The organism is Candidatus Dormiibacterota bacterium, from assembly GCA_035544955.1.
Lineage (GTDB): Bacteria > Chloroflexota > Dormibacteria > CF-121 > CF-121 > CF-13.
In genome coordinates this window covers 55,140-108,829 of the sequence record DASZZN010000007.1, presented here as the reverse complement: position 1 = coordinate 108,829, position 53,690 = coordinate 55,140, and the positions used below count along the sequence as shown (strand labels likewise).

69 protein-coding genes, 2 tRNA genes and 2 pseudogenes (2 of these 73 cut by a window edge) are annotated in these 53,690 nt (G+C 64.8%); 38 read left to right on the top strand and 35 right to left on the bottom strand.

The annotated features are described in order from the left end of the window. Window positions 1-484 carry the 5' portion of an APC family permease gene (locus VHK65_01965; protein HVS04915.1) on the bottom strand. 1,139 nt of this gene lie to the left of the window's left edge, so 484 of the gene's 1,623 nt are visible here — the first part of the coding sequence; it begins with the start codon at window positions 482-484; its stop codon lies off the left edge, out of view. A 146-nt stretch (window positions 485-630) separates the two neighbouring features. Here VHK65_01965 and VHK65_01960 point away from each other — a divergent pair, with 146 nt between their 5' ends. Continuing rightward, window positions 631-1,245, top strand: a complete 615-nt coding sequence (locus VHK65_01960) for a helix-turn-helix transcriptional regulator (protein ID HVS04914.1) — start codon at window positions 631-633, stop codon at window positions 1,243-1,245. A 2-nt stretch (window positions 1,246-1,247) separates the two neighbouring features. Further along, window positions 1,248-1,769 (top strand): NYN domain-containing protein, encoded by a 522-nt coding sequence (locus tag VHK65_01955; protein ID HVS04913.1) that lies wholly within the window; start codon window positions 1,248-1,250, stop codon window positions 1,767-1,769. Between the two features lie 91 nt (window positions 1,770-1,860). On the opposite strand, the gene VHK65_01950 is transcribed toward VHK65_01955, so the two are convergent. The 7 genes from VHK65_01950 to VHK65_01920 all read right to left on the bottom strand — a co-directional run bounded on the left by VHK65_01950 (window position 1,861) and on the right by VHK65_01920 (window position 7,277). Continuing rightward, the gene (locus tag VHK65_01950; GenBank protein ID HVS04912.1) at window positions 1,861-2,661 is read right to left on the bottom strand and encodes a CHAP domain-containing protein; all 801 of its coding nucleotides are present in this window, start codon (window positions 2,659-2,661) and stop codon (window positions 1,861-1,863) included. 164 nt (window positions 2,662-2,825) lie between these two features. Further along, a complete protein-coding gene (locus tag VHK65_01945; protein HVS04911.1) occupies window positions 2,826-3,422 on the bottom strand; it encodes a phosphatase PAP2 family protein in 597 nt (198 codons plus the stop codon). 61 nt (window positions 3,423-3,483) lie between these two features. Then, window positions 3,484-4,980 carry a YegS/Rv2252/BmrU family lipid kinase gene (locus tag VHK65_01940; GenBank protein HVS04910.1) on the bottom strand — a complete coding sequence of 499 codons (1,497 nt, stop codon included), beginning with the start codon at window positions 4,978-4,980 and terminating at the stop codon, window positions 3,484-3,486. Window positions 4,981-5,008: 28 nt separating this feature from the next. Next, window positions 5,009-5,983, bottom strand: a complete 975-nt coding sequence (locus VHK65_01935) for a polysaccharide deacetylase family protein (protein HVS04909.1) — start codon at window positions 5,981-5,983, stop codon at window positions 5,009-5,011. Window positions 5,984-6,072: 89 nt separating this feature from the next. Continuing rightward, entirely contained in the window at window positions 6,073-7,074 is a 1,002-nt protein-coding gene (locus VHK65_01930; GenBank protein ID HVS04908.1) for a ParB N-terminal domain-containing protein, read from the bottom strand. Window positions 7,075-7,112: 38 nt separating this feature from the next. Further along, window positions 7,113-7,185 (bottom strand) — tRNA-Thr (locus VHK65_01925). Window positions 7,186-7,193: 8 nt separating this feature from the next. Next, window positions 7,194-7,277: transfer RNA gene (locus tag VHK65_01920), tRNA-Tyr, on the bottom strand. A 737-nt stretch (window positions 7,278-8,014) separates the two neighbouring features. On the opposite strand from VHK65_01920, the pseudogene VHK65_01915 reads away from it, so the two are divergent. After that, window positions 8,015-8,209 (top strand): annotated as a pseudogene (locus VHK65_01915) (KGG domain-containing protein). A 20-nt stretch (window positions 8,210-8,229) separates the two neighbouring features. Beyond that, a complete protein-coding gene (locus VHK65_01910; protein HVS04907.1) occupies window positions 8,230-9,828 on the top strand; it encodes a benzoate-CoA ligase family protein in 1,599 nt (532 codons plus the stop codon). On the opposite strand, the gene VHK65_01905 is transcribed toward VHK65_01910, so the two are convergent. From VHK65_01905 to VHK65_01895, 3 genes are all read right to left on the bottom strand, one after another. Continuing rightward, window positions 9,814-11,100, bottom strand: coding sequence for an FAD-dependent oxidoreductase (locus VHK65_01905; GenBank protein HVS04906.1), 1,287 nt, complete (start codon window positions 11,098-11,100; stop codon window positions 9,814-9,816). The two genes, VHK65_01910 and VHK65_01905, sit on opposite strands and share 15 nt — an antisense overlap. A 494-nt stretch (window positions 11,101-11,594) precedes the next feature. Next, window positions 11,595-11,876, bottom strand: a complete 282-nt coding sequence (locus VHK65_01900; GenBank protein ID HVS04905.1) for a DUF427 domain-containing protein — start codon at window positions 11,874-11,876, stop codon at window positions 11,595-11,597. A gap of 65 nt (window positions 11,877-11,941) precedes the next feature. Next, window positions 11,942-12,178, bottom strand: a complete 237-nt coding sequence (locus tag VHK65_01895; protein ID HVS04904.1) for a hypothetical protein — start codon at window positions 12,176-12,178, stop codon at window positions 11,942-11,944. 56 nt (window positions 12,179-12,234) lie between these two features. On the opposite strand from VHK65_01895, the gene VHK65_01890 reads away from it, so the two are divergent. The 4 genes from VHK65_01890 (at window position 12,235) to VHK65_01875 (ending at window position 14,273) form a co-directional block, all read left to right on the top strand. Next, on the top strand, window positions 12,235-12,822 hold the full coding sequence (locus tag VHK65_01890; GenBank protein HVS04903.1) for a hypothetical protein: 588 nt from the start codon (window positions 12,235-12,237) through the stop codon (window positions 12,820-12,822). Between the two features lie 121 nt (window positions 12,823-12,943). Beyond that, window positions 12,944-13,291 carry an ester cyclase gene (locus VHK65_01885; protein HVS04902.1) on the top strand — a complete coding sequence of 116 codons (348 nt, stop codon included), beginning with the start codon at window positions 12,944-12,946 and terminating at the stop codon, window positions 13,289-13,291. Window positions 13,292-13,381: 90 nt separating this feature from the next. After that, window positions 13,382-13,837, top strand: a complete 456-nt coding sequence (locus VHK65_01880) for a DUF4395 family protein (GenBank protein HVS04901.1) — start codon at window positions 13,382-13,384, stop codon at window positions 13,835-13,837. A gap of 1 nt (window position 13,838) precedes the next feature. Further along, window positions 13,839-14,273 (top strand): thioredoxin family protein, encoded by a 435-nt coding sequence (locus VHK65_01875; protein ID HVS04900.1) that lies wholly within the window; start codon window positions 13,839-13,841, stop codon window positions 14,271-14,273. Here the strand turns inward: VHK65_01875 and VHK65_01870 are convergent. Continuing rightward, window positions 14,245-14,691 (bottom strand): acyl-CoA thioesterase, encoded by a 447-nt coding sequence (locus VHK65_01870; protein ID HVS04899.1) that lies wholly within the window; start codon window positions 14,689-14,691, stop codon window positions 14,245-14,247. The two genes, VHK65_01875 and VHK65_01870, sit on opposite strands and share 29 nt — an antisense overlap. 69 nt (window positions 14,692-14,760) lie before the next feature. On the opposite strand from VHK65_01870, the gene VHK65_01865 reads away from it, so the two are divergent. Both VHK65_01865 and VHK65_01860 read left to right on the top strand, forming a co-directional pair. Beyond that, window positions 14,761-15,063 carry a hypothetical protein gene (locus VHK65_01865; GenBank protein ID HVS04898.1) on the top strand — a complete coding sequence of 101 codons (303 nt, stop codon included), beginning with the start codon at window positions 14,761-14,763 and terminating at the stop codon, window positions 15,061-15,063. An 80-nt stretch (window positions 15,064-15,143) separates the two neighbouring features. Further along, window positions 15,144-15,803, top strand: coding sequence for a response regulator transcription factor (locus VHK65_01860; protein ID HVS04897.1), 660 nt, complete (start codon window positions 15,144-15,146; stop codon window positions 15,801-15,803). Between the two features lie 16 nt (window positions 15,804-15,819). On the opposite strand, the gene VHK65_01855 is transcribed toward VHK65_01860, so the two are convergent. Beyond that, window positions 15,820-16,032 (bottom strand): LuxR C-terminal-related transcriptional regulator, encoded by a 213-nt coding sequence (locus tag VHK65_01855; protein HVS04896.1) that lies wholly within the window; start codon window positions 16,030-16,032, stop codon window positions 15,820-15,822. Window positions 16,033-16,115: 83 nt separating this feature from the next. Between VHK65_01855 and VHK65_01850 the strand changes: the two genes are divergently transcribed. Beyond that, a complete protein-coding gene (locus VHK65_01850; GenBank protein ID HVS04895.1) occupies window positions 16,116-16,859 on the top strand; it encodes an MEDS domain-containing protein in 744 nt (247 codons plus the stop codon). Window positions 16,860-16,872: 13 nt separating this feature from the next. On the opposite strand, the gene VHK65_01845 is transcribed toward VHK65_01850, so the two are convergent. Further along, window positions 16,873-17,151, bottom strand: coding sequence for a response regulator transcription factor (locus tag VHK65_01845; protein HVS04894.1), 279 nt, complete (start codon window positions 17,149-17,151; stop codon window positions 16,873-16,875). A 209-nt stretch (window positions 17,152-17,360) separates the two neighbouring features. Here VHK65_01845 and VHK65_01840 point away from each other — a divergent pair, with 209 nt between their 5' ends. The 6 genes from VHK65_01840 to VHK65_01815 all read left to right on the top strand — a co-directional run bounded on the left by VHK65_01840 (window position 17,361) and on the right by VHK65_01815 (window position 22,010). Beyond that, window positions 17,361-18,326, top strand: a complete 966-nt coding sequence (locus VHK65_01840; protein HVS04893.1) for a PAS domain S-box protein — start codon at window positions 17,361-17,363, stop codon at window positions 18,324-18,326. Between the two features lie 76 nt (window positions 18,327-18,402). Then, window positions 18,403-19,338 (top strand): response regulator, encoded by a 936-nt coding sequence (locus VHK65_01835; GenBank protein HVS04892.1) that lies wholly within the window; start codon window positions 18,403-18,405, stop codon window positions 19,336-19,338. Window positions 19,339-19,355: 17 nt separating this feature from the next. Continuing rightward, complete coding sequence (locus tag VHK65_01830; protein ID HVS04891.1) at window positions 19,356-19,514, top strand: hypothetical protein; 159 nt, start codon at window positions 19,356-19,358, stop codon at window positions 19,512-19,514. 42 nt (window positions 19,515-19,556) lie between these two features. Then, on the top strand, window positions 19,557-20,750 hold the full coding sequence (locus VHK65_01825) for a response regulator (protein ID HVS04890.1): 1,194 nt from the start codon (window positions 19,557-19,559) through the stop codon (window positions 20,748-20,750). Window positions 20,751-20,822: 72 nt separating this feature from the next. Then, the gene (locus tag VHK65_01820) at window positions 20,823-21,665 is read left to right on the top strand and encodes an EamA family transporter (protein ID HVS04889.1); all 843 of its coding nucleotides are present in this window, start codon (window positions 20,823-20,825) and stop codon (window positions 21,663-21,665) included. 45 nt (window positions 21,666-21,710) lie between these two features. Then, entirely contained in the window at window positions 21,711-22,010 is a 300-nt protein-coding gene (locus tag VHK65_01815; protein ID HVS04888.1) for a CarD family transcriptional regulator, read from the top strand. 35 nt (window positions 22,011-22,045) lie between these two features. On the opposite strand, the gene VHK65_01810 is transcribed toward VHK65_01815, so the two are convergent. Continuing rightward, window positions 22,046-23,053, bottom strand: a complete 1,008-nt coding sequence (locus VHK65_01810; protein HVS04887.1) for a hypothetical protein — start codon at window positions 23,051-23,053, stop codon at window positions 22,046-22,048. A 172-nt stretch (window positions 23,054-23,225) separates the two neighbouring features. Then, the gene (locus tag VHK65_01805) at window positions 23,226-23,669 is read right to left on the bottom strand and encodes an ester cyclase (protein ID HVS04886.1); all 444 of its coding nucleotides are present in this window, start codon (window positions 23,667-23,669) and stop codon (window positions 23,226-23,228) included. A gap of 430 nt (window positions 23,670-24,099) precedes the next feature. On the opposite strand from VHK65_01805, the gene VHK65_01800 reads away from it, so the two are divergent. From VHK65_01800 to VHK65_01785, 4 genes are all read left to right on the top strand, one after another. Next, window positions 24,100-24,501 carry a response regulator gene (locus tag VHK65_01800; GenBank protein ID HVS04885.1) on the top strand — a complete coding sequence of 134 codons (402 nt, stop codon included), beginning with the start codon at window positions 24,100-24,102 and terminating at the stop codon, window positions 24,499-24,501. Between the two features lies 1 nt (window position 24,502). Further along, window positions 24,503-25,933, top strand: a complete 1,431-nt coding sequence (locus VHK65_01795) for an ATPase domain-containing protein (protein HVS04884.1) — start codon at window positions 24,503-24,505, stop codon at window positions 25,931-25,933. Then, on the top strand, window positions 25,930-26,268 hold the full coding sequence (locus tag VHK65_01790; GenBank protein ID HVS04883.1) for a lipopolysaccharide assembly protein LapA domain-containing protein: 339 nt from the start codon (window positions 25,930-25,932) through the stop codon (window positions 26,266-26,268). The genes VHK65_01795 and VHK65_01790 overlap by 4 nt, the downstream gene beginning before the upstream one ends. 130 nt (window positions 26,269-26,398) lie before the next feature. Beyond that, window positions 26,399-26,713, top strand: coding sequence for an EthD domain-containing protein (locus VHK65_01785; GenBank protein ID HVS04882.1), 315 nt, complete (start codon window positions 26,399-26,401; stop codon window positions 26,711-26,713). A 123-nt stretch (window positions 26,714-26,836) separates the two neighbouring features. Here VHK65_01785 and VHK65_01780 read toward each other — a convergent pair whose 3' ends face one another. Further along, window positions 26,837-27,430, bottom strand: coding sequence for a class I SAM-dependent methyltransferase (locus tag VHK65_01780; GenBank protein HVS04881.1), 594 nt, complete (start codon window positions 27,428-27,430; stop codon window positions 26,837-26,839). Window positions 27,431-27,733: 303 nt separating this feature from the next. Between VHK65_01780 and VHK65_01775 the strand changes: the two are divergent. Beyond that, window positions 27,734-27,955, top strand: a pseudogene (locus VHK65_01775) (aldo/keto reductase). Window positions 27,956-28,054: 99 nt separating this feature from the next. On the opposite strand, the gene VHK65_01770 reads toward VHK65_01775, so the two are convergent. After that, window positions 28,055-28,531 carry a hypothetical protein gene (locus VHK65_01770; protein HVS04880.1) on the bottom strand — a complete coding sequence of 159 codons (477 nt, stop codon included), beginning with the start codon at window positions 28,529-28,531 and terminating at the stop codon, window positions 28,055-28,057. Between the two features lie 75 nt (window positions 28,532-28,606). Here VHK65_01770 and VHK65_01765 point away from each other — a divergent pair, with 75 nt between their 5' ends. Then, on the top strand, window positions 28,607-28,759 hold the full coding sequence (locus VHK65_01765) for a hypothetical protein (protein ID HVS04879.1): 153 nt from the start codon (window positions 28,607-28,609) through the stop codon (window positions 28,757-28,759). Window positions 28,760-28,846: 87 nt separating this feature from the next. Next, window positions 28,847-29,047 (top strand): hypothetical protein, encoded by a 201-nt coding sequence (locus VHK65_01760; GenBank protein HVS04878.1) that lies wholly within the window; start codon window positions 28,847-28,849, stop codon window positions 29,045-29,047. Window positions 29,048-29,075: 28 nt separating this feature from the next. Here the strand turns inward: VHK65_01760 and VHK65_01755 are convergent, their stop codons facing one another. Continuing rightward, a complete protein-coding gene (locus tag VHK65_01755; protein ID HVS04877.1) occupies window positions 29,076-30,479 on the bottom strand; it encodes an amidase family protein in 1,404 nt (467 codons plus the stop codon). Window positions 30,480-30,588: 109 nt separating this feature from the next. Between VHK65_01755 and VHK65_01750 the strand changes: the two genes are divergently transcribed. Further along, window positions 30,589-30,810 carry an STAS domain-containing protein gene (locus VHK65_01750; GenBank protein ID HVS04876.1) on the top strand — a complete coding sequence of 74 codons (222 nt, stop codon included), beginning with the start codon at window positions 30,589-30,591 and terminating at the stop codon, window positions 30,808-30,810. On the opposite strand, the gene VHK65_01745 is transcribed toward VHK65_01750, so the two are convergent. After that, the gene (locus tag VHK65_01745) at window positions 30,798-31,784 is read right to left on the bottom strand and encodes a sigma-70 family RNA polymerase sigma factor (GenBank protein HVS04875.1); all 987 of its coding nucleotides are present in this window, start codon (window positions 31,782-31,784) and stop codon (window positions 30,798-30,800) included. The genes VHK65_01750 and VHK65_01745 overlap by 13 nt on opposite strands. A gap of 41 nt (window positions 31,785-31,825) precedes the next feature. Further along, window positions 31,826-32,413: a class I SAM-dependent methyltransferase gene (locus VHK65_01740; protein HVS04874.1), complete on the bottom strand. Its 588-nt coding sequence runs from the start codon at window positions 32,411-32,413 to the stop codon at window positions 31,826-31,828. A 51-nt stretch (window positions 32,414-32,464) separates the two neighbouring features. Here VHK65_01740 and VHK65_01735 point away from each other — a divergent pair, with 51 nt between their 5' ends. From VHK65_01735 to VHK65_01720, 4 genes are read left to right on the top strand one after another with little or no spacing between them, the layout of a single operon-like run. Continuing rightward, complete coding sequence (locus VHK65_01735) at window positions 32,465-32,974, top strand: DUF5946 family protein (protein HVS04873.1); 510 nt, start codon at window positions 32,465-32,467, stop codon at window positions 32,972-32,974. A 4-nt stretch (window positions 32,975-32,978) separates the two neighbouring features. After that, entirely contained in the window at window positions 32,979-33,614 is a 636-nt protein-coding gene (locus VHK65_01730) for a dihydrofolate reductase family protein (protein HVS04872.1), read from the top strand. A gap of 9 nt (window positions 33,615-33,623) precedes the next feature. Further along, entirely contained in the window at window positions 33,624-34,274 is a 651-nt protein-coding gene (locus VHK65_01725) for a cyclase family protein (GenBank protein HVS04871.1), read from the top strand. Continuing rightward, window positions 34,271-34,792, top strand: coding sequence for a DinB family protein (locus VHK65_01720; GenBank protein ID HVS04870.1), 522 nt, complete (start codon window positions 34,271-34,273; stop codon window positions 34,790-34,792). The genes VHK65_01725 and VHK65_01720 overlap by 4 nt, the downstream gene beginning before the upstream one ends. Before the next feature lie 93 nt (window positions 34,793-34,885). Here VHK65_01720 and VHK65_01715 read toward each other — a convergent pair whose 3' ends face one another. Together VHK65_01715 and VHK65_01710 are read right to left on the bottom strand one after the other, a co-directional pair. Then, window positions 34,886-36,088: an AI-2E family transporter gene (locus tag VHK65_01715; GenBank protein HVS04869.1), complete on the bottom strand. Its 1,203-nt coding sequence runs from the start codon at window positions 36,086-36,088 to the stop codon at window positions 34,886-34,888. Window positions 36,089-36,132: 44 nt separating this feature from the next. Beyond that, window positions 36,133-36,546, bottom strand: coding sequence for a helix-turn-helix domain-containing protein (locus VHK65_01710; GenBank protein HVS04868.1), 414 nt, complete (start codon window positions 36,544-36,546; stop codon window positions 36,133-36,135). A 103-nt stretch (window positions 36,547-36,649) separates the two neighbouring features. Between VHK65_01710 and VHK65_01705 the strand changes: the two genes are divergently transcribed. Then, window positions 36,650-37,201: a YceI family protein gene (locus VHK65_01705; protein ID HVS04867.1), complete on the top strand. Its 552-nt coding sequence runs from the start codon at window positions 36,650-36,652 to the stop codon at window positions 37,199-37,201. Window positions 37,202-37,221: 20 nt separating this feature from the next. Here the strand turns inward: VHK65_01705 and VHK65_01700 are convergent, their stop codons facing one another. Beyond that, window positions 37,222-37,656 (bottom strand): hypothetical protein, encoded by a 435-nt coding sequence (locus VHK65_01700; protein HVS04866.1) that lies wholly within the window; start codon window positions 37,654-37,656, stop codon window positions 37,222-37,224. Window positions 37,657-37,711: 55 nt separating this feature from the next. On the opposite strand from VHK65_01700, the gene VHK65_01695 reads away from it, so the two are divergent. After that, window positions 37,712-38,242, top strand: coding sequence for a hypothetical protein (locus VHK65_01695; GenBank protein HVS04865.1), 531 nt, complete (start codon window positions 37,712-37,714; stop codon window positions 38,240-38,242). On the opposite strand, the gene VHK65_01690 is transcribed toward VHK65_01695, so the two are convergent. From VHK65_01690 to VHK65_01680, 3 genes are all read right to left on the bottom strand, one after another. Then, window positions 38,232-38,690, bottom strand: coding sequence for a DUF488 domain-containing protein (locus VHK65_01690; GenBank protein HVS04864.1), 459 nt, complete (start codon window positions 38,688-38,690; stop codon window positions 38,232-38,234). The two genes, VHK65_01695 and VHK65_01690, sit on opposite strands and share 11 nt — an antisense overlap. A gap of 30 nt (window positions 38,691-38,720) precedes the next feature. Then, window positions 38,721-39,161 (bottom strand): transcription elongation factor GreA, encoded by a 441-nt coding sequence (gene greA, locus VHK65_01685; protein ID HVS04863.1) that lies wholly within the window; start codon window positions 39,159-39,161, stop codon window positions 38,721-38,723. A gap of 81 nt (window positions 39,162-39,242) precedes the next feature. Beyond that, window positions 39,243-40,304: a methyltransferase domain-containing protein gene (locus tag VHK65_01680; GenBank protein ID HVS04862.1), complete on the bottom strand. Its 1,062-nt coding sequence runs from the start codon at window positions 40,302-40,304 to the stop codon at window positions 39,243-39,245. 89 nt (window positions 40,305-40,393) lie between these two features. Here VHK65_01680 and VHK65_01675 point away from each other — a divergent pair, with 89 nt between their 5' ends. The 3 genes from VHK65_01675 to VHK65_01665 are packed head-to-tail and all read left to right on the top strand — an operon-like array spanning window position 40,394 to window position 43,122. Next, on the top strand, window positions 40,394-40,927 hold the full coding sequence (locus VHK65_01675; protein HVS04861.1) for a DUF1684 domain-containing protein: 534 nt from the start codon (window positions 40,394-40,396) through the stop codon (window positions 40,925-40,927). Window positions 40,928-40,933: 6 nt separating this feature from the next. Beyond that, window positions 40,934-41,392 (top strand): NUDIX domain-containing protein, encoded by a 459-nt coding sequence (locus VHK65_01670; protein HVS04860.1) that lies wholly within the window; start codon window positions 40,934-40,936, stop codon window positions 41,390-41,392. Next, a complete protein-coding gene (locus tag VHK65_01665; protein HVS04859.1) occupies window positions 41,389-43,122 on the top strand; it encodes an ATP-dependent DNA ligase in 1,734 nt (577 codons plus the stop codon). Before VHK65_01670 ends, VHK65_01665 begins: the two co-directional genes overlap by 4 nt. A 12-nt stretch (window positions 43,123-43,134) precedes the next feature. Here VHK65_01665 and VHK65_01660 read toward each other — a convergent pair whose 3' ends face one another. Both VHK65_01660 and VHK65_01655 read right to left on the bottom strand, forming a co-directional pair. Continuing rightward, a complete protein-coding gene (locus VHK65_01660) occupies window positions 43,135-43,785 on the bottom strand; it encodes a TMEM175 family protein (protein ID HVS04858.1) in 651 nt (216 codons plus the stop codon). Between the two features lie 75 nt (window positions 43,786-43,860). After that, on the bottom strand, window positions 43,861-44,535 hold the full coding sequence (locus tag VHK65_01655) for a TetR/AcrR family transcriptional regulator (protein ID HVS04857.1): 675 nt from the start codon (window positions 44,533-44,535) through the stop codon (window positions 43,861-43,863). A gap of 131 nt (window positions 44,536-44,666) precedes the next feature. On the opposite strand from VHK65_01655, the gene VHK65_01650 reads away from it, so the two are divergent. The 3 genes from VHK65_01650 (at window position 44,667) to VHK65_01640 (ending at window position 47,535) form a co-directional block, all read left to right on the top strand. Further along, window positions 44,667-45,386 carry a DUF4386 domain-containing protein gene (locus tag VHK65_01650; protein ID HVS04856.1) on the top strand — a complete coding sequence of 240 codons (720 nt, stop codon included), beginning with the start codon at window positions 44,667-44,669 and terminating at the stop codon, window positions 45,384-45,386. A gap of 28 nt (window positions 45,387-45,414) precedes the next feature. Next, the gene (locus tag VHK65_01645; GenBank protein ID HVS04855.1) at window positions 45,415-46,110 is read left to right on the top strand and encodes a DUF4386 domain-containing protein; all 696 of its coding nucleotides are present in this window, start codon (window positions 45,415-45,417) and stop codon (window positions 46,108-46,110) included. A gap of 123 nt (window positions 46,111-46,233) precedes the next feature. Further along, window positions 46,234-47,535 (top strand): EAL domain-containing protein, encoded by a 1,302-nt coding sequence (locus tag VHK65_01640; protein HVS04854.1) that lies wholly within the window; start codon window positions 46,234-46,236, stop codon window positions 47,533-47,535. A gap of 55 nt (window positions 47,536-47,590) precedes the next feature. On the opposite strand, the gene VHK65_01635 is transcribed toward VHK65_01640, so the two are convergent. The 5 genes from VHK65_01635 to VHK65_01615 all read right to left on the bottom strand — a co-directional run bounded on the left by VHK65_01635 (window position 47,591) and on the right by VHK65_01615 (window position 51,466). Continuing rightward, the gene (locus VHK65_01635) at window positions 47,591-47,794 is read right to left on the bottom strand and encodes a DUF4342 domain-containing protein (GenBank protein HVS04853.1); all 204 of its coding nucleotides are present in this window, start codon (window positions 47,792-47,794) and stop codon (window positions 47,591-47,593) included. A gap of 49 nt (window positions 47,795-47,843) precedes the next feature. After that, window positions 47,844-48,938 carry a zinc-dependent alcohol dehydrogenase family protein gene (locus VHK65_01630; GenBank protein ID HVS04852.1) on the bottom strand — a complete coding sequence of 365 codons (1,095 nt, stop codon included), beginning with the start codon at window positions 48,936-48,938 and terminating at the stop codon, window positions 47,844-47,846. 23 nt (window positions 48,939-48,961) lie between these two features. After that, window positions 48,962-49,084 carry a hypothetical protein gene (locus VHK65_01625; GenBank protein ID HVS04851.1) on the bottom strand — a complete coding sequence of 41 codons (123 nt, stop codon included), beginning with the start codon at window positions 49,082-49,084 and terminating at the stop codon, window positions 48,962-48,964. Window positions 49,085-49,089: 5 nt separating this feature from the next. Beyond that, window positions 49,090-49,767, bottom strand: coding sequence for a response regulator transcription factor (locus tag VHK65_01620; GenBank protein HVS04850.1), 678 nt, complete (start codon window positions 49,765-49,767; stop codon window positions 49,090-49,092). A 76-nt stretch (window positions 49,768-49,843) separates the two neighbouring features. After that, window positions 49,844-51,466 carry a GAF domain-containing protein gene (locus tag VHK65_01615; GenBank protein ID HVS04849.1) on the bottom strand — a complete coding sequence of 541 codons (1,623 nt, stop codon included), beginning with the start codon at window positions 51,464-51,466 and terminating at the stop codon, window positions 49,844-49,846. Window positions 51,467-51,567: 101 nt separating this feature from the next. Here VHK65_01615 and VHK65_01610 point away from each other — a divergent pair, with 101 nt between their 5' ends. Beyond that, window positions 51,568-52,062 (top strand): hypothetical protein, encoded by a 495-nt coding sequence (locus VHK65_01610; GenBank protein ID HVS04848.1) that lies wholly within the window; start codon window positions 51,568-51,570, stop codon window positions 52,060-52,062. Here the strand turns inward: VHK65_01610 and VHK65_01605 are convergent. Then, a protein-coding gene (locus VHK65_01605) for a GNAT family N-acetyltransferase (protein ID HVS04847.1) crosses the window boundary here: on the bottom strand, window positions 52,059-53,690 show its 3' portion. Its footprint extends 1,077 nt past the window's final position; 1,632 of the gene's 2,709 nt are visible here — the last part of the coding sequence; its start codon lies beyond the right edge, outside the window; it ends in the stop codon at window positions 52,059-52,061. The genes VHK65_01610 and VHK65_01605 overlap by 4 nt on opposite strands.

Sequence of the window (53,690 nt, the reverse complement as noted above, 5' to 3'; positions counted from 1 at the left end):
TCCCCGCTATCGATTCGACCAACCATAACCAGGCGAGATTGATCGGCCCGATGGTCACGGTGAAATCAGTGGTGTGACGCCCGAGCGTGACCCACGGCAGGAAGTAGTTGAAATACCCAAAAGCGACCACCGTGAACAGTGAGATGTCGATCGTGTAATCGAGCACCAGGGCAGCGCCGGCCACCAATCCTGCGAGGTCCCCGAGCCCGCGCAGCGTGAAGTACTGGCCGCCGCCCGCCAGCGGATAGGCAGACGCCAGCTCCGCGTAACACAGGCCGACCAGGGCGAAGACAAGGCCTGCCGCCAGGAAAGCCAGCGGCGCCAGGCCGAGGGCGGCCAGGGTGATGATCCCCAACGCGGTGTAGATATCTGCGCCAACGGCCGCATAGCCCCACATGTACGAGCCCCACACGGAAACGTCGCGCCGGAGCTCGCTCCCGGAGATTCCTTCCGCTGGGAGGTGCCCGTCTGCTGGTGGCTGCATTGGCGCTTCTCAACGTAGGTCCTGATCGCGAGACGGCTCACCGTACTCAGTACGGATTGTTGTACGGAGAACGGCCGAATCCGTACTCGCCCCCTCTTCCGCACCGAGTACGGGGACTCGTCGTAGGATTGCTCGCGGAGGGTTGTGTGGCCACGCCTGAGAGCAAACGCGGTTCGAGCCTGGCTCGTGTTCTGCCAGGTCCCTTTGCCCTGGCCGGCCGGCCAGAGGAAATCGCGGTTGCGGCCGGCTGCATTGTGGCGCTCCTGTTGGTCCTCGCCGGCGACCTGCTCACGCCGGTCCAGGTTGCGCTGACCGCCCTGGGTCTGATCCCCCTGCTGGCTGCCGTCTGGCTCCTATCCGACCGGCTCGCCCTGGCGGTGGCGGTGGTCGGGCTCGGTCAACTGGTGCTCACCACCGCGCTGGGCAGCGTGAGTCTGGCGACCGGCGTGTCGGAGGCGACCGCCTATCTCGTGTTGGGCCTGGTGGTCCGCCTCTATGCGGGCAGCCTCGCTGACCTGCTCGCCCGGCAGACTCCGGGAAAGCGGACCGAGTTCACGAGTCGCACCGGTGTCGAGACACTGACCAGGCGCGAGCGGGAGGTCGCGGCGCTCGCCGCGCAGGGCTATACCGCCCGCGAGATCGGCGAGCAGCTGCACATCGGCGAGCGCACCGTCGAGACGCACGTCGCCAACGTCTGCAGCAAGCTCGGACTGAAGGCCAAGGTCGAGCTCGTTCGCTCGGCGTCGCGGCTCGGCTTATAGAGGTGGAGCGACTGATCGTCGACGGCTACAACATCATCTTTGCCTGGCCCGAGCTCTCCGCGGTCAAAGATGTGAACCTGCAGGACGCGCGTGAGCTCCTGATCGCGACGCTGGCGGACTACGCGGCGATGACGCGGCAGAAGGTCACGGTGGTGTTCGACTCGCATCGCCGCCCCGACGCCGAGGCATCGGAGCAGACGGTGAGCGGCGTGCAAGTCGTCTACTCAGGGCGAAAGACGAGCGCAGATCATGTCATCGAGCGGCTGCTCTTCGAAGCAAAAGCGAGCGACGAGGTTACGGTCGCCACCTCCGACGCGCTCCAACGCGACCTCGCGCTTGGCCGGCAGATCAAGACCGTCTCGGCGCTGACCCTCAAGGGCCAGGTGGATGCCGTGCTGGCGAGCCGCGACCGGCAGATAGGAGACAACCGTGCACGTTCCGACATTGCCCGCCGGCTCGAGGATCGCCTCGACCCGAAAACCCGTGAACGTCTCGACCGTCTGCGGCGAGGTGAACCAACCTAGTCACGCCGTCCCTTCCACGCCGGGGACGGCTAATTACGGAGAAATAGGAAAGAGGGCCGCGCGAAGCGGCCCTCTTTTCTGCTGGCTGGACCTAGCAGCTCGAAAGGCCGGGACTGAAGCGGTTGAAGGCCGGCGTCGTCGTGTAGTAGTCGGTCACATACGTGCCGTCGCTAAGGCGGTCCCAGATGGCGGTGCCGTTGATGACGCTGGCGGAGCGGACCTGGCAAACGATCATGATCCGATGGCGCGCCGGTAGCATGCCTAGCGTGCTATAGCCCGTGCCGGGACCAGACCGCTGCCGGACGGTGTCGATGGTGAAATACGGATGTCCGGCCGGTTGCGCCGGTGGGGTCGGCACCGGGTAGGAGATCGGCCGTACCGCGAGCGCGGCGAAGTGGATGTAGCGAGGTGCCCGCACCGTGCGCTGCCCGTACCGCAGGTAGTTGGACCAGTTGTACTCCTCAACGGTCGCGTTGCCAGCGGCGTCGACGGCCATAACGTACGCGACGTGGCCGCCCCACCAGGCACCGCCCTCCCCGCCGTGCCAGACGGCCACCGAGCCGACGGTCGGATGACTATCGACGACATAGCCGATCGATGCCGCCGCTGCATCCCACGATCCGCCGTTACCGAAGAACGCGCTCTTCCCATTCGGGCCTTGCAGCGACGCACCGTGCAAACGGACCCCTTCCTGGCTCAGCCGGAACGCGGCGAACGAGGTGCAGTACCCAGTGTAGAAACCCCAGGGATCGAGTTTGTTGACGGTCCCGCGATAGGGGTAGTCATCGACTCCCGCGGCGCTGACCGAAAGTGCCGGAACCCCTACCAGGAGCACCGTCGCTCCCATTACCGCCGACAACGCCTTGCGCACGCTGAACCTGTCGCGATCCATAGGGCTGATGCCACCTCTTCATCGCGCGCGTTGCGCGGTATTTGCCTCCCCGTCCGCTGTCGATACAACGGAGGGTGCGCGCCGATGGCATCGCTCGATCCGCGATCGTTGTTACTTGGTCGCAGCGCTGTTGGCGGCTGTCACGGGCTTACCAAGAGATCGTGTCATTTGCTGGCGACCCGTCCCATGGCCGGCTGATCCTGAATCAGCTTCGGGCGCGCCCAATGGAGGACGAGCAGGGCCCAGCCCCATCCCAGCAGGAGTCCGGCGGTCACATCGGTGGGGTAATGGACGCCCAGGTAGACACGGGACCAGGCAACCGCAAGGGCGATCACGATGCCGAGAACAATGGCGGCCTCACGCCAGCCGCGTGCCAGGCTCTGAGAGAGCATGATCGCGATCGTCAGGTAGATCGCGGCCGCCTGCGTCGTGTGCTCGGAAGGGAAGCTGAGAGAGGAGAGCTGGCTCAGATGCTCGATCGTTGGCCGCGGTCGGGCGACGATCACCTTGACAACCAGCGGCAAGACGGCGCTCCCGACCGCGATCACCACCAGGGCAATGTCGTCCGCGGGGCGCCTCCAGCGACGGAGCAGCAGGAAGGCGATCGAAAGCGGCGCCAGAAGGACGAACGAGCCCGCCTGGGTTACCACCCACGCGATCGAGGTTAGGGTTGCGTCGCGACTGCCCGCGATCGCCTGAATGGCCTGAAGGTCGAAGCCTGGAGCCCATGCCCTGATGCCGATACCGGCGAGCGCGGTCACGACCGACAGTCCTAGCAGGATACCGAGGACGCGGACCGAAAAGGCGACGAGGGCTGCCCGCTTATCGATGCTTGTCCTTGAAGCTCACCGGCGCGACCACGCGAAGCCCGCCGGGCACGATTTCGAAGGTCCCCGGAATCTTGCCGGCGATCTCGCCGTCCAGGGTGACGTCCATCGGCTCCCTGGTCCCGACGCGCAAGCGCGAGACTTGGAGCGTTCGAAAGCCGCGGATCCGGCGACGTACGTGAAAGATGGGATAGAGTGCCGAACGCAGCAACCGCCTCATCGGCAGGTGCTCGATCATGATGACGTCGAGGGCCCGGTTGTCCGGATTCGCACCCGGGAGCTTGAGGTCGAGAAATCCCCCAAAGACCGGGGCGTTGATCACCGAGAGATGGACAAGGCTCAAGGACTCGGTTCGTCCTTCGACCTCGACCTCGCACCGGAAGACCGGCCGTTCCTTCATGGCGATCGCCATCGCGACCGCGTAGGTCAGCCGCCCGAATCGCGCTCGCAGATCGGCTCGCGTCGCGAAGCGCGCGAACTGTACGTTCAGGCCCATCGCGGCGGCGTGGACGAAATACCGAGGCGGTTGACCATCCCGGGTCAGCTTGCCGGCGTCGTGGCGCGAAACCTGGCCGCGCGCAAGGAGTCGCACCGCCTTGTCCAGGTTGATAGGGATCCTGATCGATCGGGCGAAGTCGTTCGAGGTACCGAGGGGGAGGATGCCGAGGACCGCCGGTGTCGCTATGACCGCATTCGCGACCGCGCCCACGGTTCCATCGCCGCCCGCCGCGACAACGATGGGTGATCGTGAGCCGTTGCTTCGAAGCAAATCGGGCAGGCGATGAACGTCGTCGACCGCGATCTCAGCGACCACCTCGAGCCCGCGGGCGGCCATCAGGTGCTTGGCCCGGGCCAGCTTGTGTTCGTTCCCTGCGTGCGGGCTCGCAACCAGGATCAGCTGGTTGGTGCCGGCCCTTTCCGTCGCGGGCGCGGGAGTCACCGGATCCCACCACTCGCGAGCAATGCGGGTGATCACACCGCTGGCGAGTCCCATCCCCGTGCCGATTGCCGCCCCCACCAGCACGTCGAACGGATAGTGCACGCGCAGGTGGACGCGTGAGTAGGCAACACCGGCCACCAGTGGGAGGATTGGCAGGAGCAACCACGGCTCCTCCGTGCCGACGCCAGTCGCGAAGGCAAAGGCGGACGCCGAGTGCCCGGATGGGAACGAGAAGCTGCCCGGCATGGTGACCGGCAGGGGCCGAATGAGCCTGCGGCTGGCCGGCCGCTCGCGTCGAGCCAGGTATTTCAACGGGAGGTTTACGAGCGTGGACGTGATCGCGATCGAGACGATGCCCCGGAGTGCGGCCCGCCGACCCGCGCGGCCGCCGAGCATGCTGATCACGCCGGCGATGGCGAACCAGAGCATCGATCGGTTGGCGGCATTGCTCAGTTGCCCGAGGGAGCGGTCGGCGAGTTGCCGCTCCTTTCGCGTCAGGCGCTCGAACAGCCACCGATCGAAGTCATCAAGGAGCATGAGGGGGCGGTGCACGAAGCTTCAGACTACGTGGCAGCGGCGCCTAGCGGCAAACCCAAGCTCGACCGTGGGGCCCGATTACCCAGCCGCACCAGCGGGGCGTTGGTGTGCTTCGAGTTGTGCCTTGCCGGGGCGGCGGCGGCTGATAGAACTCCGAAATCTCACGTGTACCAACTGGCTCGATCGGCGTGCCGGCAGCGAGAAGCTCGCTGACCGTCGCGAAATGGTATCCGCGCCTCTCGAGCTCCGGGATGAGCAGCCGCAGCGCTTGGCCGGTCGCCGGCGCATTGGCGCGACCGTGAAGATGCATGACCACGATCGACCCCGGTTTGACCTCCGAGAGCACCGTCGCGACGATCTGCTGCGGATAGGTGTTAAAGGCGTCGATCGAGTTGACGTTCCACTGGACCGGAATGAGCCCAGCGGCATGCACCAGGTCTAGCGATTGCCGGTCGTAGCAGCCGCCAGGAAACCGGAAATACTTCGGTAGCACCCCCGTCGTTCGCTGGATCGCCGCCTGCGCCAGCCGAATCTGCCGGGCCTGCTCCGATCGGCTCACGCCGCCGAGACGGTAGCACGGGGTGTGAAACGCCGGGTGGGAATAGCTGTGGTCGCCGATCTCGAAGTTCGGATTGGTCGCCAATTCGCGGGCCACGCCTGGGTAGATCTCCGCCCACATTCCGGTCATGAACATGGTTGCATGGATGCTGTGGGCCTCGAGGTAGGAGAGGGCCTCCTTGTTGATCCAGACGGCGCCGGCGCGAGCCGCGGCGGCCATCTGTGGATCCATGTCGAGGTCGAAGGTCAGCGCCACCACCCGGCTGGTGGTCGCCGCGCCCATGATGACCCGGGGATCGGGCGCCGTCTTGCCGCTGACCGGTCGGACGGTCTCGAGATGCGTATTATCCGTGCGATCGTTCCCGGCGGCCAACGCCACCGTCGGCGCGGATGTGACGAGGGTGGGCGGAGTGCGGGGGTAAGATGACGTGCCCGCCGCCAGCAGGACAACAACGGCCACGATTGCCCCTCGCCTGATCATTCCCTTCGCCACGTTAGCTCAACTGTATTCGGAACCGGTTAAGTCGCGGGGCGAATCGAGTCCAGTCCCTAGTCAGCTGAGGCCGGTGCGATCGCAGCCACCAGCGCGAGGTCGCCGGGCCTGACCGACTTCGGGTCGAACTTCCGAACGTTGGCGGCCATCTTGGTCAAGGCCTCGGCCATCGACATCGGCGGCGCGGCATCCTTCTTGCGGGATGGCGGAACGAACCGTACCGGGTTGATTCGGGCCACGACCACGGCGCGAAGGTACGGGCTCTTCATCCCCATCGCCTGCATCGTCTTCACATGTGCGGCCACGCGGTCGTCGATGTCCATGATGCGTACCGCCCACTGCTCGCGTTGTCGCAAGGCAGCGGGAAGGGTGCCGTCGAGAAAGCGGTCGACTTTGTTGAGCACCGACTGGTATGAGGAGCCGGCAAATCGCGATCGCTGCGCGTAGGCCCCTCCTAGCGTCAGGAAGACAGGCGAGTCGAAGGTGACCGCGTGCTCGATCTCCTTCGAGCGAGGCTGTTCTTTGGCGAGCTGCCGCGCCATTCGGATGACCTCCAGGCTGCGGTCGCGTAGGTTGTGCGCTTTCTCGGTATTGAGCGCGAGAATCCGGAAGGCGAGCTTTTCATCGGGTACCAGTAAGGCGGTCACCGTGCGCATCCCCAGACGGCGAGCCGCCTCCAGGCGATGCCGCCCGTTCGGCGACCAGAACCCGTCATCCGACGGCACCGCGATGACGGGATCAAGGAACAGGCCGGCCGCGCCGATCGCCTCGGCCAGGCGGGTCGCGTGGGTCTTCGAGAGGTCGCGCTGGAAGGGCGTGGCGACGACCTTCTTTATGGGGAGCGACGCGAGAACGAGCGCCTGTCCGGCGAACGGGTCCCGGTAAGCGCCGACGACGGCGCCGCCGTGCTTTTGCACCTGCGCGACCAGGTCAGCGACGTCTTTGCCCGTCAGGTCGATGACGCTCTCACGCGGCTCCGGGCCGCGAGCGGCAGCGGGCCGGCGTGAGCTGGTCGCTTTCTTCGGGGCTTTCCTCGGCGCCTTCTGTGCCGCTGGCATACCGCAAAGGGTACGTGAAGCTATCCGTATAAGGAGTTAGCCCACATCCGGATTTGAACCGGAGACCTTCGCCTTACCAAGGCGACGCTCTACCACCTGAGCTATGTGGGCTCTGATATTGGGCAGAGGAGGATTCGAACCCCCGAAGGCGCTAGGCCAACTGATCTACAGTCAGTCCCGTTTGACCGCTTCGGTATCTGCCCGACCGCGTGATTTTACCGATAATCGCCCGATGAGTACACAGCGCTGGATCCTGTGGCAGGGTCTGACCCGGGGCCCCCGGCAACGACGAGCCAGGCCAGCCAGGCCACGATCGACCGACCAGCGCATGCGTCGCTCGATGAGGTAAAGCGGACCAGGCAGTAGACGAGCATGCCTGCGCCAGCGATCAGCATTCCCAGGGCGTATGGAACTGCGTCTTCGGTGCGTTTCGTAAATGACGGTAATCCCGGGGCTGGCGTCGGCGACCGATGGGGCCGCTGAAAACAAGCCAGCGAATCGCTTGGGGTGGCCGGCCTGGCCAAGGAGTGAAAAGGGCTACGGCGAGGCCTTCGATCAACGCTTCGAGGGCGATCGGCGTCAGGGGACATGATACAATAGTAATATCAAATTAGGGGTAGATGATGCTAACACCGAGGAAGGGAGAGTTATGCCAATGGGTGCCAGTCCGAAGCGGGAGCGACAGTACGAAAAAATCAAACAGAGCGCGAAGAAATCCGGACGGTCCGGTGCTCGCGCTGAGGAAGTAGCGGCCCGCACGGTGAACAAGATCCGGCGCGAGAAGGGCGAGACCAAGGCCCAGCGATCCGGCCCGAAGAAGTCATCGTCCAGGACGGGCTCGAGCAGACCGAAAACGGCGAAAGCGCGCGTAACGAAGTCGCGCCGGTCGTCGAAGTCGCCGACTCGGACGAGCCGCTCGCGGCGTGCGTCGAGCACTGGCCGCGGCTTCGCTGGGATGAGCGATCAGCGACAGCGGGAAATCGCCGCCGAAGGCGGACGGGCGGCCCATCAGCAGGGGACGGCTCATGAGTTCTCGGCGGCGGAGGCCCGGAAGGCGGGCCAGAAGGGTGGCGAGGCCGTCAGCCGCAATCGCAGCCACATGGCGGAAATCGGACGACGAGGCGGGGAGCGCTAATTTCGCAATAAACTGGCCCTGTGGCCACGACGATCGAGCGCCAGGCGGCGGCTCCAGTCGTCAATGTGCCGGACCAGTTCAACGCCGCGGATTACCTGGTCGACCGTCACGTACGCGACGGGCGTGGCGGACGGACCGCCATCCTCTGCGGAGACGAGTCCGTCACTTATGCGCAGGTGTCGGAGCGATCGAACCGAGTGGGGAACGGGCTGCGCTCGCTGGGTGTCAGGCGTGAGGAGCGTGTCCTCCTCCTGCTGCTGGACACCCCGGCCTTTGCCTACAGCTTCTTCGGAGCCCAGAAAATCGGCGCGGTACCGATCCCGACGAACACGCTGCTGAAGAGCCAGGACTACCGCTACATGCTCAACGACTCGCGGGCGACGGTCGCGATCGTCAGCGAGCCGCTGTTACCGCAGCTGGCAGCCATCCCGCGGAATGAGCTGCCCCACCTGCAACATCTCGTTATCGATGGCCGGCCCACCGCCGACGCAATCGGGTTCGAGCAGCTGCTTGCCGCCGCGCCGGCGCTCGAGCCGGATAAGACCAGCAAAGATGATGCCGCCTTCTGGCTGTACTCCTCCGGCACCACCGGCTTCCCCAAAGGGGCGGTGCATCTCCATCACGACGTTGTGCACACCGTCGTCTGCTACGCCCAAGGGGTGCTGGGCATGACCGCTGACGACCGGACGTTCTCGGTCGCCAAGCTGTTTTTTGCCTACGGGCTTGGCAACGCGCTGACCTTTCCGTTGGCCGTCGGCGCCACCACCATCCTCTGGCCCGGGCCGCCGACCCCGCCGAATGTCTATGCGCAGATCGAGCGACACAAGCCGACGCTCTTCTATTCCGTTCCCACTAATTACGGGCAACTCCTGGCACACAAGCGGGAGGGCGCCGACTTCGATCTGTCCAGCGTCCGGCGGGCGGTGTCGGCCGGGGAAGCGCTGCCGAAAGCCCTCTACGAGCGCTTCAAGGATCGCTTTGGCGTGGAGATCCTCGACGGTATTGGCAGCACCGAGATTCTGCACATCTTCATCTCCAACCGGTCGGGTCGCGTCCGTCCCGGCTCTGCCGGCGAGCTGGTGCCGGGCTACGAGGCGCGCATCGTCGACGAGGGCGGCGATGACGTCGCCGACGGCACCGTCGGCAATCTGCTGATCAAGGGCGACAGCATCTGCGCCTACTACTGGAACAAACATGATCGGACCAAGGACACGATCGAGGGACACTGGATCCGGACCGGCGACAAGTTCTCCCGTGACGCCGACGGCTACTACTGGTATGCGGGCCGTGCCGACGACATGCTGAAGGTGGGGGGCATCTGGGTCAGCCCGGTCGAGATCGAGAACACCTTGGTCGAACACCCGGCGGTACAGGAGGCGGGCGTGATCGGGCGGCGCGATGCCGACGACCTGGAGAAGCCGATGGCTTACGTGGTCCTCGCCGCCGGTCGCCAGGGGTCGGAGGAGCTCGCTCGCGAGCTGCAAGACTTCGTCCGCTCGAAAATCGCCGAGTACAAGCGGCCGCGTTGGATCGCGTTCGTCGAGGCGCTGCCGAAGACGGCGACCGGCAAGACGCAGCGCTTCAAGCTGCGCCAGGCGGCCGCCTCAGACGCGGTCTAACGCCGAGTAGTACCAGCCGACGGCCGGCAAGAACCAGGGTTTCTCGCGATAGAAGGGCACGCTGGGAAATGCGCCCTTCCAGCAATCGGGCAGCTCGCCGCCGGCGATCCAATCGGCCGCAAGCTGACCGAAATACGTCGACATCGCGACCCCCGTCCCGCAGTAACCGAGCGAATAGGTGATGCCCTTGATGCGGCCGATGTGGGGTAGGCGGTCAAAGGTGAACCCGACGTTGCCGCCCCAGGCGTGCTCGACGGTGGTTCCTTCGAGTTGCGGGTGGACCCGGATCATCGCCGCGTACAGCCAGTCGCGTGCCCGGGCGATCGTCGTCGGCGCAAAGCTCGCCCGGCCACCGAACAGCATCCGGTTGTCGCTGCTCAGCCGCCAGTAATAGAGGAAGTTCTTCGAGTCGAACAGCATCCGTCGGTTCCTAATCGCGCTCTGGGCGCGGTCGGCGGCGAGCGGCTCGGTGGCGATGATGTAGCTGCCAATCGGGATGATGCGGCGCCGCAGTGCGGGCAACAGTCGATCGCTATAGCCATTGGTCGCGAGCAGGACATCGCGCGTGGCGATGCGCCCTCGCGGTGTCACGACGACGAACCCGCCGCGCCCGCGGCGCTCGATGGCAATCGCGGGCGTCTGGTCGTGGAGGTGGGCGCCGCGATCACGGGCCAGCTGAGCGAGCCCGGCGTAGTACTTCGCGGGATGAAGCCCGCCGCTGCGCTCGAAGAGCAGCGCGCCATAGTACACGGTGGACCCGATCTCGGAGGCCAGCGCCTCCCGGTCGAGGACGGGAGCACTGATGCCAAACTCCCGGTTCAGCGCGCCGGCCTCGGCCTCGAGATCTTCGACGTGACCCGGCTTATGGGCCAGGTAAAGGTGGCCGGTTCGCGCGTAGTCGCAGTCGATGCGGTTGGTCCGGATCGTTTCCTCGACCAGGGCGAACGCGTCCAGGCTGGCGCGGTAGAGCTGGCGACCTCGGTCACCATAGTGCCTGAGGAGCGCGCCGGGACCAACCTTTAAGCCCGGGTGAACCATGCCGCCGTTTCGGCTGCTGGCACCCCAACCGAGCTCGTTCCTCTCGAGCAGGGCGACCGAGCGGCCGCGCCAGGCGAGCCTCGCCGCGGCCATCGTTCCGGTGTAGCCGCCGCCCACGACGACGACATCGACCTCCGTCGGAAGAGGGGTCGCGGGTCGTGCACGGGGCGCGGCTTCGCGCCACCAGTAGGGCTCCTCGCGGTAGCTCGGGGCGAGCGGGGTCGGGCCCCTCAACGGCAACTATCCGAGCTCAATTCCGTCGTACACGTCTGGAGCAGTGATGAAACCGTGGGTCGTGGCGTTAGGCGCACTGGTTCTATTGGCAATTGGGGCAACCGCTCTGTGGCTTCGAAATGAACGGCCTTCCGCGTCGCGAGTCGAGCACCATGGTAAGACACTGATCGTTCATGGGCGCGGGGCGAGCGCAGACCTGGGGAATCTGGCCGCTGGGCGGTACGAATTGACGATTGACGAGAATTGGGATGGTTGCGCGAACCGGGTTACGTTAGTTGGGGAGGATGGCAGAACCTGGTTGGATCTGGATCCTCACACCATTAACTACAAGGACTTTGCCAGGACCCGAGAAGTACCAGCGCAGCGCTATTCGATGCAGATTAGTACCTACTTTGGGGGCGGCGGGTTGGGACCACGCCCGACGCCGTTCCCCATCAATGATTGCTCCTGGATCTTCGAGCTGGCGCCGGCGTAGCGGTTGGATTGGTAAGGCTCTACGCTTCGACCGTCACGCCGTGCCAGAACGCGACGTAGTCTTTGATCTGGGCGGCTTCCGGCTTGGGATCTGCGTAGAACCACGCCGCATCCCGATTGCTCTTGCCGTCGACCGCGACCGTGTAGTAGCTCGCCTCGCCCTTCCAGTGGCAGATCGTGTGCGTATCGCTCGTCTGGAAGAGTTCGCGGTTGACGGCGGTCGGCGGAAAATAGTGGTTGCCCTCAACAATGATCGTCTGATCGCTCTCCGCCAGGGTTGCGCCGTTCCAGACTGCCTTCATATCCCTGCTACCAACCCGGTCCCGCTGCTAGCTTATTCCCCCGACGGCCGGTAGGACCTGGCGGATCAGCCGTCGTCGGGATTGCTCGGCCACAGATACGCGGCCGATTGCCCGGCGATGTAGACGAAGGTGACCAGCGCCAGGGCCAGGCGAAGGTACCAGGCGACGTGGGGCGTGCCGATCACGATCAAGACGGCCGCCAGCAGTCCGCCGCCGACTGGGATCAGCCAACGCGAGAGCGCTCGCTCCCGAGTTCGAGCAGCTGCAAATGCAGCCCGGGAACACGTCGAAGCGCCAGTCAAAGTCCATTCCATCTCCTTCTATGCAAACTGGCCAACCGAGCCCCGTTATTCCAGCCATGAGCCCCCTCAGCAATGTCCAGTTCAGTCGCTTTACGGAAACCGAAGTCGCCAAAATTCTCACCTTCGGTAGCGGTGGACTCCTCGAAGTGATGGTGCCAATGACCGATGACGAACGTCGGGACATCGAGACCCACCTGAAGCAAAAGTTTCGTCTCAGCCTGGCGATCCAGGTCAAAGCGCGTCACGTCCTGGTTCGTCGTAACAGGGCTGACCTCCTTTCGATCCGCTTCGATGAGAAACGTGAGCGGCTGGTTGCCGATCCTTTCTTCTGGTACTTCTTCGGATTCATGGACCTGACCGAAATGCAGTTCCGGGTTCCGGTCTTTCTCGTTCCTTCGCACGTGGTTCACGCGTCTGCCGACCCTCGCGCTCATGGCGACTTGGTCCGGTTCACCTTCGATGGAAGCATGGACCGACAATCGAAGGACCGCTGGCGCCCGTATGCCTGCGATCCCTCCGAGGTTGCTGGCCGGGTAGTCAAGTTCCTGCGGGCCCACGAGGGCGACAAGTTGGCCGCCATGAGTGGCGTCGCGGGTTCGATGATTGCCCAGCCGGGGACGATCCTGGTGGGGCGGGCGGCCTGAAGCCAATCAGGAGACCTTGAACTCGGTGCAAGTCGGCATTAGGATGGCGGCCAGAGGGGATCAATGTCGCCAGGCGTTCACAAACGTGTTTTTCGGCGCTTGATCGAGGAGGCCTTCAACGTTGGGTGCCTGGCCGTCCTCGATCGAGGTGCTGACGCCGGACTTTGCCGACCATTCGCCGTGCAGGCAGCAGGGTGGAGCCGACGCCCTCCGGGAGCGAATCGTATTGCTCCGGTTGGCGATGCCCGATCTCCATGTCTGTATCGACAACATGGCGGCGGCCGGCGACATGACGTGGGCCGCCGTGACGGTGCGCGGTACCGGCAAAGCCGTTCCAGGACAGGCTACAGCCGACGGGTGCCTCGGCTTCAGCCGCATCGAGACCTGCCGCTACGTCGATGGGCGGATCGCGGAGTACTGGAGCGAGACGGCCGACCTCATGGAGCAGCTCGGGATCACCGTTACCTAGCTGATTCGAACTCTTGCTTGACCAAACGGCGAGCTGACCCCTACACTGGCGACCTCAGATTGTTGAGTTTGTAGATCGATTCAGTCAAGTATGTCCACTGCCACCACCGACACACCCGTCTACGATCGAACGGCGCGCAAGGCGCACCAATGGACCATGGTCGCGCTGGTGGTGGCCGGCTTGATCTCGCAAGGAGTCCCGGGCGGGATCTTGCTCACGGTCGCCGGCGTGATCATGCTGGCCGGCCGGTTCTGGTGGCCGGCCGACGTGGTCCGGCAACTCGTGTGGCGTGTCCTCGAGCCTGCCGGGATCCTCAAGCGTGACGATGTGCACGAGGATCACGAGACCCGGCGGATCGCGCGGATCCTGGGCGGCACCATCTGGCTGATCGCCGCCGCGGCCTTGCTGGCGGACAACCCGATCCTGGCGTGGGTGCTCACGCTCCCGATCGCGGTCATGGTCGCGCTGGATGCCAGCGTCGATTTCTGCGCGCTGTGCTTCGTACTCGCACAGCTGAACCGGCGCGGCATTTTGCGGCGGGCCTGACATGGTCGAGCGCGCGATCATCCTCGCGGTAACCGCGGCGGCGGTTTCCGCCATCATTCTCGCGGCTCGCTGGTGGTCCCGACGGGCCGTGGCCGGGTTGCGCCGTGCGCCGGCCGACGGACTGTGGACGGCGCTCGGCGCCTCGCCCGACGGCCGCCCGTCGCTCGTCGTCTTTTCAACCCCGAGCTGCACCGTCTGCCGGACCGCGCAGTATCCGGCGGTCGAAAGCGTCGAGGCGACCTTCGGCTCCGCGCTTCGGGTCCTGCGAGTCGACCTCTCGCGGCAGCCGGCCGCCGCGGCGGCGTTCAAGGTCCTGACCGCCCCATCCACCGCGCTCTTAACGGGTGATGGGCGGGTCGGCAGCTTCAACCACGGGTTCGCGCCGGCCGAGCAGTTGTCGGCACAGCTCAGCGCGCTCGGCGCTTCGCCAGCGTAGACGCCGTAACGGCCGCCGCCAGTTCCACCAGTTCGCGCGGTGCCGCCACCGGCCGGCCATCGCTCAGGCGCACCCAGACCCACTCGGTCAGCACCTCCGCCAGCAGCTCGCGATCGCTAACCCGGCGGATCGTCGTCCGCCGAACGCCGCGGGCGCCCCGAACCAGCTCCACCCGAACAGTCAGGTCGACCTCATCGCCATAGACGGCCGGCCGGTGGTAGCTGATCTCCGTTTTGCGGATGATCCAGCCGCCCCCGCGACCGGCCGACCAGTCGCGACCGTACCCCGCGGCCTCAGCGTGCGCCGTCGCGACCTCCTCCGCCCAGCTGAGGTAGACGGCATTGTTGACGTGTCCCAGGCTGTCTAGCTCGTACCCGCGCACCGGCCAGCGGACCGTGAACTGCAATGGGTCAACCACCCGACTATTCTGACCCGCTTCGGCTTTGACCCGCCCGCAAGCTCGCGCCGGGAAGACCGTTTCATTATCGTGACTCGCTCACGGCGTTCCGACAAGATGGAGGCCATGCTGCGCGACGCCGATGCCAGCCTCGAAAAGTGGTTTCGCGCGGCGAAGAAGGGCAGCGCGGGCATCCTCCGTCACCGGGTTGACGACCTACAGGCTGGATTGAAGAAGCTCAGCGCTGGGCTCGAGCATGTCGAGAAAGAGCATGCCGTCACGCCGACCGCCCAGCCGGAGGGCGAGCACAAAGCGACGCCGCGTAAACGCCGCGCCCGTCCGGCGGTCGCCCGCAAGCCGTCCGCAGCGCGAAAGCACAAGAAAGCCGCGTAGACCAACATTTGCAGGGTCGAGTCCGCGCTCGCAAGGAGCTGCTGCTTCGAGCGTTACCAACTGCGGGGCCACGGGGAGTTATGCCACAACCAATCCGAGTGCTGCTCGTCGAAGACCATCAATTGGTGGCCGAGGGCATCCAGGCCCTGCTCGACCGCGAGGCCGACATCAAGGTGATCGGCGTCGCCGGAACGGTAAGAGATGCCGTCGCGATGTCGGCGTCAGATAGCCCGGACGTCGTGGTGATGGACTACCGGCTTCCCGACGGGACCGGCGCCCAGGCCGGTGAAACCATCCGTACGCTGCATCCGCACCCCAGCCTGGTGTTCGTCAGCGGCGACGACAGCGAAGACGCGCTGCTGCTCTCGGTGCAGGCAGGCGCGTCGGTATTTCTGCCCAAGTCCCGGGCGTCGACCGACGTCGTCACCGCGGTCCGCAAGGCGGCGGATGGGGAGATGATGATCCCGGCTACCCAGCTGGCCGACCTGCTGGTGCGGGCCCGCGAGCGCTCGCATGAAGAAGCTGAGCGGATTCGGCTGCGCGCGGAGTTTACGCCCCGGGAGCGCGAGGTGCTGCTGCTGATGGCTGAGGGCCTGGACAACAAGTCGATCGGGCGCGAGCTGGGGCTGCGCGTGACAACGATCCGCAGTTACGTCCAGGACATCCTCGAGAAGCTGGATGCCCACTCGAAGCTCGAGGCGGTGGCGACCGCCGCTCGCCACGACCTACTGATTGGCTAGGTGCCGGCCGCTACGGTTAGACGATTTGTTGCTCGATGGCATACCGGGTCGCGGCGCTTCGCGATTTGACGCCCAGCTTCGCGTAAACGGATCGAAGGTGAGCGTCGATGGTCCGGGTACTCACCCCAAGCTCCTCCGCAAGCTGCCGGTTCGTGAGGCCGCTTGTGACCCGCCGCAGGATCTCGACCTCGCGCGACGTCAGCCCGTCCGTCCTGGACCGCCTAGGCACTATTGCGTCCGCTTAGATAATGTGAGAGTCTTTGAGGCACCACGACAACTGTTGCTTATCATAGCAGTTAAGCAGAGAGCGCAATGAGCGATAAACTGCTTACCACGCGCGAGGCCGCCCGCTTCCTGCGGGCGAGCGAGGCGTCGCTGCGCCGTTGGGCCGATGCCGGGTTGCTCCCCGCAAGCCGGGTGGGACGACGGCGGGCACGCCGCTTCAAGGAAGATGACCTCCTGCGCTTCATGGGGCCGGACCAGGGTGGGCCGACGGCGGCTACGACTGGCCTGACGCGCGCCATCTCGCTGCAGGGCATGCTCGTCGGCCTCGGAAGTCATCTCGGGAGCTTCTACAGCTCCGATGCCGGCCGTCTTCGCCTGGGTCTTCCATTCTTGCGCGATGGCATCCGGTCCGGCCAGGCGTGTGTGCTGTTCGCGCTGCCGGACGTACGAGCGCAGTACGCCCGGGCGTTAGAGCGAGAGGGCATCGACGTCGACGCCGCCGAGCGCACCGGTCTGTTGACGATGCTCAAGGTCATCGCCCTCTCACCCGAGGAATTCATCACGCGGCTCGAAGGCCTTTTTATCGATATCACGCGTCAGCGGCCCGGACCATTCCGCTTCCTGGGGGAGCCTGTTGCGGGAGTGGCGGCCGTGCAGTCGATCGAGGCCTTCCTGCGATTCGAGCACCAATGCGGCGCACTGGCAAAACGGTTTCCGATGGTGATGCTCTGCGCCTATGACGCGCGGGAGTTTGACGGGGTGACCCTTCTGGAGTGCCTCAAGCTTCATCACGACACGTTTGCGTACGAACCCGGCTACTTCCTCAGCTGACGGCGGTTGCTGCCTACAGCAGTCCGTGCTGTACAGCGTATCGCGTGGCGGCGCTGCGGTGCCCGACGCCGAGTTTGTGAAAGATCGAGCGAAGGTGGGCGTGGACCGTGCGCCGGCTGAGAAAGAGCGTCTCAGCGATCTCCTGGTTCGTCATCCCGCGTGCCACGAGCTGCAACACCTCGATCTGTCTCGGCGTCAGGTGTTCGAGGCCAGACGGTGACGAGCTAGGTTGCCCGAGCTCCAACTGCGCCGACAGCGGCGCAGATTCACGCCCAGTGGCCAGGAATTGCACCCCCTGCGCCTCCGATGGCCGTATTAGTGGAGGCAGTCTTATTATTCCTTTCTGCTCACAGCGTCGCAGTCACTCGCCGCGACTGCATCGGCAGGAGTGCCTATTTTATTGTGCGCCCTGTTGCCTTCAGCCCTGCGCATTTGTGCCTATTTGCAACAGAGTGAGCAAGAACGCGCTGGGTCCACGCGTCGCGCCGACGAGGGCCGAACATCCCGCTACTTGCCGATCTAATCGAAACCGTCCCCGACGCGATGGCCATCACCGATGTTGACGGCAACATGCGCCGCATCAACGGTCCCTGGCTGGATCTATTCGGCTACGGGGCCGATGACTGTATTGGACGGGGACTGGTCATGGTGCTCCAGCCTGGGGCGACCCCGAGCGTGGATTGGATGCGGGGCTGCGCGCTCAAGCCGCAGCGCCTCGAAGTGGTCGGCCGCCGAAAGGATGGCGTCCGATTTCCGGTTGACTTCCGCACGACGCCGCTAAAGACCGCACACGGCGCGGTCGGGCTCGTCGCGGCGCGCGACCTCACTGACCGTTGGCACGCGGAGGAGCGGATCCTCAGAGCGCTGGAACAGGAGCGTAAACGAATCGCGGACGACATCCACGACGACAGCCTGCAGGCAGTTACCGCCGCCAGCCTCCGGGTGCAGCTCCTTCGGCTCACTCTGCATGACCCGGGGCAGCTTGCGATCGTCTCCGCCCTGGAGGAGCTCCTCGACCTGACGATGGTGCGTCTGCGGAAGCTGATGTTCGAACTTCGCCCGGCGGCGCTCGAGGGTTCGGGGATCGCGGCCGCGGTTCGCGAGCTGCTCGAAGGTGTCCAAGGCGAGACTGGCGTAGCGTTCGAGGTCCAAACGCGGCTCGAGCGTGACCCGCCGACCGGTCGCCGCATGCTCCTCTACCGGATCGTCGAGGAGGCCGTGAAAGGCGCCGCCTGCTCAGACGGCATTGGCGTGATCAGGGTGGACCTCGACGACGAGGACCAGGGCTGGATGGTGCGCCTCGTCCACGATGGCGCCGGTACGGCTGGAAACGGACTGCTTCGGGAGCGTGCCCGTCTCGCCGGTGGCTGGGCACAGATCGAACTCTCCAGCGGCGACCAGCACCGTGTGCGGGCCTGGATTCCAGAGGATCCCCTGAGTGAGCCGAACAAGTCCGCCGCCACCTGACCTCCCGCAATTAGATAGGTCGCAGTCCCCACATTCGTCAGTGGATTGGCGTTTGCGTCCACGTTACCCTCGACTGATGCTGGGGGTCGCCAGAGACGGAGGGCGACGGCATTCGCAAACCGTGCTGGTCGCCGACGATAGTCCGGTGGTCCGATCCGGTCTGGCGGACGTCATCAACAGCTCGCCAGGCATGGTGGTCAGTGGCCTGGCCACCAGCGCGGAGTCCGCGATCGAACTGGCCGGCTCGTTTCGTCCCGACGTGGCGCTGCTCGACATGAACATGCCGGGCGGGGGCATCGAAGCCGCGAATGGGATCCGCGTGGCCTGTCCGCAGACCCGCATGCTGGCCTTTTCTGTGCGTCGTGACAAGGACGCCGTGCTCGCGATGCTGCGCGCCGGGGCGAGCGGCTACCTGCTCAAGGGGACCCGACCCACGCGGATCGTGAGTGGCATCCTCCAGGTCACGCGAGGTCGCGCCGTGCTTTCTCCTGAGCTAGGACGCTACGTCATCCAGGGACTGGTTGTCGATAAGGAGTTGAGCTCGATGCTGGGCGAGAGTCCGGTTCGTGTTATGGCGGTCGACGATGATCTTGCCGTTGTGCAAGCAGTCGGCGAGCTGATCAGCGAAGAGGCCGGTCTGCGATTGGTCGGCACCGCCACGAACCTCGACGACGCCACTACGGTGGCGGCTTCGATGCAACCGGACGTCGCTCTGGTCGACGTTCGGATGCCCGAGTGGGGGGGAGAGCGGGTTGCCTTCGAGCTGGAGCGTGTATCCCCGCGCACACGCATCCTCGCCTTCTCGGCGAGCGATGACCCGGACGAGGTGGTCGCCATGCTTCGTGGGGGCGCCGCAGGCTACATCGTTAAGGGCTTCGGTAGCCAGGAATTGACCAACAACATTCGATCGTGCGCCAGAGGGCATACCGTCCTCGAGATCGGGGCCGACGCGCTACATGCGCTGACGACCTGGCCTCGTCCCGGGCGATCCGGACCATGGGCCGCGGCGTGATAGGAGATACGCCGGCGATGCCGGGCGATAACCCCAGTGATGAGGAAGTACTGCAGAAACGTCTTGCAGCCGTCGCGAGCATCTCCAGCGACCGCACAATGACCGGCTTCCGGCGCCGCCGGTCCAGCGGCCTGCTATTCCAGATCCGGCGAAAGATCCAACCCGACGGCCTGTAGGCAGAGGTGCCTAACTCCGCCCGAGATTCGCAAGGACCCTCGGTGAGCGCCGTCGCGCGGGATATGGAGCGGACCGTATCGGTCCTTATCGCCGATGATGACGCGGCGATCCGCGAAGCGCTCGCGGACCTCCTCTCCGAGGAATCCAGCATCAAACTGGTAGAGGTGGCGGCGACGGCGGATGAAGCGATCGAGATCGCTGCTCGCGAGCGACCGCGCGTGGCTCTACTTGACGTGCGTATGCCAGGAGGCGGTGGCCCAAGGGCGGCGCGCGAGATTGCGGTGCGCGCCCCGGCAACACGGTATCTGGCGTTCTCAGCCCGCGAGGACATGGAAAGCGTGTCCGAAATGCTGCAGTTGGGCGCGTCCGGGTACCTGGTGAAGGGGGCAGCCGACCGAGAAATCGTTGAAGCCATCCACCGCGCGGCGCGGTCGCAGCTCAGCATGCCGACCGATCTGGCCACGGCTTGCTTTAGGGCGCTTCTTGCGGATGTCAGCGAACGGAAGAAGACCGAGCTGGCGCTGCTCGAGTTGGTCCGCAAAGCCGGACACGACCGAGAGGAACTGCTCGTCCACCTCGTGCGCGCCCAGGAGACGGAACGATTGCGGATCGCCTCCGATATCCACGACGACAGCATCCAGGCCATGGCGGCTGCCGGCCTGCGCCTCCAGCAATTACGCAAACGGTTGAGGTCCGACGCTGAGGTCGAGGCTCTCGACAGGCTGGAAGACGCGTTCCAGGGAGCGATCAGCCGGTTGCGTCACCTGATGTTCAACCTGCGCCCGCTCGCGCTCGATCGGTCAGGGCTGGCGGCCGCTTTGCAGGCGCATCTCGAGCAGATCCAATCCGGCGGGAGCGTGGTCGTCGAGCTCGAAAACCACTTAACTGCGGAGCCGCCGCCCGAAACGCGGGTCATCCTCTACCGGATCGCGATTGAGGCACTGGCGAATGTCCAGAAACATGCCGGAGCCCACCTAATTCTGGTGCGCCTGGAAAACGCCGATAAGGGTTGGCGCGTACAGATCGATGACGACGGCAGGGGCTTTACTCCAAACGGCAATGGATCGGCCCCGGGCCATCTCGGTCTGACCGAGATGCGCGAGCGAGCCCAGATCGCCGGAGGCTGGTGGAAGCTGGAATCGCACCCCGGCGCCGGCACCAGCGTCGCGTTCTGGCTGCCGGCTGTTCCCGAGTTGACCCTGCCTTCACCCCAGGCGCTGCCGGCGCCGGCTTGACGGCCACCTCAAAAGTCTCGATGTAACATCCACGGGATCGCGCGAACTGAGCTGAGACTGCCTCGCCGCAGCGTGCCCGCGCCCCTGTATGCGCTCGGCGCGATCGCGTCTGTCCAGGTTGGGGCGACCGTCGCCCGGCATCTGTTCGCCTTTCTTGGCGCCACCGGGACGGTCTTCCTCCGCGTCGCGTTCGGCGCCTGCATCCTGCTGGCCATCGCGCGGCCACGATGGCCGCGATTCGACGCTCGGCAGTGGCGCGCCATCGTCCTCTTCGGGTTGATCATCGCCGCCATGAACCTTTGCTTCTACCAGGCGATCGCGCGCATCCCGCTCGGGGTGGCGGTCACCATCGAGTTCATCGGCCCGCTCGGGGTCGCGATCATGAGCTCACGCAAGGCGCTCGACTTCGCCTGGGCGGCGATGGCCGCGGCCGGCGTCGTGCTGCTGTCGTTCAGTGGTGGGGCTGTGACGACGCTCGGCCTGCTCTTCGCGCTGGGGGCGGCGGCCGGGTGGGCATCCTATATTGTCCTCAGCCAGCGTGTGGGGAGGCTGGTGCCCGGACCGGATGGCCTGGCCTTCGCGCTCGCCGTGGGCGGGCTCGCGCTCCTCCCGTTCGGCATCGCCGGCGCGGGTAACCGGCTGCTCAACCTGCGCAACCTCGCCCTTGGCCTGATTGTCGCCATCTTGTCATCAGCTATCCCGTTTTCGCTCGAGTTCGCGGCGCTTCGCCGCCTATCGAGGCAGGTCTTCGGCATCCTGATGAGCCTCGAGCCCGCGATGGGAGCCGCGGCGGGCTTTCTCTTTCTGGGTCAGCGGCTCTCGCCTCGTGATTTGATCGCGATCGCCCTCGTGATGGTGGCGAGCGCCGGCGCCACGCGTACGGCACCCCCGCAGGCCGCCACAGATGTCCCCTGATCGCGGAGTTTGAGACGCGCCGAGGGCGGGTACAATCATGAAGTCTTGCCAGCGAAGTTCGCTTCCCCCTTCAATCCCGGTGAGCTGGTGCTCCATACCACGCATGGCCTCAGCCGATACGTGGGAACCCGGGAGGTCGAGGCAACCGACGGGACGATTGCCCAGTATTTTCAGCTCGACTACGCCGAGGGCCATCGAGTCTTCGTCCCGGTGGAACACGTCGCGCGCCTGAGCAAGTACGTCGGCGAAGAGGCGGCCCTGGCGCGGCTGACGACGACTGAGCAGCGCTCGCCATACAGCCGCAGTCAGAAGCCGGCTGCGACCCCGACGCCCGCGCCGGCTTAACCGCCTGCTGACGCCGTAGCACGTCAGGTACGGCTTCACGCGTGTGTCAGGACCCATGCGGTCCCTGATGGGGTGTCCTGTAGCTCGACACCGCACTCGGCCAGGATGGCGCGAATACGATCGGCGTCGTTGAAGCGACGCTCACGCCTCGCCTCGTCACGCAGCGAGAGGAGCAGTTCGACCAGCGGTGCGATTGACCCGCGCACCTGCTCCACCTCCTGTGCATCTGTACTGGCAATATCCGCGAACCGCCCCTGGAGCACGCGCTCCATCTCGACGATGGTCGGGACCAGCCCGTCGACGCACGAACCACCCTGCAATTCGCTCAAGGAAAACGTGGTCCGTTTCCAGACTCGCTCCGAACCGCGCCGTCGAACCGTGACTCCTCCGCGACCTCGCACGGTCACGGATTGCGCGTCGAGATCGATGATGCAGGCGGTGTACTCGTCGACCCCAAGAATGACGATATCGTCGGGCAGCATCGATTCGAGCACACGCAGCCGTGCCTCACCCATGTAGCAGAATCGCGTGTCGTGCGTGCCGCCTTCCTGGTTGTTGTAGTGGGGGATGACGGCGCATCGAACGCCGATTTGCCCGAGCACGTCGAGGCCTGGCGTCCACGAGGGGTCATCGCCAACCTTGTAGATCTCATAGACGGGGAGGGCAAAGGCGCCGAGTCCGATCGCCGCCGCGCTGGCGAATGCGACGCATCCGCCCCGGGCCAGCTTCTCGATCAATCGCTCACCCACGCCGGTGTCGCGCCAGTGGCGTAGAGCGTAGGTAGGGCTCCCCGGACCCGCGAACACGTAATTCGCCTCGCTGAGCTGGGCAAGGAATAGCTCGAGCTCCGGCGCCGTGGCCCGCCCGCTGTGCCGGAGCGAAGCCAGCTTGATTTCGAGGCCCACGTGCTGCCGGAAGTAGTCGCTGATCCGGGCGACCAGGTCATCGGCGTTTGGCTGGAAGCCGAAGGGCGTGTCGAGGAGGACGGCGGTAGGTCGTGGGTTACCGACCCGCGCGGTCAGCTCCTTATGGACAGACGTCATTGTCGGGCTCGTCTCGCCGGAGCCGAAAATGGCGATCAGCCGCGAAGGAAAGGTCCCCGTTCGGTCCACAGCAGAAATGCTACGCAGATCGAATCCTGCGGCGCGGCCGGGAGTTCGCAGGGCAAGAAGAAAGCCCGAGCCTCGAGGCCCGGGCTCGCGACACGAAGGTTGCTTAAGCCTTGACCGGGATCGGCATGATGCCGAGCTGGTTCAGGGTCTCGACCTGGTCGAAGTAGAGCCGGTATTCAACGACGAGATCATTCTCGAACTTGATGAGCTGCACGCCGTGGTTGACGACCTTCCGGTTGGTCGGGGAGATGTCGCCGAACGGGCCGGGGAGGGTGCCACGGTGTGTACCCTCGAAGGTGTACTGCTGAACGACCCAGGGGCCGCTGACGATCTCGTGACGTACGGTCATGCGCGCATCCGGGAAGCTCTTCATCCAACCGATGAGATAGCCGGCGAATTGGTCCTTGCCTTCGAACCGAACGTCGCCCGGGGCAGTGAGCCGGATCTGCGGTGAAACCAGGCGCCAGATGGCGCTCTCGTTGTGCGCGTTGAACGTGTCATTGAACGTCGTCGCGAGAACTTTGGGATCGGTCATAACGATAGCCATAGGAAATTTCCTTTGAGCCCTTCTAAGACCTCCTGGCCCAGCCGCCGGGCGGACCTCATGCGGGGAGCCATTTTGCAGGCTCCGCCAGCATCGCGCGTCTGACTACCTGTATGTACCCTTCAGAGGCGAGCTTCACTCGCTGTGAGAATCGTCAGCACACTATGCTTTGTCGGGGGCTCCCACGAGGACAAGGCAGTACCCTCGGCCTTTTTCGGTGACCGGGTTGCACCAGGCCGCAAAAGGAGACAGGTTCTGCCGCATTCGGGTGATGTCGGTCCGGAGTTGCTCCGCCGAAGCGTCAGTTCCCCATTCCCCAGGTTTGGGCAAGGATCTCCTCGGCACGGAAATACTGATTGGGACTGGCCAGGAAGATTTGCAATAATTGTTGCGTTTGAGCCGGGCCTGATCTTGCAGACATTCAGCCCGACCCATTGAGAGATTCGCTGAGGATGAAGGGAAGGGGCAAGGGGACGACCCGATAGCACGGATTCTGATCGTCGATGACGAACCTGACGTCCGGTACCTGATGCGGCTGATCTTCGAGAGCGCCGGCTACCAGGTCACCGAGGCCCGCCATGGCGTGGCCGGCTTGAAGTCGGTCAAGGCCAGGCAACCGGACCTCGTGACCACGGATGTCATGATGCCAATGATGGACGGCCTGGAGTTCATCGAGCGCCTGCGTGGCGACCCGGAGACGGCCGCGATCCCGATCCTGGTCGTCAGCGGCAACTCCGAACTGGCCATTGCGGCCAACACCCGTCTAGGAAAACCATTCGACCCACAGGCTCTCTTGCACGCCGCGGCCCTCCTTATCCGCGAGAATGGCGGCTGACATGGCCCGACTGCAAACCGGCATTGCGGACCTCGATGTGATTCTCGGCGGCGGACTCGAGCCGGGCTCGCTCGTCATCGTGGCCGGGGCCCCCGGCACGGGCAAAACCATCCTGGCCCAGCAGATCTGCTTCGCCAATGCCACGCCCGAGCACAAGGCTCTCTACTACACCACCCTGTCCGAGCCGCACTCCAAGCTCGTCCGGCACCTGGAGCCCTTCGAGTTCTTCAAGCCGGCGGCGCTCGGCCACAGCGTGGACTTCATCCATCTAGGCGAGCTGGTGCAGGAAGCCGGCCAGGACGGGCTGGAGCCCGTCGTGTCCGAGGTGGTCCGGAAGTGCTTTGAGACCCGGCCGGCGGTTGTGGTGATCGACAGCGCCAAGGCACTGCGCGACTTCGTGAGCGAGCGGGAGCTGCGGACCGCGCTCTATAGCCTGGCGAGCCGCGTCGCGCACACCGACGCCGTCCTGCTGTTGGTGGGTGAATACACGCCGCGGGAGATCGAGGGCGGGGTCGAGTTCTCCCTCGCGGACGGCATTATCCAGCTGGCCTACGAGCCCCATGAGCCGGTGGACCGCCGCTGGCTGCGCGTCGTGAAGCTGCGCGGCGGCGACCACCTGGTCGGCAAACATTCGTTTCGCATCCGGCAGAAGGGCTTCGAGGTGTTTCCCCGACTGGAGACACTGGCGCCAAACGGCACCGTCGAACCGGATGGGCCCGTCGCCAGCGGCGTGTCCCGGCTCGACGAGTTGATGGGTGGGGGGATCCGTGCCGGGCAGGCCACCGTGGTCCTCGGACCGTCTGGCGCCGGCAAGACCATCCTCGGGCTTCGCTTCGCCGCCGAGGGCCTCGAAGCAGGAGAGCGCTGTCTCTACGTCTCCTTCCAGGAAACAGCCGACCAGCTCGCCAAGAAGGCCGCCAGCTTCGGCTGGGACATGGCGAAAGCCCGGGAATCGGGGCAGCTCTCCATCCATTACGTTCCGGTTGGCGAGCTGGATCTCGATACGATCGCGGCCGCCGTCCGCCGGGAGCTGGTCAAAGGCTCGGTTCGTCGGGTCGTGGTCGACAGTCTTGCGGAGCTGGTGTTTGCGGCCCGCGAGGCGGAGCGGTTCCCCGCCTATTCCCGCAGCCTGGTGGGATGGATCCGCGCCGCCGGCGCCTCGGTCCTGATCACTAGCGAAACGACCACCCTCGGACCGATGACGGAGCCGATCGGCGGGTTGTCATTCCTTTTCCACAACGTCATCATGCTCCGCTACCTGGAAATCGGCTCGGAACTTCGCCGGGCGATCAACATCATCAAGATGCGAACCAGCAACCACGACAAGGGCGTGTTCGAGTACGTGATCGACAAGCATGGGCTCACGATCAAGGACCGCTTGGAGGGGGTCACCGGCGTCCTCGGATGGAGCGCGCTGAGGAGCAAGAGTTGAGCGCGGACGATCCGCCGCCGCCAACCGCGCAGCCTGACCGGGATCCCTATCCGGGCGAGCAAAACACCCGCCTCAGCGGAGCCTGGACCGCGGTCGTCATTGGATTGCTGGCGCTGGTGCTAATCCTCGTCTTCATCCTTCAAAACCTACAGAGCGTCGAGATCTCGTTCCTGGTCTTCCACGGTCATCTGCCACTAGCTGTTGCGCTGCTATTCGCCGTGATCCTCGGCGCGACCATCGTCCTGGCCTTCGGCGGAGCTCGCATCATGCAGTTGCGCATGGTTGCAAGGGCTTCCCGTCGCCGAGGCGTCAGCTCGAGCCCGCCTGCCGACTGATCAACGCCAACCCTGACCGTTAGGTGGATTGCGTAATCCTGATACCACTCCCCGCGCAACATCTTTGCGCACTATGTCGCCGATCAATGATTCTGTCCGTTTTGGGGACCCAACGATTTTGATCAAGCTGGTGTACTGCATCACCCGGCGACCCGGAATGACGCTCGAGGAGTTCTCACGATATTGGCGCGAGGTGCACGGTCCAATCGGCCGGCGCATTCCTGGGCTGCGGCGGCTCGTCCAGAGCCATCGGGTTCCGGATCCGGCGGACACGGCCTTCCCCGATTTCGACGGCATGGCCGAGCTCTGGTTCGATGATATGGCCGCACTAGAGGCCGCCCGGCGCTCGCCCGAGTGGCAGGCCTCGAGCGCAGACGAGGCGAATTTCATCGATGGAACTCGGACCGCGAGCTTCGTCGCCGAGGAGCGGGCGATCCCGTGTTAGAGAGGATTCCGAATCCTCCAGGCGCGCGGATGAGTGCATTCCGGTGTGAGCACGCCTGAACGCGGTGAGTCGATGTCTAGCCGCACTTGGACTGTTTTCGGTTTCGGCGGCCGCCAAGAGGCTTCACTCAGGCTCGCGTCGTATCTCTGCCAACCACGCCTGAGCCCCGTCGGAGTCGATCGTGACGTCGAACAACGCCGGTTCGATCGAGTCGATCGACCAGCCAACCGCGAAGGCGCTCCTCAGCTCCGCATTGGAAACCCGGCGGGGGCCCCAGTCGCCGGGCTGGCGATCGCTGAAACACATCATGTAGTACATGCCACCCGGCCGAAGGGCAGAACGGAGGCTCTGGACAAAGATCGGGCGTTGTTCGTCGTCGAAGACGTGGAAGACCCCACTGTCGGTAACCACGTCGAAAAGCAGCCCGAGTTGCTCGAGGTGGAGCGCGTCCGCGACCTTCAAGGTCGCCCTGATGCCGCGCGCTTTCGCCTTGGCTCGAGCACGCTCGATCGCAAGTTCGGCGATGTCGACTCCCATGGCGTCAGCACCATGCTGCGCCGCAAGCATTACGTGTTCTCCGGTTCCACAGCCTACGTCGAGGGTCCGCCCCATCAGCTTGCCGGCCTGCGCAAGCCGCACGAACTCGGGCTGGGGTCGGCCGATGTCCCAGGGCGGCGATCCTTCGTAGGCACTATTCCACTGGTGTCGGTCGGCCACCGAATCAGCTTAGCCGCGAGGAGGCGCGGTGACGCACCTCCGGCGTGGGAGCTTCAACCCAAGCCCCCTGAGGAGGTCGAGGCTGAGGCTGCCGCTACCACACCACAGCAGCCCACCGCCGACCCCGACTCTCGCCTGGCTCGCAAAGGGGTGGTTCGGATCGCCCACCTCTAGGCCGCAACCGCTTGTTGAGGGTGAAATCGGGGCGGCTGCCCGACGCAATCCGAACCAATCGCAGCGATGAATATCCCTCCCCCCCCACCAAAACCGGCTCGCCCGACCGCTTCCCTAAACCTCGTGAGGTTGAAATCCCTCTCAGAACGACACGGCGTGTCGGTCGCCGCGGTCGCCGTTGCCTGGACGCTGAGCTGGCCGGGCGTCAGCGGCGCCATCGTCGGGGCCCGCTGTCCGCGGCAGGTGGACGGGTGGATCAGTGCCGGAAACCTGACGCTTGATGCCACGGACCTGGCGGAGATCGCCGTCGCGGTCGAACGGACCCAGGCCGGGTCCGGGCCCACCCAACCCGCGGTCAACGAGCGCTACGGCAACTGGCTCGAGCATGGGCTCGACCCATCGTCGCTGGAAGGCGCGATCGCGCGGATGGTGTTGCCGGCTAGCCGCTGATCAGGGTTTCGGGGCAGGCTTCGAGGCCGCCTGTTCAGCGGTGCGCACCAGGGCGTGGGCGATCGCTTCGACGACTGACTCCTCGTGCGGGCGGATCGTGTTTCGCGCTTCGCGTTGCAGTCGCCTCGGCACCATGTCGTGAATCACCTGCTCCACGACCCTGGCCCACTCATCGGTCAGGATGTGCGTCAACTCGTGCACCATGACGACATCGCCGCGTTCCACCAACACGTCCTGGCGGAACTGGAGTTCCGCTTCGAGGAATGTGGGGCTGATCTCCGCGTAGCCTTCCGCTCCCCGCAGCTTCGGCTTGTATGACGTCCGAATGGTCCAGGCGGCGAGACCCATCCGCTGCACCCAGGTCGCGAGCCGCCCTTCGAACCATTCGGGTGGTCTGAGCTCGCGGTGCCCCGGAGCTCGTTCCGGCGTTTTCGTCTGTCCCGCGTCAACGGCTTGTTGTCGCTCCGGCTCGCTCATAGCCGAATCCTAGTCGACGAGAATGCGGGCAAGCTACCGATTGCCCAGGCCGCGCGGCTCAGCCCGAGCTTGGAGATGCCTAGATACTGTGAAACCCTGCGCTGCCGTAGCAAGCAGCGGACGGCCACCACGTTCCATGCGGTGATCAGCGTGCCGGGGCAGCCCGACTACGTCTGGGTGGCCTGCGCCGACTGCACCGGCCTGATGATCGAGGACTACGCGACGTAGCTGTCACCGGTTTCACAGGGTCGCGACCCGAATCGAGTTGTACTCAGTATGGAACAAGAACGGGCTAGCATAAGCACCCACGCGATCATGGATAAGGTCCGCGAGATGGGCCTCTATCCCGTCGTCGTCGCCGAAGGTCGATTCACGTCATCGAAGCGGCTGGCACATGCGATGGAAGTCGCCTACAAAGCGCTGTCCGCGCCTGACATTCGCATTGCGGAACCCGTGCGTCCGGGTCAGGGCATTACCGCAGTAACCATCAGCTCGACCGGCCCGGCAGCCTCCTAAAACCTCGCGATCGTCTGCCCGGTTCGAGCTAGTAGCCCGGCGGTCGTCGGAAGCCGCCGGTGATCGTGGAGAGCGCGTCGGCTACCGCCAGCAGGCGCGATTCACCCCACCGTTTTCCTACCAGCTGAATCCCAATCGGCAGACCGGCGTGGTCCAGCGTGTACGGCAGCACCACGGCCGGGTGGCCGGTGTAATTGAACAGGGCGCCATGTGCACTGACGGTCCAATACGAGACCTCCTGGCCGTCGACCTGCAGGGGTGATCCAGGATCGCAGTGCGGGAACGCCGTCGTCATGGAAGCTGGGCAGAGGAGCACGTCCCACCGGTCGAAGAATTGCTCCCAGGCGATGATGGACTGGTCGCGCCGGTCCAGCGCTTCCACGTACTGGGCGAGCGTCGCCGGTGGTTCCTGCCCTCCCGGCTGGACGGCGCCGATCATCATTCCAACCAGCGCCCCGCCGCCGGCGAGCTCCTGGTTGAAGTCGAGCGATGGCAGTGGGGCTTCCTCAACCACCCGACATAGTGGAGCAAGCGTGCTGGCCACCTGTGCGATCGCCGCGCGGATTTCTGCCGCGACCGGGATGGCCGCAAACGTTGGGGCAACGGCGATCCGAAGGTCTCCCAGCTCGATCGCGGCCGCGGGGCCGACCGGCACCGGGGGTACGTCGGTATCGAGGCCATCCGGCCCAGCGATGATCGAGTACAGCAGCGCCAGGTCGTCGACGGTGCGCGCCATCGGTCCGATGGTCGACATTATTCGGAGCGGTCTGGGCCCTGGAAGGCCGGGAATCAGCCCGGTGAGGGGGACGCGCCGCTCGGTTGTCTTCAGGCCGAATACGCCGCAGAAGTGAGCAGGAAGTCGAATCGATGCGGAAAGGTCGGTGCCGACCTCAAATGGCGTCATTCCAGATGCCAGGGCAGCCGCCGCCCCACCGCTGGAACCGCCCGGAGTGCGCGCGATATCCCATGGGTTGTTGGTGCGGCCGAAAATCGGATTGATGGTTTGAAAATCGGCCAGCATCACCGGCACGTTCGTCTTGCCGATGAGAAGGCCGCCCGCAGCCTTGAGACGGGCGGCAACCGCCCCATCCTCTTGAGGTACGTAGTTGGCGAGCGGCGGGAACCCGGTGGTCGTCCGCAGGCCCGCGGTCGCATGAGCGTCCTTCAGCGTGAAGGGCACGCCGTGGAGCGGTCCCCAGTTCTCCCCGCGAGCCAGGGCCTCATCCGCTTCCCGCGCGCGTTCAGCCGCGTGCTCGGCGTCGAGCGTAATGACGGCGTTCAACGCGGGATTGTGTGTTGCGATCTGGGCTAGATGCCCACTCAGGACTTCCGTGGCCGAAACCCGACCTGCCCGAATTGCTCCGGCCAGCTCGGTAGTACTGGAGAAAACGCTATCGGTCGTGATCGTTGGTGCTGGTGTCTTGGCTTTCATAGTGGCTAGCGGACGGCAGTGTTGGCGTTTGAAGCAGTCTTGCTCATGATCGCCTCCTTCTGTGCGATGAGTTCTCCGTGCGCAGGGCGTCTAACCAATTGGACACCCGATGCCAGCGCCACAACCCAGCGCGATCACCGTCGTCTTCTGCGACGTCCAGGGGTTCGCCGCCGACGCGGTGACGGTGGGCGCGCTTGCACGGCTGCAGCTGGCTGCCCGCCGCCATCAGTGCCAGGTCAGGCTGAGGGGCGCATCGAACGAGCTCCGTGAGCTCGTGGCCTTCATGGGGTTGCGCGACACCCTGCCCTGCTGCCGCGATCAGTCGATGTGATCGGGCAGGCCGAACAGGGGAAACAGCTTCGCGGTATCGAGGAAGAAGGTGAACTCGACGATGCGGTCCTTCGCCGTCTCGACCACCAGGAGAGCCCAGGGATCGCGGCCAAGTCCGGATTCGCTCGGCTTGTACTGTCCGAAGGCCACCGAGCCGTTCGCCCCGGTCGTGGGTAGGAGCCGCGAGCCGCGACAGCCGATGCCCGGCCCGAACCACCATGTAAGGATGTTCTCTCGGCCCTGCAGCCAGAGGTCGTACGGCGGCATCGACTGCTTGGCGTCCTCCTGGATCAGTGCCGTGAGCGCGCTCAGGTCGTAACGCTCGAAGGCCTGGACGTAACGCGCGAGGAGCTGCTTCCGAGCCTCGTCCATTTCCGGGATGGGATCGTTCGAGCTGACGCCGCTTGCCTCCAGCGTCTCGCGCGCGCGTTGCAGAGCGCTGTTGACGGATGCCACACTGGTGTCGAGGAGCTCGGCCACCTCCTTGGCTTTCCAGCGGAGGACCTCACACAGGATCAGCACGGCCCGCTGTCGGGCAGGGAGATGCTGGAGCGCCGCCACGAAGGCGAGACGGATCGACTCCCGCGTGACCGCGAGGTCGGCCGGATCACCAGCCTCGGCGAAGACGCTGTCCGGGATGGGCTCGAGCCAGGCAACCTCGGGGAGCCAGTGGGCGTTCTCCACAACCGGGGCCTGGGCCGGGCCGAGGTCCATCGGACGGGCTCGGCGGTTGCGCCCGTCCAGCATGTCGAGGCAGACATTGGTGGCAATCCGGTAGATCCATGACCGCACGGCCGCCCGCCCCTCGAAGCGCTCGAAGCCTCGCCAGGCACGCAGTAACGTCTCTTGCACCGCATCCTCCGCCTCGAACGGCGAGCCGAGCATCCGGTAGCAGTAACCGGTCAGCTCGGAACGGTACGCCTCGAGCTGGCTCTCCAACTCGATCGGCGCGATGGTACGAGACGGAACCTCCACCGGGGTCATCCTACGGCTTAGACGGTGACGAGGGCCTGAAATCATCTGCGTTTAGCGAAGAACCGCAGCGCAAAGCCACCGGCAGAGCGTCGCGTCCGCACATCGGTGACGGCCAGACGCCCGAGCAATGCCTCCAGCTGTCCGGGGCCCATCATTCCGGTGCTGCGCGGCCCGTCATGGTGCCCATGGTGCAACGGTGCGCCGTGGAGCAAGTCATAGCCGACGAAATAGCCGCCCGGGCGGATAACGCGGATGGCTTCGGCCGTCGCCCCGGCCCAGTCACCGACATGGTGGAGCATCGCAAAGGAGAGCACGACGTCGAAGCGGCCATCGGCGAACGGGAGGGCCGTGGCGTCGACCCGTTGCGCCGTCGCTCGCGGCCCGAAACGCGCGAGGCTCCGCTGCGCAACGGCGACCATTTCGGGGTCGTAGTCCGTGGCGACCAGTCGGAGCGCGGGAAACTTACGGAGCAGTTGCGCCGCCATGGCTCCGCTACCGCTGCCGATCTCAAGGGCTTCACCGCTTGGCGAGAAACCCTGTAGGGCCCAAGGAAGCAGGACCCAACGGGCGAACGCCCGGTATGGCGGGCTCGTGCAAAAGCTCCTGGCAAGCGCCGACATCTCAGGCATCGCGACTATGTTGTCAGGTTAGAGTGCGTGGATAGTGGCGCAGGCTGATCCGTGCTAAGCGTCTGCCCGGGATGCGGCCTACAGCGCCCCAGCATTGGCCTGGATCTAGATCGAAAGGCCAATGCCTCCGGGGATTGTCGCGCCGTGATGAATGAGATGACGTACTACACACTCGCCCACGGCGATCCCAAATTCATCCACCAGCACCTGGTCGACGCCTACGGGGCCCAGCACGTACGCCAATCGAACCCAACCATCGGGGCGGCGTTCGCGCTCGCCGGCCTCTACCTCGCCGTTGAATTGGGGTTCACCGGCCGCCAGGTCCAGAAAGCTCATATGCGGATGGCCCGGAGATCGAAGCAGTGGCCCCGCTTCGTCCCGCCCGAGCATGTCGGGCCGCTGACGGTGGCGGACGTGGTGGCGGTTGAGCCTGGGCCGCGTCGAGACGAGAGACTGATGGAGTGGTGCGCCAGCGTCTGGAGCGCCTGGTCACCGGAGCATGTCCGCGTGAGACAGATGGTTGCGGCGACCGATGATTTTGGCGCCGGGAGGAGGTCGTAAGAGCATGAGTTCGGTCACGTGCCAGATCTCGATCTCGCTCGACGGCTTCGTCGCCGGGCCGAACCAGGGGCTGGAGAACCCGATCGGCGAGGGTGGGCTGCGCCTGCACCGGTGGGTATTCGAAACCGCCAGCTGGCGGGAGCAGCAGGGGGAGGCCGGCGGCGCGGATAGCGTCGATTCGGACGTGGTCCGCGATCTCTTCACGAATGTCGGCGCCTACATCATGGGCCGCAAGATGTTCGGCGGCGGCGAGGGGCCATGGGATGAGACGTGGACCGGCTGGTGGGGCGACGATCCCCCCTACCATGTGCCGGTTTTCGTCCTGACGCACCATCCGCGTCCGCCGTTACCGATGCAGGGCGGCACCACCTTCGCGTTCGTGACCGACGGGACCCAATCGGCGCTCGAACAGGCCCGGGCGGTTGCCGGCGACAAGGACATCGTCATCGCCGGTGGCGCGCACACGGTGCAGCAATTCCTGCGAGCTGGTTTGCTCGACGAGCTCTCTCTGCACATCGTGCCGGTCATCCTCGGTGCTGGTGAGCGCCTGCTGGAGAACGTCGGGGATCCCACCCTCGAACCCGTGGACGTCATCGCCTCACCGGCGGTCACGCACGTGAGGTACCGCATTGTTCGCTAAGCTGCCCAGGTGAGCCGATTCATCGATGTGAGCCATCCGGTGGTGGAGGGCATGGAAACGTACAGGCCGTTGCCCACGCCGCGCGTCGAGGTGCTGAACGACTATGACGCATCGCGGTACGACGGCAAGGCGGAGTTCCTGATCGCCTCGTTTCACTTATGCGGCAACACGGGGACATACGTCGACTCGCCGCGCCATCGGTTCCGGGAAGGTGCGGACCTTGCTGCACTTCCCCTCGACCGCCTCGCCGACCTTCCCGTCGTCGTCGCCGACGCCACGGGCGCCGGTCGCGCGATCGGCCCTGACGTCCTGCCAGACGGCGACCTGCGCGGCAAGGCCATTCTTGTGCGCACCGACTTCTCGCGCAACTGGGGCACCGACAGCTACTTCAGTGGCAGTCCGTATCTGACAGCCGCCGCATGCAGGAGGCTCGTTGACGCTCGGCCGGCCCTGGTCGGGATCGACGCATTGAACATCGATGACATCTCCGACATGTCGCGACCAGCCCATACGCTCTTGCTCGGAGCCGGCATCCCAATCTGTGAGCACATGACGAACCTCGGGTCGCTGACGTCAGGTGCGGGACGTCTGCACGCCGTCCCAATCGCCTGGGTCGGCGGCGGGACGTTCCCGGTGCGGGCATACATCGTCGCGACATGATGGCCGATGTCTTCCGCCATTTCTACGACTATCACTTCAGTGAGAACCGGAACATCTGGGATGCGTATGTCACGTCGCTCTCCGATGAGCAGTTCACGCAGGACGTGGGCTACTCGCACGGATCCGTCCGAAACCAGATCCTGCATCTCATGAGCGTTGATGACGCCTGGTTCAGCGGATTGCGAGGCGTCGAGATCCCAGACTCGCTCGACCCGGCCACCCTTGTGGATCGGAAGAGCATTCGTCGTCACTGGGACGCCGTCGAGCAACGGATGCGCGAGTATCTTGCGGAGCTACGCGACGACACGCTCTTCGAGAAGCCGTTCGCAGAGGGGGAGGACAAGGATCTCGTCGCCTGGCAGGTGCTGCTCCAGGTCGCCAATCACGGCACCGATCATCGAGCACAACTGCTCAGGCTGCTGAACGATCTGGGCGTCAAGACCGTTTCTCAGGACTACATCTTCTACGTCTACGACCACCCTACCCTGGATCTCGCCCAGAAGGGGCGTGAAAAATAGGGATACGCTTGAGGTAATCCGTCAGTCGGTCAGGCGAGGAGATCGGCGGATATTTCGTCTGGGACGTCGCCCTCGGCGGACCTCTGCTGCGCGCTACTTTTCCCCTGCGGTGTGAGGCACCGGCTCGTTCTCAATCGGGCCTTCCCCGGCCGATTCGCTGATCTCCTCGGACAGGCGCGGGAGAGCCTCCGCGTGGACCTCCCCGGACGGGCTCGCGGATAGTGGCGTATCTTCCCCGCGTTGCGCCCGGTAGAAGGCACCGAGGAGGACGTTGAGCAGCCCCGCGACCGGGACCCCGAAAAGTGCGCCGAGAATGCCCCCAAGCTCGGCCCCGATCAAGAGAGCCGCCATGGCGACCAGTGGATGAATTCGGGTGGCGGAACCCATCACGCGGGGTCCAAGGATGTACGCCTCGATCGCGTGGCCGCCGACCGCCGCAACCAGGGCCAGAAGCCCAACCACCGGTCCCTTGAAGACGAGCGCAATGAGCACCGCCAGTCCCATTCCGACGGGCGCGCCGATCAGCGGGAGGAACTCGAGGAAGAAGGTCAGGATCCCGAGAACCACAGCGTAGGGGACTCCGACCACCGTCATCGCCACGCCGGTGTACGTGCCCATGACAAGCGACATGAGCAACTGGCCCCGCGCGTACTGGCCGAACGTGGTGCCAACCGCCAGGAGCGTGAAGTCGTAGACCGCTTCGTGCCCGACAAAGAGCTTGCGCATACTGGCGATCAGCTGGCGGCCTTCCACCAGGAGGTAGATTGAGATGACGAGCACCAGGAGGATGTTGATCAGCGTTCCCAGCGTCCCGCTCAGGATCCCGAGGACCGATCCGAGGACGGCGCTGCTGATCGCGGCAGCCCCGCTCGGAAGACTCAGCTTGAGCGGAATGCCCGCGCTATCGATCGCGTCCTGCAGGTAGCGGATGAAGGCGATGGCTCGCGATTCCAGCGCCGGTAATTGCTTGGCCTGGCCGATCAGCGCCGGTGTCACGAGCGCGATCACTCCGGCGATCAAACCGATGATGACGATGTAGAGCACCAGCACGGCGACGAGCCGCCGACTTTTGAAGATGGCTAGCATCTCCATCCGGTCGATCACCGGCGTGAGCAACAAGGCGATGATCCCGGCGAAGATGAACAGCAGGACAACGTTGAAGAGGTGGACGATGAGGTACTCGCTCTGGTGATAGAGCATCACCGCCGTGAGCGCGATCAGGAGATAAACGAGGATCCGGACCGGGCGCTCGAGGTGGCGCCAGGCCCTGGTCAAGACCCGTTGGTCATCCGCCATGGGGCCCAGTCTCGCAGACCAGCCCTCGGTGAGGAGCGGGGGCGCTACCTCACTGGGTGGGATTCCGGGGTTTTGCGCGTCCGCGTCGCGGCGCCGACGCCGGATGGCCGATGGCGTCGCGGCTTTGCCGGAGTCATGTACCGTTCGGCCCAGTCGCCCAGCCTGAGGAGGCCGGGGCCAATCGCCCGCCCACTCTCAGTCAGCTCATAGAGGACGCCAAGCGGCGGCCCATCGAGCACGGTCCTGTCGATCAAGCCGGCCCTGGCCAGCTCGTTGAGACGGTCGGACAGCATGCGTTCGCTGATCCCGGGTATCGTCCGCGCCAGCACGGCAAACCGGGCCGGACTCTGGAGCAACAGGCCGAGGATGACGCCCGACCAGCGCTTGCCCAGCAGAGTGAAGGCTTGCGTCAGGCGCTCATCACACTCGAGCGCCTGGGCGCCCACCTTGCGATTCACGCGGTCAGTGTAGCGCTGCCCGCCAATTACTGCAGGAACTTGCGAAAAGTAAGCTCCGGGTGTTACGTTGCCCCCACGATCCGATCAAATAGGAGGGCGATGGATGGGAACCTGGACCTTTGATCCACTGCACACGCAAGTCGAGTTCTCGGCAAAACACCTGGGAATGATGACCGTTCGAGGTAACTTCACCGAAGTGGCGGCGATCGGTGACGTCCACCCCGACCACCCGGAGCGTTCGAAAATCGACGTCACCATCCGGACGGCGAGCATCCGCACCCACAACGAGCAGCGGGACAACGACCTACGCCAGTCCTACTTCCTGGAGGTCGAAAAGTACCCCACGATCACGTTCAAGAGCACCAAGATCGAGCCGAAAGGGCCGGACCGGGGCACGATGACCGGCGATCTCACCATCAAGGGCGTGACCCATCCCGTGACCCTCAATGTGGTCAAGTACGGCGAATTCAACGATCCGGGGATGGGCCACCGGATTGGCTACGCGGCAGAGACCAAGATCAATCGGAAGGACTTCGGGATGAGCTTCGACATGATGCTGGACGGGAAATTCGTGGTCAGCCACGATATCCAGATCAACATCGAGGGCGAGCTCGTCGAGGTCGAGGACAAGGTGGCGGCCGGCACCAAGAACTGACCGCCGCCTGTGGCGTTATTTCAGGTCTTGGCGGGATAGCGGCTTACGACGATGGCGTAATAGACCAGCGCCAGCAAGATCAACGGTACGATCGCCGAGGTCGATGAAAACCCGATCATCTGGATGATTTCAGCCACGAAGGCGATCGCCAAACCGTAGATCGCGAGCCGTTTGCCGCTCTCGTTCCCCTGGTACATCTGCCAGCCGCCGATCGCGGCCATCACGTCGGCGACCAGGTTGAGAATAACGCCGATCAAGGCAAGGAAGAAGACTCCAACAAAGGCAGACAGGGCGGCGCCAAATCCTAGCAAGCCGAGCAGTGCCAGGAACACGAATAACGCGCCGAGGCCGCCGAGGATGGCGACCACGAGGCCAACCACCTTGGCGTCGAGGTTGAGCTTGACCGGTGGATTCTTGGCGAACGGCGGGTTGACGAGCGTGTCGAGTGCGGCCATATTTCCTCCGTCCGAGTTATTTGCCGTCATAGTAGACCTGCCACACTAAACGCTAGTGTCATATCGGGCTGCGGTCAGCGGTTGGCACGATTTCTACACCCTCGCGGGCACGGCTTCGGCAACACTCGTGGGCCTCCTCTTCGTGGGCCTGTCATTGCACCTGCGGGTCGTGATCGCGAGTCCTGAGGTGCGCAGCCTCGCCCGCGTGACGCTGGCCAATTTCGGCGCAATTCTCTTCGTGACCCTCTTCATGGTGATCCCCGACGATGAGTCGACAGCCGCCTTTGCGCTGATCGCGTCCGGTGTGGCGAGCCTCGTCATCGCGGCGCCGAGCCTGGTTGCCGCAGCTCAACGTGGGGGGCGGAGCCTGCAAATGCAGCGGCGCGATCGGGCCCGCCTCATCCTGCGTTTCGGATTGAGCGCTGCCAGCTTCGTGGCGATCATCGTTGCTGGCGGACTGCTTTTCTCGTCATCCTCGTCGGCGTTCACCTGGCTGGTTGTGGCCATCCTTGTCTTATTGATCGTCTCCTTGCGCAATACCTGGGACTTGTTAGTTACTGTTGGAGACTTCACCCTCAGAGATTGACAACAGCCACGCCGTACTCAGCCTGGAGACGACCCGCAATCAGCGAACGGTGACAGGCCCTGGCGTCGCGCTCGACGCACAGCAGCGCGGACGTCGCATCGTCAGGTAGCGATTCGAGGAACGCTCGCAGGTCGACCTGGTCGAGCACCTCGCGGAGGTAGCGGCGCCGGTAGTCCTCCGCCAGCTCAACGCGCGAGCGTTTGCCAACCTTGAGACGGTCGTCTTCTCGGTATTGAAGCTGGCGCAACTCCGTGGTGGGCGCCAGGTCGGGTAGATGCCGGTACTCGATCCCGTCCTGCTCGAGCGCCGCCTGCAGCCGGAGCGAGTTGGCCCAGGCAAACTCGCGGCCGCGGACGCCCCGCCGCTGCCGGACATCGACCACCATCGCAACCCGATGACGCGTGAGCTTATCGAGGAAGTCGTCGAGGCCCGATTGATACACGCCCACCGTCGCGATCGTCCGCAGAGAAGGTCCCTCTTAGGTGACGCTGACGACCGTTGCCTGCCGCTCCCCTCCAGGGGTCTGGAATGTGACGGTGTCGCCAGCCCGGTGGTCGATCAGGGCGCTGCCCAGCGGTGATGCGATCGACATCAGCCCGCGCGCCATGTTGCCCTCGCTCGGACCGACGATCTGATAGGTGGATTCGCCGAACTCGTCACGGACCACGACCGTCGAGCCGATCCGGGCGACACCCTTCGCGGCGCTCTCCTCGACGACCTGCGCCCGCGTGAGGGTGGCTTCGATCGTCTGGATGCGACCGTCGAGCATCCCCAGGTTCTGCCGGGCGTCGTGATAGGCGAAGTTCTCGCTCAGATCCCCCTGCGAGCGGGCCGCTGCGACTTCCTCGACCATTGCGGGACGGCGCCCGCGCAGCTCAGCCAGCTCGGCCTTGAGGGCCTCGAAGCCGAACGCGGTCATGGGAATGCGCGCGTCACTGTCCCTGGAGGTAGCGATCGATCAATCGTATCGGGAAATGGAAAGGGAGGCGCCGACGAGGATTCACTCGAGGCCGGCGGGCGCGTCGTTCACGATCGTGAAGCCTGCGTCGATCCGGCAGCCGCCCTGACCTAGTTCCATGGTGGCGCTGACGGGGCAGTAGCGCGTGGTTGCGAGATCGATCGCCCTCTTCACCGAAGCCACGTCGAAGGATCCATCGCCGCCAACGACGAACTGCAGGTGGATGTCCGTGAAGGCCTTCGGCCATTCGGGCTGCTGCGTCCCTTCCACACGGATGAACAGCGAGCGCAGTGGCTGATGCATCTTCTGCAGGAGTGAGACCGCGCTGATCGCCGAGCAGGTGGCGAGCGAGCCCAGCAGCACCTCGCAGGGCGTCATTCCGCGACCCTGTCCCAGCGGCGGCGCCTCATCGACCGTGACGACCTGCCCGCGAGGACCCGTGATGTCGAACTGGAATGGCGTGCCGGACCAGCGGGCGGTGACCGTCGCGAGGTTAGCCGGCTGGATGGCTGGCCTCACGGCGAGCACTAGCGTGTCGAACGCCGCGGCGACACCGTCGATCGTCTGCACGTGACGTTTTACGGTTTGCGCGCGGGCCATTGTCAGCCCGGGCAGCTCGGACGCGATCCGGTCGGGCGCGTACAGCACGCTCGGGTCCTGGGGACCGCCGTGGCCGGCGGCGCGATTCTCGAGGTCGTGCCCGACGATCAGCAGCCGTCCACCGGGGCGAAGCGCCCCAGCCGCCTGGTCGAGGACGCCGCGCCGGGCAGCGGGCGGGAGGTGCAGATACAGGATGACGACAAGATCGAACGCCGCCACGGCTGGTCGGTATTGGGTCAGGTCCGCGTGCACCCACTCGACGTCCACGCCGCTGCGTTGGGCGATTGCCGCGCCACGGTCGAGGGCCACCCGCGAGAAGTCCACCGCGGTGACCTGCCATCCTTGCTCCGCCAGCCAGACGGCATTGCGCCCCTCGCCCGTGCCCAGGTCGAGCGCGCGGCCCGGCTCGAGCCCGCTGATCTCCTCGACCAGGAACTGGTTCGGTCGTTCCGTCCAGAGGAGGGTCGCGCCTCGATAGCGCTCATCCCAGTCCTGCGCCTCCATCTCAACTATTCTCTCCCGATGAGGGCATCGCTAGCGAGCGCAGGCATGGGAATAGATGGCGCTCCGCGCGCGTTTCCGGTTGTGTGCCAATGAAGACATCGGAGTTGCAGCGGTTCCGTGCGGAGAAGAACGAGGTGTTTGCCAAGGACCCGCACTCGCCGTTGACGTCCGAGCAACGGCGCGCGTTCGGTGGGCTGGCCTATTTCGACGAGAATCCACGACTCGTCATCCTCGCCAGTGTTGATCGTAATGTTGAGCCCGATGAGGTGCGCATGGCGACCACGGGCGGCGAGGAACAGGTCTACCGTCGCTATGGTCTCGTGCGCTTCCAGGTGGACGATCAGCCGGCACAATTGGTCCTGTATGCCTCAGATGATTCAGACGAGCTCTTCATCCCGTTCCGGGACGCCACATCGGGGCACGAGACTTATCCCGCGGGCCGCTATCTGGAAGTGCACGCCCACGGCGACGACGTCACGATCGACTTCAACTACGCGTACAACCCCAACTGCGCATACGACCCATCCTGGAGCTGTCCCGTGCCGCCTCCGGAGAACTGGCTCAAGGTCCCGATCCGCGCCGGCGAGAAAACGTTCGCGGGCGGGCATGACACTACGTCCTAACACCCGTTGAGCGTCCAGAGCGCCGGCCTCGTTCTCTATCGCCGACACGACGGGAAAGTCGAGGTGCTCCTCGTCCATCCGGGGGGGCCGTTCTGGCAGAAACGTGACGAGGGTGTGTGGTCGATACCGAAGGGTGAGCTCGCCGAGAAGGAAGCAGCCTTCGACGTGGCCCGGCGCGAATTTCAAGAGGAACTCGGGGCGCCCCCACCTGGAGGTCAGATCACATCGCTCGGCGCCGTGCGGCAGGCGGGAGGCAAGATCGTCCATGCTTGGGCTGTGCTGGGCGACCTCGACGTCACCCGGACGACCAGCAACACGTTCGAGCTGGAGTGGCCGCCGCGGTCCGCGAAGATGCAGACGTTCCCTGAAGTCGATCGGGCCGCATGGTTTGACCTGGACACCGCGCGTCGCAAGCTGATACCCGCCCAGCGCGCTTTCATCGATCGCCTGGAGGAGCAGCTGTGACGTTTGCTGAGCTGAGCGGCTACCTCGACCGGCTCGAGTCGACCAGTAGCAGGAACGAGCTGGTAAAGACGTTGGCTGAGCTGTACACGAAGAGCTCGCCTGACGAGATTCAACCGCTGACCTACTTGATCCAGGGGCGGCTGGTTCCCTTCTTCGAGCCGGTCGAGATCGGCCTCGGCGAGAAACTGGTGATCGCGGCGATCGCCCAGGCGTTCGGGACGCCCGGTGAGGAAGTCGCGAAGCTCTTCGGCCGGCTCGGCGACCTCGGGTTGGTGGCGGCCCAGCTCGCGGAGCGCGGGTCGAGCGCCTCGCCGCCCGTCGCCGAAGTGCACGCCCGGTTGATGGAAATTGCCGTTGCTGCCGGCGCCGGGTCGGTCGAAAAGAAGCGCTCGCTCTTCGCCGCCTTGCTGAACCAGGTCGACCCGACGTCCGCCAAGCACCTGGTGCGGATCGCCCTTGGTCGCTTGCGGCTCGGCATCGGCGATCCCACGGTGCTCGATGCGCTCTCGTTTGCGAAGAAGGGCGACAAGTCGCTTCGGCCGGTGCTCGAAGGCGCGTACAACCGTGTGTCCGACCTTGGCCTGATCGCCAGGACCTTCTGGTCCGGTGGCGAAGGCGAGGTCAACGCGCTGAAGATCACGGTCGGACGGCCGATCCGGAGCCAGCTCGCCGAGCGCCTCCCCAACCCGGAAGCGGTCATCAAGCGGCTCGGATTGGTCGCCGTCCAGCCGAAGTACGACGGCATCCGGGTGCAGATCCACAAGAACAGCTCGGCTGTGCGCGTCTTCTCGCGCAACCTCGAGGATTACACCCTCATGTTCTCCGAGCTCACCGCGGCCGCCCAACAGTTGACGGACGAGACGCTCATCCTCGACGGTGAAGCGATCGCCTATAGCAAAGAATTGGAGGAGTACCTGCCCTTCCAGTTGACCGCGAGCCGGCGGCGGCAGCACGGCATCGAGCAAGCCGCCCAGGATCTGCCGCTGGTCGCCTTCATGTTCGACATCCTCTACCGCAACGGCCGCGACCTGACCGAGATGCCCTACGAGGAGCGGCTCGCGCTGGTCGATGACGTGATCGCCGGCTCGACCGTGCTGCTCCCTGCTCCAATCATCAAGACCGACTCGGTCGAAGTCCTGACCAAGACGCTCCTTGACTCGATCAGCCAAGGCCTGGAAGGCGTCGTCGTCAAGCGACCGGATTCGAAATACCAGGCGGGCGCCCGCAACTTCAACTGGGTCAAGCTCAAGCGCCATACGAGCGGGGAGCTCAACGACACCGTCGACCTGGTCCTGATCGGCTACTACTTCGGAAAAGGCAAACGGGCGGAGTTTGGAGTGGGCGCGCTGCTGGGGGGCGTCTACGATGCGGAAAACGACCGGTTTGCCAGCATCACCAAGCTTGGGACCGGCTTATCCGACGCTGAATGGCGGCAAATCCACGAGCGCGCGGACAAGCTGCAGGTCGATCAGCGGCCGGCGCGGGTGGATTCGATCCTGGTGCCGGATGTGTGGCTCAAGCCGGAGGTGGTGGTCGAAGTGATGGCGGACGAAATCACGCCGAGCCCGAGGCACACCGCCGGCAAGATCGGGGACGAGCCTGGGTTCGCGCTTCGTTTTCCGCGAATCGTCTCCTTCCGCAGCGCGGACAAGAGGCCTGAGGACGCGACGACCGTCAAGGAGATCGCCGAGCTGTTCGCGCAGCAGCGGCAGCGTAAGCAACCCGCCTGAGGTCGCAGCGAGTTAGAAGCGGTGCAGAATCGGGACCCGCGGCGCGATCACGTAGTTCAGCTGGACCAGGAAGATTAGCCAGATGCTCACCCAGGTCGGAAAGATGAGGCAGGTGGCCGTAGCGATCGCATACAGCGACTGGGCGATCAAGATGCGGCCGCGCATGAGTGGGGTCACGTCGGGCATTTCCGTCTCCTTGAACAGGCCCGCTCGGAGCCCATATTGGAGTCCGGCGAGGAGCGTCATGCCAAGGAGCACGATGTTCAGCCAGTACGCTACGAGCGCCACACGAAAGGTTGGGAAGCGCGCCAACAACGCCGTCGAGAAGGGCACGAGGGTCACGGCGAAAAGAAAGAAAAGCTGCAGCCACGAGTAGTTGCGATTACTCCGCGCCAGCTGATTGAGCTGCGTGCCCTGGCCAACCCAGAAGATGCCCAGCGTCATGAAGCTCAAGGCGTACACGAGGACATTCGGCCCAAGCCCGAGCAGCGCGTGCCAGAGCTCGCCCTCGGTTCTGGCGGCGCTCAGTGCCGGCACTGACAAACCTAGCACGAGCAGGGTCATGCCAACCGAGAAAACGCCGTCCGAAATTCCGGCGATGCGGTCGACGTTCGTGCCTGCGAACTCGTTAAAGCGGCGCCCGCTCCCCGGAAACAGATTCACTCGGTAAGAATGACAGAGGCCGTTGCCTACCTCGCGGGCGGCGAGTTTATTGCAAACGGCGAACGGCAGGCGGTATCAGGCCGAGTCCTGGGCCCGTTTGATGCCAGCCAGGATGAGATCGAGCCCGTACTCGAATTCGTCGCCGTAGATGTAGCCCGGCTTCATGGCGCGGTCGACGGCCATCTCGGCCAGGAGGGGATACTCGCCGGGCCGGAACCCCTCGATGATGTTTTCTGCGACCTCGGCCACGTCGCCTGGCTTTCGGAACGGCAACGTCGACTCTGTCAGCGTGAAGCCATAGATGTAGCTGTCCAGGATCGAGTATGCGTGAGCGGCCATGTCGACCGAGAAGCCCGCTCCCCGGAGACTTCCAAGCACCGCGTTGTGATGTCGTAAGTTCGCGGGACCGGGTGTGGTCCGCGATTCCATCAGGCCGTTTGCCCAGGGGTGGCGCAGGAGAACCTGGCGGACTGAGATCGCCCGCTTTCGCATGGCAGTCCGCCAGTCAGTTTCGCTGGCAGGCAGATCGATTTCGCTGAAAACGACATCGACCATCCCGTCCAGCATGTCCTCCTTGTTGCGGACATGGTTGTAAAGGGACATCGCCTGAACCCCGAGTTTGCCGCCGAGGTTGCGCATGCTGAGCGATTCGATGCCGTCTCGATCGGCGACCCTGATGGCGGCCCGCAGCACCCGGTCCCGGGTCAAGGCCGGGCGCCGCTTTGCGGCTCGTTTCGCTGGTGTGGCCATCCTGGTCCCTTTGCTGTTTCTCATTCTACAGCGTAAGCCCTTGCAAACTTACGCCGTACGTGGTAAGCTAACGTTCGCAAGCTTACGGTGTAAGCAAACCAGCCCGTCAGGGCAACAAGGAAGTGGGAACCATGATTTCGACGGATTCACCGAGGCGTTTAGCGAGAATCGCCGGCGTCCTCTACCTGCTCGTCGGCATCTTCGGCGGCTTTGCCCAGGGCTTCGTGTACCCGAAGGTGTACGCCGCCGGCGATGCGGCGACCACGGCAGCGAACCTGATCGCGAATTCCGGACTGGTACGGATGGGCGTCGTCGCCGACCTGCTGGACAACTCGGTCTGGGTTTTTCTCGCGTTGATCCTCTACCTGCTCATCAAGCAGGTGAACAAGAGGGTGGCGAGCGCAATGGTTCTCCTCGCCGCAATCGGAGCCGGCATCACGATGCTCAACGCCGTTTTCGAATTTGAGGCCTTGCGGGTGGCAACTGGTGCCGTGAACCTGGGGGCCTTTGGCACTACGGGTTCGAATTCCCTCGCGCTGCTCCTAGTCGACACCCAGCATTATGTGTTGCTCATCGCGCAGATCTTCTTCGGCCTCTGGCTGGTGCCGCTTGGATATCTGGCCTTGAGGTCAGGGTGGTTCCCAAAGACACTTGGAATTGGGCTCATCGTTGGGGCCGCCGGCTACCTGGTCGACACGCTCGCCGCGCTCCTCCTGCCCGATGTTGGCAAAGCGATTCACGGCTACGTCACGATCCCGTCGGCAATCGCGGAAATCTGGATGGTCGGATATCTGCTCGTGATTGGCGTGAAGACCAAAAAGTCGCCCGAGCGCATTCCCGTCGCGGCGTAACCCATTCAATCACCAAGGAAATCAGATCATGAACCCGAACAGAAGGACCGCCGTACTGGTGGGAGCCCTATTTCTCGTCGCGACCGCGACATTCATTGCCAGCAATTCGCTGATCACCCCGCCCCTCGCCTCCCATAACATCCTGGCCGCCATCGCCGACCACAGACAGCTCATGATCGCGGCGACGCTGATCGGGGTGATCGAGGGCGTGGTCACCGTCGGAATCGCGCTCGCACTCTATCCGATCCTGAAACTGCAGCATCCGGCGCTGGCTCTCGGCTACACGGGCATGAGGATCGCGGAACTCGCCGTGGCCGCGGTCGGGTTTGGCCTCGGCGGTCTCTTGCTGGTGACCCTTAGTGGAACGCCCGCAAACGGAGGGAATAGTGAGACGCTCAGCACCATTCTCGTAGCGCTGCGTCACTGGACGCTGATGCTCGTCTACGTCTACACCGCCACCGGCGGCTTCATGCTGAGCTACATGCTGCTCAGGACCAGGCTCGTTCCCCGTGGGCTGTCGGTGCTCGGTCTCATCGGTTACCCGGCCTTGCTGCTGGCCGCGGTTTTTGACATGCTCGGCGTTGTCGACACAGTGGGTGGCGCGGGACTGGTCGGGCTCGTTCCGGGAGGCCTGTTCGAACTCCTCCTGCCGATCTGGCTGATCGCTAGGGGATTCAACTTGACCGCAATTGAAAGACTTCGCGTCGCGCGCGTAGCCGGTTAAGTTCCGACTACGCGAAACCGGCTAGCACCTACATATATAGGTGGAGCGGCGAGTCCCGGGGCCGGCAGCCGATGTACCAATGTGGAGGCTCGGTCCCGCCCGGCCCGCTGGCGCCAGGGCGTGGTGAGGGCGTCGGATGCGGCGCGCCGCTGGGCGAGCCCGCCCGTGCTTCCGCCGCGACTGTGGGCGCATCGCCACCAAATACTGCGACTGGTCCTCTGGGCGAATATCCCGCCGGTCGGCGTCCTCGTCTTGCTTCACGGTCAGGACCTAAGAAGCTTCCGCCTGGTGGGGCTGGTCGCCGCTCTGGCGGTGCTCGCGACATTGATCCGCGGCACCCGATTGCTTCGCGCCACCGTCGTGTCGGTCGGCTTGATGGCTTGCGCGGGCCTCGCGGCCTATGCGTCAACCGGACCACAGCGATTCGCCTATTTCGTTGTCATGACGGCCTCCATCGCGCTCTACCGAAGCTGGCCGGTGCTGGCGGTCGCATGCGTGCTTGGAATCGGGGAGGAGCTCGTACTCGGGAGCCCTGGGCTCGCCGCGGTTGGCGCCCTATTCATGCTGATTGTTGGATCTGGCGGGTTGATCGCCTGGTCCATGGACGTCCGCCGGTACCCGCTTGAAGAGGGTCCTGATGAAACCCAGGCAGCAAATCGACTTCGCCGAGCCATCCATCAGGGGGAGCTCGTCCTGCATTACCAGCCGAAGTTTGATTTACGGACACGGCGCATCGTTGGGGTCGAGGCACTCGTTCGTTGGTCGCCCCCAGGCCAGAAGCTGATGTTCCCAGATGCTTTCATCGGCGTGGCCGAGCGCGCGGGCATCATGAAGCCGCTAACGTTCGCGGTCCTCGACCTCGCGCTGCGACAGTTTCGGGAGTGGGATGACCGTGGTCTGACCCTGCCCATGGCGATCAATCTCACTGCGTCGATCCTCGATGACGACGACTTTCCGCTCCAATTGGGGGCGGCACTCGAGGCCGGGTTCGTATCGTCTGCTGGGATAGCGCTTGAGCTCACCGAGTCGGTCGTGATGGCGAAGCCCGACCGGACGCAGCACATCCTCAAGCGGCTGAGCGCGATGGGATTTCAGCTCGCCATCGACGACTTCGGGACCGGCTATTCCTCCCTCGCCTATCTAGGCCGATTGCCAGTCGACGAAATCAAGATCGACCGTTCCTTCGTCATGAAAATGAGCACCAGCGAAGGGGATCGCACCATCGTGCAGGCCAGCATCGATCTTGCCCACAAGTTCGGGAAACGGGTCGTCGCCGAAGGCGTCGAAGACACGACCACCCTCCGCCTCCTCGAGCAGATGGGCTGCGACCAGGCGCAGGGATATCTCATCAGCCGGCCGCTCTCCGCCGCGCATCTCGCAGGGTGGCTCGAGAACTGGGTGCCGCCGGCACTCCTGGCAGCCTAGACATTAGCGGCGGGTGGGCGAGATGAGCGAAGCGGCTCACCTCGCTCCGCTCTTCTTAATTGGCGGGCTGCACTCGCTCGACCACGATGCTGCAGTCGGTCACCAGCGCCGCGATGGCGCCAACCGCCGCCAGCCAAGGAGCGAGAACGGCGCCGGCCACCCCGACCCTCAGGGGTAGTTCGACGATCGTGTGGTCACCCTGCTTGATGCTGATCCGGCGGACATTTCCTTCCTTCAGCAGGTGGACAAGTCGTCTGATGAAAAGGGCGGCGCTGCGAGCGCCGCCCGTTCTTGATTGCGCGGACCTGCTAGCGGGCCCCGGCCGCGACCAGTTCCTTCTTCACCGCTTGCGGCACGACAGCGTCCCGCTTCAAGGTGACTTTGAGCGCGCCGGTTGCCGCCGCCGCCGCAAAGACATCGTAAGCTGCTACCGCATCACTCATCGCGAAGCGATGGGTCACGAACACGGTCGGATCCAGGCGTCCGCCCTTGATCAAGTTCAGCAGCCGCGGAATGGTGTAGCTGTCGACCAGGCCGGTTGTGATGGTGACGTCTCGAATCCAAAGCTTCTCCAGGTGGAGCGTTGCCGGATGTCCGTGCACGCCGACGTTCGCCACGTGGCCTCCTGGCTTGACCAGGTCGGCGCACAGTTCGAAGGTGGCCGGGGTGCCGACCGCCTCGATCGCGACATCGACGCCAAGACTGTCAGTCATGGCCATCACCTGCGCGACCGTATCGCCGGTGGTGTTGTTGATCGTGACATCCGCGCCGAATTCTCGGGCTTTCTTGAGCCGCGTGTCGGCAAGATCGATGGCAATGATCTTTCCGGGTGAGAAGAGTCGGGCGGTCAGGATGACCGCAAGGCCGATTGGGCCCGCACCGACCACGGCGATCGTATCGCCGGGTGATACCTTGCCGTTCAGCACGCCGACTTCGAACGAGGTCGGCAAAATATCGGAAAGGAACAGGACCTGCTCATCGGTCAGGCCCGCGGGGATCTTGTAGACGGACGTATCCGCGAACGGGACGCGAACGTAGTCGGCCTGTGTCCCGTCGATCGTGTGTCCGAAGATCCATCCCCCGCCGCCGGTGCATGCGCCGTAACGCCCCTGCTTGCAGTACGCGCAGCGGCCGCAGGAGCTGATGCATGACAGCAGCACGTGATCGCCGATCTGCACCGTGGTAACGGCCGATCCGACCTCCACGATAGTCCCGACGGCCTCATGCCCCAGGATCGTGCCGCGCTTGGTCTCGGGGACGTCTCCCTTCAAGATATGCAGGTCCGTGCCGCAGATGGTCGTTAAATCGATGCTGACGATCGCATCCGTCGGCTGTTGAATCGCAGGGTCGGGAACCTTGTCCCAACTCTTTTTTCCGGGTCCGTGATACACGAGAGCGTTCATAGAAATTGCCTCCTTATGGCTAATCAGTCGATGCTGTTGAGATGGCGGATGTAGGAGAAAAAGCAGAGGGGGATCAGGCCGAGCAGTGCCAGCACTCCCAACGCCGGCACCAGGGCCGTCGATGCGAGAAGAGAAGTCGTGATCATGGTTTTCATCCGAGCGGTTGCATATGCCGGACGAGATAGGCAGCGGCCTCGGCGCGGCGCGCCACCTCCAGCTTGGCGAGAATGCTCGACACGTAGTTCTTGACGGTCTTCTCGGCGAGTTTCAAGTCGGTGCCGATCTGCCGGTTGGTCTTGCCGGCCGCGACCTCGCCGAGGATCCGCTCCTCACGAGCCGAGAGCCGAGCAAGCCGCTCATCCCCGAGGAGATGCTTGCCCTTCCGAAGGCGGTCGAGAACGCCTTTGGTGACCGTGGGATCGAGGAGGTTCTGGCCGGCGCCGACGGCGCGAATGGCCCGCACCAGGTCACCACCAAGTACCTGCTTGAGGACATATCCGGAAGCCCCAGCCATGATCGAAGCGAACAGCGCCTCGTCATCGGCAAAGGTAGTCAGCATTAGCACGTGAGTGTTGGGAAAGCGGGCGCGGATCTCCCGGGTGGCGTCGATCCCGCTCCCGTCAGGAAGCCGGATATCCATCACCACGACGTCGGGTCGTGCCCACTCAGCCCGCTCAATGGCCTCTCGCACTCCTCCCGCCTCGCCCGCGATGGTTAGGCCTTCTTCTTCCGCCAACAGGGCCTTGATCCCGTCGCGAACAACCTCGTGGTCGTCGACGATCATGATCCGCAGCGGTATAAGCGTGTGGGGGCCGACATGGGCCTGCATAACGAACTCATATTGGCCTGCGAGGGCGATTCCAATCAGGGCCCAACGTCCCGAGATGAGCGGGACGTTAGAGACGCTAGATGGGAACCGCGAACTGAACCGTCGTGCCCTCTGCTGCCCTGCTTTCGACCGTTATCCGCCCGCCGATCGCTAGCGCACGGTCGTTGAGGTTGCGCAGCCCCAGGCCGGTGTGCGGCGCCGCCACGTCGAACCCCTGTCCGTCGTCGTCGATTTCGAGGACGGCCTGGTCGCCGTCTCGACGCAGACTGACCCGGCAGGTCGTCGCCTGCGCGTGCCTGCCAACGTTGGACAGCGCCTCGCGCGTGAGCTGCACGAGGTCGGCCGCACGCGGCGCGAGCTCCGCCGCCACCGTTCCGTCGATGTCGGTCACCGTGGTGACGCCGCTCTTCTCTTCAAAGTCTCGGGCCAGGTCCTCGAGAGCCTGCTCCAGCTGACGATCAGCGAGGATTCCCGGGCGAAGCCCGAAGATGTAATTGCGCAGGTCACGAATCGCCCGGTCGATCTCGGTAACCGCCGACTCGATTCGCGATTCCACCTCGGGATCGCGGCTGCGGACCGCTGTTGCCTGCAGGCCCATCCCTACCGAGAACAGTGACTGGATGACGCCGTCGTGGAGCTCGCGCCCGATCCGTTCGCGCTCGTCGAGCACGCTGAGGCGGTTCAACTCGTCCTGGGCCCGACCATACTCGAGCGCCACCGAAGCCTGGTCGGCGAACGTCTCGACGAGCCCGATGGCCTCCTCGTCAAAGGCGGCCGCGCCGACGGGGTTGGCCACGGTCAATGTGCCGAATGGCCGGCCTCGAAGGACGAGCGGGACGAGCACCATCGGGCCCATGTTCCCGAGGGCGATCATCGGCTGGTAGGCCCGACCGTCCCTGGAAGCATCCGCGAGCACCTCCGGCCGGCCGCTCCGGATGACGTCTCCGGAGACCGATCCCTGCGTGGGTACCGGCAACCCGATCAACGCTCCGGCATGGGCTCCGTCGGCCACTCTGATCGTCAGGGCGTCGCTTCCGCCGCCTGTCGCCGGCGTCACGATTGTTGCCGTCGCGGCGTCCACCAGCTCCCGAGCGCGGCGGACGATGATCTGCAGCACGCGATCGCCTCCCATCCCGGCGAGGATCGCCGCGCTGATTTCCCGAACGGCTTCGAGCCACTGGCCTCGCCGCCTGGTCTCCTTATAGAGCCGCGCGTTCTCGATAGCGACCCCGGCGTGGGTCGCGAGGACGAGGACCGCGGCTTCGTCGTCGGCATCGAACTCCGGCCCACCCTGCTTCTCGGTCAGGTAAATGTTGCCGAAGACCTTCCCACGCGCCATCACGGGCGCGCCCAGAAACGACCCCATCGGCGGGTGGTTGGGGGGGAAGCCGACATGGCGCGGATCGTTCGAGATGCGCTGCAGGCGCAAGGGTTTGGCATCCCTGATCAGAACGCCCAGGATCCCCTCGCCGACCGGCAGCGACCCGATTGCCTGGCGTTGCTCAGGGGTGACGCCCGTCGTGATGAAGTCCAGGAGCCGGCCGTCCGAACCGACGACTCCCAGGGCCCCGTATCGCGCGTCGGTCAGTTTGACCGCCAGCTCGATGATCCGTTGCAGCACAACATCAAGCGACAGGTCCGACGCGAGGATGAGTACGGACTCGAGCAGCTGGTCCTTTCGATCGTTGCTGGATCTCATTCAGGTATATGCACCACGGCTTGAACCCGGGCATCCTCGTCCCGACGCAACCGGGACCTTTGGCCGGTGCGTCGCCGGCCGGCGCTGCCCAGACTCATGATATGGAGTCCTTCCTGCGCTACTTCGTCGAGTTGGAGCTGCCGATGACGGAGGTCGAGACGGCCCTTGACGCGCTACCGGCGGAATGGCTCGCCGGGGTAGCCAACAAGGCCCATGCCCGATCGCTCCGCCTGATACTGGAGGCCGATCCGCTCGTGGGCGATCACCTGATGGGCGCGGTGGTGGTATTCGGTATGCAGCCAGCTATTCACCGGGGATCCACCAGCCTCCGCACCATGGCCTGGGCGCTCGTCGGGCCGCAGACGGCAAGGCCTCTTCTGGAAGCAGACCTGGAGCTCGGCTCCCTGGGTCGCGGCCGTAGTCAGCTGGCGGTCGCCGGTCGCTACTACTTGCCTGGCTCGGTTACGAACAGGCATATCGATCGGGGGACGGCGCAGCGGGTCGGTGAAGCGACCCTCAAGGTATTCGTCGACGGCCTGGCGCGCGTGGTAACAACGCGTGTTCTCGGGGGATCGCCCACTTCGGCAGTTGCCTAGCGTGCCCCGATCGGCCGCCTTGGCAACGGCATCTCTAGCCGAAGCCGCGCGTCCACGACGATGGCGCCGTGCTGGCCGACCATGACCGGATTGCAGTCGAGCTCGGCGATTTCTGCGTGTCCTTCCACCATGGCATTGACTCGGAGCATCACCTCCTCCAACGCGGCGACGTCCGCCTTAGGAGCGCCGCGATAGCCGTCCAGCAGCGGGAAGGTCTTGAGCGAACGCAGCATCTCCCGCGCGTCCAGGTCAGACAGCGGCGTGATCCGGACCGCAATGTCCTTGAGCAGTTCCGCCGTGGTGCCGCCCGCTCCGCAGGCCAGGACCGGCCCAAAGAGGCGGTCATGGACGACGCCGACCAGCATCTCGACGCCCTCGCTGATCATCGCCTGCACCTGGAACCCTGAAAGCACGTGGCCGCCCCGGGCAACTCGCATCGTCATCTCGCGGGCGGCATCCTCGATGTCGTCGACCGTCAATCCAAGGCGGACGCCCCCGGCGTCGGACTTGTGCAGCAGCGTTGGTGCCATCGCCTTGAGGGCCACCCGTCCGCCCAACTCGCCAGCGGCTTCTCGAGCCTGCAGCGGCGTCGCAGCGAAGCGCGTTGGGGCGAGTGCTATCCCATAGCAGGTGAGCAACTGCTGCGTCTCCTCTCCCGTCAGCCATCGGGCCTCGGTGGCCAGCACCGACGAGATAATCCCGGCAGCCTCGTCTGGCCGGGCGTTGGGAAAGTCGCGAACCGTTCCCTCCGGTCGATGACGCCACTCACCATAAACGGCCGACCGGGCCAGGGCGCGCGCGGCGTCTTCGGGGAACTGAAAGGAGGGGATGCTGACTTTCTTGCCCTTGAGTTCGTCGGGCACGCCCTGCGCCGACATGAAGACGCTGATGAGCGGAATGGGTCGTGGCAACGTCTCCGCCGCGTCCCGAATTGCGCGTGCAACGTCGCCCGGCTGCGTAACGAGCGGCGGAATGAAGATGACCACGATCGCGTCGATACTGTCGGACGCCGCTACCGTGCGGATCACCCGCCGGTAGTCGTCGGCCGAGGCGGCGGCGATCATGTCGATCGGATTGCGGACCGAGGCCTGGGGAGGAAGGAATTGCCGCAGTCCGGCGGTGACGTCGTCTGGAAGGGGAGGTACGACCAGGCCCTCCGCCTCGCAGGCGTCCGCGCAGAGGATGCCGGGTCCGCCCCCGTTTGTGATGACGGCGACCCGCTTTCCCGCGGGAGCCGGTTGGCTGGACATCAGGGCGGCGACGTCGAAGAGTTCGGCCAACGTATCGGTCCGGATGACGCCCGCCTGGCGGAACAGCGCATCGACGGTGGCGTCGGAGGCCGAGAGCATCGCGCCAGTGTGCGATGAGGTCGCTCGGGCACCGGCGGCGGAGCGTCCACTTTTGACAGCGATGATGGGCTTGGTCCGCGCCACGCGCCGGGCAATTCGCGCGAACTTGCGCGGATTCCCGAACGATTCGAGGTAGAGCAGCACCAGGTCGGTGTGAGGATCCGTCTCGGCGTACTGAAGTACGTCGTTGCCGGAAAGGTCGGCCTTGTTCCCGGCGGAGATGAACCACGACAAGCCGAGGCCAAGGGTCTTTGCATAGTCGATCACCGCCAGCCCCAG

Excerpts from the sequence above, each read along its gene's own strand:
- VHK65_01950 (HVS04912.1), bottom strand. The coding sequence starts at position 2,661 with ATGGATCGCGACAGGTTCAGCGTGCGCAAGGCGTTGTCGGCGGTAATG.
- VHK65_01930 (HVS04908.1), bottom strand. The coding sequence starts at position 7,074 with ATGCCAGCGGCACAGAAGGCGCCGAGGAAAGCCCCGAAGAAAGCGACC.
- VHK65_01900 (HVS04905.1), bottom strand. The coding sequence starts at position 11,876 with ATGAAGGCAGTCTGGAACGGCGCAACCCTGGCGGAGAGCGATCAGACG.
- VHK65_01890 (HVS04903.1), top strand. The coding sequence starts at position 12,235 with ATGAGCCCCCTCAGCAATGTCCAGTTCAGTCGCTTTACGGAAACCGAA.
- VHK65_01880 (HVS04901.1), top strand. The coding sequence starts at position 13,382 with ATGTCCACTGCCACCACCGACACACCCGTCTACGATCGAACGGCGCGC.
- VHK65_01875 (HVS04900.1), top strand. The coding sequence starts at position 13,839 with ATGGTCGAGCGCGCGATCATCCTCGCGGTAACCGCGGCGGCGGTTTCC.
- VHK65_01860 (HVS04897.1), top strand. The coding sequence starts at position 15,144 with ATGCCACAACCAATCCGAGTGCTGCTCGTCGAAGACCATCAATTGGTG.
- VHK65_01850 (HVS04895.1), top strand. The coding sequence starts at position 16,116 with ATGAGCGATAAACTGCTTACCACGCGCGAGGCCGCCCGCTTCCTGCGG.
- VHK65_01835 (HVS04892.1), top strand. The coding sequence starts at position 18,403 with ATGCTGGGGGTCGCCAGAGACGGAGGGCGACGGCATTCGCAAACCGTG.
- VHK65_01830 (HVS04891.1), top strand. The coding sequence starts at position 19,356 with ATGCCGGGCGATAACCCCAGTGATGAGGAAGTACTGCAGAAACGTCTT.
- VHK65_01810 (HVS04887.1), bottom strand. The coding sequence starts at position 23,053 with ATGACGTCTGTCCATAAGGAGCTGACCGCGCGGGTCGGTAACCCACGA.
- VHK65_01805 (HVS04886.1), bottom strand. The coding sequence starts at position 23,669 with ATGGCTATCGTTATGACCGATCCCAAAGTTCTCGCGACGACGTTCAAT.
- VHK65_01795 (HVS04884.1), top strand. The coding sequence starts at position 24,503 with ATGGCCCGACTGCAAACCGGCATTGCGGACCTCGATGTGATTCTCGGC.
- VHK65_01770 (HVS04880.1), bottom strand. The coding sequence starts at position 28,531 with ATGAGCGAGCCGGAGCGACAACAAGCCGTTGACGCGGGACAGACGAAA.
- VHK65_01765 (HVS04879.1), top strand. The coding sequence starts at position 28,607 with ATGCCTAGATACTGTGAAACCCTGCGCTGCCGTAGCAAGCAGCGGACG.
- VHK65_01760 (HVS04878.1), top strand. The coding sequence starts at position 28,847 with ATGGATAAGGTCCGCGAGATGGGCCTCTATCCCGTCGTCGTCGCCGAA.
- VHK65_01755 (HVS04877.1), bottom strand. The coding sequence starts at position 30,479 with ATGAAAGCCAAGACACCAGCACCAACGATCACGACCGATAGCGTTTTC.
- VHK65_01750 (HVS04876.1), top strand. The coding sequence starts at position 30,589 with ATGCCAGCGCCACAACCCAGCGCGATCACCGTCGTCTTCTGCGACGTC.
- VHK65_01740 (HVS04874.1), bottom strand. The coding sequence starts at position 32,413 with ATGCCTGAGATGTCGGCGCTTGCCAGGAGCTTTTGCACGAGCCCGCCA.
- VHK65_01730 (HVS04872.1), top strand. The coding sequence starts at position 32,979 with ATGAGTTCGGTCACGTGCCAGATCTCGATCTCGCTCGACGGCTTCGTC.
- VHK65_01720 (HVS04870.1), top strand. The coding sequence starts at position 34,271 with ATGATGGCCGATGTCTTCCGCCATTTCTACGACTATCACTTCAGTGAG.
- VHK65_01715 (HVS04869.1), bottom strand. The coding sequence starts at position 36,088 with ATGGCGGATGACCAACGGGTCTTGACCAGGGCCTGGCGCCACCTCGAG.
- VHK65_01705 (HVS04867.1), top strand. The coding sequence starts at position 36,650 with ATGGGAACCTGGACCTTTGATCCACTGCACACGCAAGTCGAGTTCTCG.
- VHK65_01700 (HVS04866.1), bottom strand. The coding sequence starts at position 37,656 with ATGGCCGCACTCGACACGCTCGTCAACCCGCCGTTCGCCAAGAATCCA.
- greA (HVS04863.1), bottom strand. The coding sequence starts at position 39,161 with ATGACCGCGTTCGGCTTCGAGGCCCTCAAGGCCGAGCTGGCTGAGCTG.
- VHK65_01680 (HVS04862.1), bottom strand. The coding sequence starts at position 40,304 with ATGGAGGCGCAGGACTGGGATGAGCGCTATCGAGGCGCGACCCTCCTC.
- VHK65_01675 (HVS04861.1), top strand. The coding sequence starts at position 40,394 with ATGAAGACATCGGAGTTGCAGCGGTTCCGTGCGGAGAAGAACGAGGTG.
- VHK65_01655 (HVS04857.1), bottom strand. The coding sequence starts at position 44,535 with ATGGCCACACCAGCGAAACGAGCCGCAAAGCGGCGCCCGGCCTTGACC.
- VHK65_01650 (HVS04856.1), top strand. The coding sequence starts at position 44,667 with ATGATTTCGACGGATTCACCGAGGCGTTTAGCGAGAATCGCCGGCGTC.
- VHK65_01645 (HVS04855.1), top strand. The coding sequence starts at position 45,415 with ATGAACCCGAACAGAAGGACCGCCGTACTGGTGGGAGCCCTATTTCTC.
- VHK65_01630 (HVS04852.1), bottom strand. The coding sequence starts at position 48,938 with ATGAACGCTCTCGTGTATCACGGACCCGGAAAAAAGAGTTGGGACAAG.
- VHK65_01625 (HVS04851.1), bottom strand. The coding sequence starts at position 49,084 with ATGATCACGACTTCTCTTCTCGCATCGACGGCCCTGGTGCCGGCGTTG.
- VHK65_01620 (HVS04850.1), bottom strand. The coding sequence starts at position 49,767 with ATGCAGGCCCATGTCGGCCCCCACACGCTTATACCGCTGCGGATCATG.
- VHK65_01615 (HVS04849.1), bottom strand. The coding sequence starts at position 51,466 with ATGAGATCCAGCAACGATCGAAAGGACCAGCTGCTCGAGTCCGTACTC.
- VHK65_01610 (HVS04848.1), top strand. The coding sequence starts at position 51,568 with ATGGAGTCCTTCCTGCGCTACTTCGTCGAGTTGGAGCTGCCGATGACG.